Below are 41,528 nucleotides of genomic sequence, written 5' to 3' on the forward strand. Positions count from 1 at the left end.
AGAATGCGGCACACCAGCTTCTAATTTGATTTTCAGCTCTTCTGCTGTTTTATTATAATCTACTTTTGCAATTTCTCGATCACTATATCCTTTTAGGGACCATGCAAATTGGTTCCCTACTAAAATATCAGAATTTTCATTTGTAATTTCTACTTTTTTCTCTACAGTTCGATCAAATATGTCTGTTAATGTAATTTTAGCAAAAGCCGTTTGAGGCAATTGCATAGTTTGACTTACCTCAGTTTTGTAAGACTTAATATTATCGATTACTTTCAAAGGTTGTCCCATTAACTTTTCATTGTCATAGATTTCAATTTTCCCTTTAAACTGTGGAGTACTTTGTTCTTTCAATTTCCATGAAACATTTAATTTTCCATCTTCAAAGCGAGTATTTTGAATATCAAAATCTAAATTTCCCATTTCTGGTTGACTAGGCTGATTTATATTAAAGGTTTTTCCAGTACCAATAGTTGATTGAGTATTTCCTCCTGCCCTAACCCATAGATATTCTGAAGTTGCTCCTCCATCGTATTGATAGGACGTATCATGTTGCCCAGAGATACGCTGATTATTCCAAGAATTCCATTGTTTATCTGAAACTTTTCTGCTGTATCCATTTTTAAGACGTGCTTCTCTTACATCTTGTCCATTACCAGCCCAGTCCTCTTGAAACATCGATAAACCATAGTTAAATGCCACATTTGCAACTGGATGATCCATAATAGCAACTAACTTCCATTGATTTAATTTATTATCTTTTATCCACTGGCCAAACTTTGTATGGCCATCTTCTTGCCAAGAACGTAGAGTCATTCGATACCATTCACTATCTTTCCAATTATAAGTTGTTTGTACCTTTAGACCTGTTCCTTCTCCACCAAATCTACTGGCTTCTGAAGTCGGCGATAAATATTCAGCTTTTATTGCTTGGTTTGATGCTATTGGATCCCAAAGCGCAAAGTGAAGGGTACGTTTACCGAATTGATCAAAACCACTTTGTTGTTGGAAGCCCGCATAACCACCACCTTCTCCTCCCTGATTCCAGTTATGCACAGCCCAATATGTATAAGGTGCTGTTTGGACTGGTGACCAGTCTATGCTAATAATATCTGAAGCAGCAGTATTCTGTGGTGTTACATAAACTGATGGGGCATGAGATCGGGTTGCTGCCTCTGTACTAGAAATTGGTGCTCCATACATTGACAACATGGTACAAGCCGTTGAAACCATAACAATTTCTTTTATTTTTCCCCTTGTTTTTACTTTAAACATAACTTCCTATCTCCTTTTAAATTATTTTAGTTACATTGAATAATAACCCTATATATCCCTTTAAACAAATTACGTAATAAAGTAACATTAGCTTTAAAATCTAGATATATTTAATGTTTTTTTCACTGCTATTACTAATCAAATTATAGTATTTTGTATTAAAATCGTATGATTTAGGACTAAATATAAAGTGAAAATTTTATAAAATTTCATAAATATGTAGTTTTAGATATTTATGATGAAAGACCCACTAAATAACTTAATTGATTTTATGAAAGATTTCCTTACTTTATTGATTACACTATTAAACCTAGAATTGTTTACCAGAAAAATGTTATGTAAACTTTTAATTTTTCGATTAGAAAAAATAGTTTATCTATTTGCTGATATCTTATCATTAGTTAGAAAGAGCCTACTTAAAAACGTAGACTCCTTTAGGTATCCAAACGTTACATATATAACAAACATAAAAAAATAACATCGAATTCTTCTGTTAGTTTATTTAATATTTAATGACGTAGATAATGTATTCCAAGGTGCATTTGTAGATGTATTTTGATATTTAAATTGCCCATTTTGCTGTCCTGAAGCATCCCATTTATATTCCCATCCATCCACTGTTCTATCCCCATTTATATCAATCATCTTAGAATCTACTTTTTTTAGTTTTTGACCACTCATTTGAGCAATTGGATTTCTACCATATCCCATTTCATTTGTATAAATGTATAAATAGCTCCCTCCGTGATCTTTAGCTGTACTTAAATTATTAGGACCAATAAATTCAACCCCGCCTAATTGAGATTCAACTTTTACCACATTTAATGATGTTAATGGTGGTGCAGGTGCTGCGGATACATCAGTCGCTAAGCCAACTGTTGCTCCCACTAATAATGATGAAACTCCTATAATCATTCTTTTTAGCATACTCTCATCCCCTTTCGATTTAATACAAATTGATTCTATCATAATAATTTCATACATTTCCTTCCCTTTAAAAGAGTTAACAAAAAGTACCTATTTACATATGAAATTGTGCATATTCATTGCTTTTTACCATTTATACTTATCATAAATCATACTAAAGCATAATTAGTTCTCTCCCCTGATTGACTTACTACATTTGGCCCCATCTCAAGGTGACTATTCTAAGAACTAAAAAATGATACATAGTTCACTGGTTTAACAAACAAATAATAGAATTGCAAAGTCAACTTAATTTAAGTTGGCTTTTCCTCTAATATTATAAGCAAGATCCACCACTTGCATCAATTAACTCACCAGTTATCCAACGACTGTCTGATGATGAAAGAAAACCTACAATATCAGCTATATCATTAGGTTCTCCCCACCTATTAAAGGTCGATAAACCTGCAGCATATTTTTGTCCATCTTGGTTGCCCAATGTCTCAGCATTCATTTCTGTGTTAATTATGCCTGGGAGAATTGCATTTACTGTAATACCACGAACACCAAGTTGTTGAGCTAAAGTATGAGTGAGTGTATTTATTGCCCCCTTAGATATACTGTAGGCAAAAACACTTGGGGAGGCTACCCTTGTGACAAAAGACGAAATATTTATAATCCGTCCCCCATCTTTTAAACGTGGCAAAGCCTTCTGAATAATGAAAAATGGAGCTTTCACATTAATATTCATAACCTCATCAAAAGACTCCTCTGTAGATTCCTCTAATGTTAAAACCTGCCCAATTCCAGCGTTGTTTACAAGGATATCAAATGTAGTATTACCTATATATTTTTGAAGAGATTGATCCATATGCCATTAAAAGTACTTAAGTCTGCACGAATCGCAAATGCGGAACCGCCATCTTGTTTAATTTTATCCACTACACTTTCTGCTTCTTCTTTTCTTTTACTATAGTGAACAACGACTAACGCACCAGCCTGCGCCAAATGTAAGGCGATGCTTCGGCCTATTCCTCTACTAGCCCCTGTTACTAATGCAATTTTCCCCTTCAATTTATTCATCTCATCATCCCTTTGTTTAAAAAATTCTACTTAGTTATATCACAAGATACCCTTTGAAATGTTGCTCCCTAATTTGATATCCATAAAACCAAAAGGCCCACTCATAATTATAAGAGTCGGCCTTTTCACTTCACATATTCATTTGCTTTACATACAGCCTCTCTAACTGTTGTGTACTTTGTACTAAGTATAATAAGGAATCTTGATGGTATTATAGGTAAAGCCAGCTTAAACTAAAGTTAATTCATGTACATTTTGCTTAGAGTTTCTACCTTTAAACAGTTCGTTTAGGCTTCTATGCATATATTCAACAATATTTCAGCAATGCCTGTATTTTTCATCTTTCATATTTTTGTTTCTTAGGCATGAGCATACTTAGAAAAATCCTAAAAACTAGTTGATAATCTTTTAGAATTTAATTTTCCTATAATACTCTTTGCTATTTCTTCAATATTTTCATTTAGAAAGAAATGACTACCTTCAAAAGAATGAAAAGTACACGTTTTACTTGTATATTGCTTCCATTTTATTACTTGATCATATGTAGTAAATTCATCATTTTTCCCATTAAATATAAGAAAATCAATATCACATGGTTGTATATTATTTTCATGAATATATGTCTCGACAATCTTAAAATCTGCTCTTAAAATAGGGAGAAAAATCTCCATTAATTCTTCTGATTGAAGTACCCCAGATGGTGTACCTCCCATTGCAATAACTTCTCTTTTAAATTGTCCATTAGGAAGATTATATCGGATATTTTTTATTTTACTATTTGGATGGTTTCTACCGGACAAAACAAGAAATTCTGGTAATTCGTTATTAGAACCCTGTATTTTTCTAGCTACTTCATAAGCAATCAAACTCCCCATGCTATGCCCGAATAGAATGTACGGTGAAGCGTCTATTTGCTTAACTATACTAGTGTAGGCATCATTTACGGCCTCTTCCATACCTTGGTACAAGCTTTCTTCAATTCTATATCCTCTACCAGCTAATTCTATCGGGACTACTTCAATATATGGATTAAAGTAATTTTTCCATTTTGCGTAGTTAAACGCAGATCCCCCAGCATGTGGAAAGCAAAAAAGTTTAGTCTTCTGCATTGATTTTCTCCTTACTTTCAAATTTGTATATAGTTTGGAAAATTGTATAAATGTCTTTAATTATTATCTCTTGCGGAAATTCATCTCTTGTTGCACAAGCAGATAACTTATAATTTGGATCAATGTTATATTGTTTAAAGTAAAAGTTTTTAGGTATATTCTTGTATGAAATTGAAGTTCGTGATTCTTTTTTTATAGAGAATGAATTTAATGGGGTATAAAGCCCTTTTCCAATCGTTTTTATATAGCTTTCTTTTAATGTCCATAAATCATAAAAATAATTAATTTTTTCATCAGAATTCATATTAGATATATCATAAAATTCTTCCGCTGAAAAAAATTCTTTTGCTAATTTAAAAGCCTCTATTTCTGAAACTTTTTCTATATCAATACCCACGTTAAAATTAGCAGTAGTACAAACCACCCATTCTCCTGAATGAGACACATTAAAATGAAAGTCAGAAATTTTTTCAACAAAAGGTTTTCCATACTTATTATATATAAATCTAATTTCTTTATTATTAATTTTATACTTTTGGCAGATTAGAGATCGGATTAGTAAATCTCCTATTAGAGTTCTATTAATGTCGCATGAATTTAATAAACGCTTCATTCGTTCTTTCTTCTCATTTGAAACTAAGTTACTAAGTTGCTTAAGCAAATGACTTTCAATATTCTTTGGTATTTTCACAGCTTGAATTTGTATAATAAATCACTTCCTTTTTTAAAGAATTACTTCATATATGAACGTTACGGAAATTCAAATTAACTTTATTCTATTGCATATACAATAGAATAGGTGCATATTTACATATCAATGAAAATATGCACCTTTCCTCAGTAATATCATCAGGCATTCGCTTCTATTACAAAGATTTCATAGTATTTACATCATACTATGGGTAACTCATAAAGATTTCTATGTCTCTACCAATTACTTTTTACATTATCCCCTTAAAAAGTAATGCTCTTAATATATTCATTATTCATTATTCCCTACACTTGATATGCAGGTATTGGTCTACCCTTTTCGTTCATTGCATTGCATCTTTTATACTCTCTACTTTTCCGTTAATAAAATGGATTTCTCTTTTATTCCTTCAAATTCATTTAGTAGATACATAGCTATTTTTTCAACTGCAGGTGAATCCACTATTTCTTCATGTGATCCAGGGACTGAATACCTATTTACTCTACCTTTTAATAAAGGTCCCCAATCTGTAAACAACTCTTTTCCTTCCTCAGCACTAAAGTAGAGAACTTCTCCAGAGTATGGTATTAAATCATGCTCTGCCATTATGTTCAGGCATTTCCTATGCGCATTGATAACTTGCTTCAAATTGATAAGATCTGCATCAGGCGTGAGTACTCCTTCCATAATTAATTGCTCCACAAGCATATCTTGTTTATGGACAAGGTCTCCTTCCTGCTCAGTAAGATCTCTAGGAATGAAATGCTCATATATATATGAGAGCATATCCTCACTTGTTTTATGATCCTGCTTTGAAGGTACTTTAGTATCCATGAATACCAACAACTCAACTTCCTCACCTTGATTCTTTAATACAGTTGCGATTTCATAAGCAATCGCACCGCCTAAAGACCATCCTCCAAGACGATATGGACCTTCTGGCTGAACACGTTTTATTTCTTCGATGTAAAGTTGAATTACTTCCGGCAAAGTTAACTCGTCAATTTCTTTCTTTTCTATAAGAGGATTCTGTAAACCATAAAATGAACAACGGCTCTTAAGCAATCTTGCTAGTTGAATGTAACAGAATACATTCCCCATAAACGGATGAACGCAGAAGAAAGGTCTTTTCTCTGATTCTTGTAGTGGAACTAGCGCTGCTACTGATTTCGTCATATCATGCTTATCACGAATAAGGCATGCGATTCCTTCCACTGTTGGATTCTTAATCAATGTAGACACCTTAATCTCTTTTCCAAACTTCTCCCTAATTTTTGAAACTAATTTAATTACAAGGAGAGAGTGTCCTCCTCTATTAAAGAAATCATCATTTACATAGACATCTTCTATCTGTAACACATCCTGCCAGATTTTAATCAACTGATATTCAATTTCATCCCTTGGAATGATTGGTGTAGAAAAGTTATTTTCTCTTAGAATAGTTAAATTGTTCAATGCCTTTCGATCAACTTTGCCATTCGTTGTAAGAGGAATCTCGTCTACCTTAATAAAGTGTGCGGGAACCATATAATTCGGTACTTGTGTCTTGAGATATTCACGCCAATCATGCATACTACCATCTCCAACTACATAAGCAACCAATCTCTGCTCTCCTAGCTTATCCTCTGTCACCAAAACTACTGCTTCTTTTACCAATGGATAACTCTCTAGATTCGCTTCAATCTCTTCAAGTTCAATACGGAATCCTCGAATTTTCACTTGATTATCAATTCTTCTCAAGTAATCTAAATTACCATCAGGTAAATAACGAACCAAATCTCCCGTACGATATAAACGCTCTTCTTCATTAAATGGATGACGGATGAATCTCTCTGCTGTTAATTCTGGGCGATTCAGGTATCCTCTCGCTATACCTGCACCACCAATATATAGCTCACCTGTTACACCAACTGGAACAGGTAACAAATTTTTATCCAATACATAAGTTTGAACGTTCGGCAACGGACGGCCAATTGTTACTCTCTTACTATCTTTTTTGATATGATAGCATGTTGCATCAACCGTACATTCTGTAGGACCGTATACGTTATAAAAATCAATTTTTTCAGTCTCTACTAGCTGTTCCCATAATGACGGCATGATTGCTTCACCACCGACCAATATCTTGCTTGGTACATAAACATCAGCACTTATTTCTAGCAATCCTCCATCTATTAGTAACTGAAGTAATGAAGGTGTCATATCAAACATTTCCAATTTATTCTCCCTAATATAGGACACAAATTGTTCTGGATTAGTGCGAACTTCACTTGGAATAATATATAAACTTGAACCATAAAGCAGCATTTGTAATTGCTGAATAGATACATCAAAGGCAATTGATGCATTCAAACCGACGCGCATATTACTAGGTATCTCATGTGAGAAAACTTCTTTTTGTAAACCATATGATAGGTTTATTACAGAATGGTGCTGTACTAAAGCCCCCTTTGGATTCCCTGTCGAACCAGAAGTGTAGATAACATACGCTAAGTTTTCCCCTGTCACCTCACATGTTGGTGAAAGTTTGCTTTCTCGAGAAATCATGGCTTGATCCCTATCTAGGCAAACTACCTTGATTTCTTTAGGTATCCAGCCCACTAATACCTCATTCGTAACTAACACTTGAATATCTGTGTCTTCTAAAATATATCGTAGGCGGCTTTCCGGATTCGATGGATCCAATGGAACATAGGCTGCTCCGGCCTTCCAAATTCCCATTAGACCAACAACCATCTCAACTGATCGATCAAAGCAAAGGCCAACTAATGACTCTGTCCCAATTCCACATTTCTGTAAATGATGGGCTAATTGATTAGCTCTTTCATTCAGCTCTCGATATGTTAGTTGCTGTTTTTCATCTACCACTGCCAACGCGTCAGGCGTACGATTTACTTGCTCTTCGAATAGTTGATGGATTGCATTCTCACGTGGATAGGATATAGTATTATTATTCCATTCTTCCAATAGCTTTCTTTGTTCAGCTTCCGTAATATATACTAGCTCCGATAGATTTTGATCAATGTTTTTGAGCATTTGCATTAACACTTTGTGTAAATGACCCAGCATTCGTTCAATGGTTACTCTATTAAACTTACTACGGTCATACATTAACTTTAACGATAACTGGATTCCTGGAACTACAGCTAACCCTAATGGGTAGTGGGTTTGTTCTACCCCTTCCAATTCACCAATTTCCAGATTTTCTGAAGACTCCTCTTTCACTGGATAATTTTCAAACACATATAAACTATTGAACAGCGGTATTCCTCTAGGAACTTCACTCCACGCCTGAATCTCTGTCAAAGAAGCATACTCATATTGTCTTCTTTCTATCTCTTCCTCTTGTATCTTCTGCAACCAATCTATTAATTTTATATCATCCATCAATTGAATTCGCGTCGGTGACGTTGTAATGAAAGGACCTACGATGTTTTCAACATCAATAATCTCCGTAGAACGCCCTGAGCTTGTTACACCAAAAACAATGTCATTTTCTCCACTATATCGGCTCATGAGATATGCCCATGCACCTTGAATTACTGTACTCAAAGTAAGTTTATTGCGTTTCGCCCATCCTTGTAACGCTTGAGTCTGCTCTTCTGATAAATACGTAACCTTCTCTGTGTAACCTTTTTCTTCCTCTTTACTTTCTAAGCCCAGTAAAGTTGGTGCAGTAAAACCTTTTAGCTTCTCTCTCCAGAATTGTTCCGCCTGCTCCTTATCTTGTTCTCTGAGCCATTGGATATATTTCTTATATGGTGAGGACTTAGGTAACTTCACAGCTTCTCCATTCATTCTCTTTTGATAGACTGTAAGTAATTCATTAAATACTAATGGTAAACTCCATCCATCCAGTAAAATATGGTGATGGGTCCAAACAATCCGATATTCTTCCTCACCTTCTTGAATGACTGTTACCCGCATCAATGGTGCTTCATCAAATTGGAAGGCTTGTTTTCGATCTAATTCCAAAAAGACTTTTCTTTTTTCCTCTATCTCTTCACTCGTCATTGTACGCCAGTCTTCTTTGTTCACTTTAAATGGGATATTTTCATACACCACTTGTACAGGTTCTTCAATTTCGTCCCATACAAATGCTGTACGAAAAATTTCATGCCGCTGAATTACAGATTTCCACGCCTGCTCAAATGTAGGAATATTCATTTTCCCTCGAATCATAAAACTCAATTGCACTATATACGGTGCAACATGTTCATCCCCTTGGTCATGCAATGTGTGGAAAATCATACCTTCTTGCAAAGGTGATAGTGGATATAAATCAGTAATCTGATTGTTCTTTCCGCGATGCATTTTGTTTAGTACATTTGTCAAACCTTCTTGGCTAAGATTAGCCATTGCAAAATCCGAAATGGTCAGTGCAGATTCTCTATCTGAAAATTGGATCAATGTACTCAGTTGATATAGCATATTCTGTGCAATACTTTGAATCGTTGATTTGGCAAATTGTCCAACATTGTATACCCAAGTGAATTGAAGTTTTCCATCCGTTACAACCCCAATTACATCAATTACATGCGATCGCTTGGAACCGGCAGCATGATCTAAACGCTTAAATTCGTTCTCTGGAATAAACATTGCATCGCTAGAAAACAATTGGTCAAATTGTCCAAGATAGTTAAAACTAATAGACGGTGTATATTGGAAGCTTAATTGCTCACACATTGTTGCGTTCATGTAACGCAACACCCCATAATCAACACCCTTATTAGGAATTTTGCGAACTTGTTCTTTAACTGCTTTTAATGCTGCAATTGGCGTATTAGCATTAGTAATATTTAAATGAACTGGGTAAATACTTGTAAACCATCCCACGGTTCTCGATAAATCAACATCTTCAATAATCTCTTCTCGACCATGTCCCTCTAAATCTACGCTTAATATCGGCCGCCCCGTACATGCTGCTGTAGCTTGTACCAATGCTGCTAATAATACTTCATTGATTTGGACACGGTGAGTGCTTAAAGTCTCTTGCAATAACATACGGGTCTCATTCTCGTTTAACACCACAGTAATTTCCTCAGTTACTGCGCTTACTGGATTACTTATAGTACCATCTACTGGCAGTATAACTACGTCTTGTTCAGCCTGCTGCTCCCAGTAATGTAGCACTTCTTTTGATATTCCAGTTTCAGCGTAATGTTGTAATTTCTCCGACCATTCTTTAAAAGATGTACTCTTCATAGGTAATTGAATTTTTTGTCCTTGGACTGCTTGCGTATACGCTGTTTGCAAATCTTCCAATAAAATTCGCCAAGAAACACCATCCACGGCTAAGTGATGAATTGTCCAAAATAATCGGCCAGTCTTCTCATCTTCATCAAAATACACCATTCTCATTAAAGGACCATCATGTAAATTCAATCTTTCTTGTGCAACATTAATCTCTTTTTGAATAACTTCATGCCAATCCGCTTCCGGCACTTCGTCTAATGAAATGACAGTCAGCATCAATTGTTCTTTAATTCCTTCATTCCACTGTTCCCAAGTCCCATTAGGTAAACGTTCATATCTTAAACGCAGGGCATCATGATGAAGTAGAAGGCTACGCGCTGCCTTTTCCAGTGATCCTATGTCCAATTTTTCTTTCGTTCTAAAGAACATGGATTGATTCCAATGATGTGGATTAGGATGATTTTGTGCAAAAAACCTTTGCTGAATAGGTGTAAGTATCGTCTCTCCAGTTATAATTCCTTGTTCAGCTTGTACACCTTGTTCTTCTTTGACTACTTGCGCCAACTCAGCAATCGTTTGGTGTTCAAATAGTTGTTTTGGTGTCAACTGTAAACCAGCTTGCTTTGCACGAGAGACAATCTGAATGCTAAGAATTGAATCTCCACCAATTTCAAAAAAGTTATCATAAATACCAATACGTTTTGAACCTAGCACACGTTCCCAAATGATAGAAAGCTTATGTTCACGTTCATTTCTTGGGGCCGCGTAGCCTTCTTGTGTTCCTTGATAATCTGGTATAGGTAACGATTTCCGATCAACCTTTCCATTTATGGTTAGCGGTAATTCTTTCATTTCGACAAAGTAGGAAGGTATCATATGGATTGGCAGTTTTGTTTTAAGATACTCTCGCCATTCTTCTAAACTACCTTCGCCCACTACATAAGCTACTAATCTCTTATCTCCCGACTGATTTTCCCTAACTATTACAACTACCTCTTTTACCAAGTCATGCTCTTGTAAAGTCGACTCAATCTCCCCAAGTTCGATTCGAAATCCTCTAATCTTCACTTGATTATCCATTCTTCCTAAGTAGTCTATATTACCATCTGGAAGATATCTCACAAGATCGCCTGTTCTATATAACCTCTCGCCTTCTTTGAATGGATGAGAAATAAATCGTTCGGATGTTAACTCTGGACGATTCAAGTACCCCCTTGCTAGACCTGCTCCTCCGATATAAAGTTCCCCCATCACACCAACTGGAACTGGTAACCTATTTCTATCTAATACATAAGTTTGGACGTTAGGCAATGGACGCCCAATTGTTACTCTCTTACTATCTTTTTTGATATGATCGCATGTTGCATCAACCGTACATTCTGTAGGACCATATACATTATAAAACTGTATTTTATCAGTCTCTACTAGCTGTTCCCATAATGACGGCATAATTGCTTCACCACCAACCAGTACCTTACTTGGAACATGAATGCCATCGCACGTTTCTAACAATCCGACATCTATAAGTAATTGAAGCAATGAAGGTGTTATATCAAAGATTTCTAACTTGTTCTCCCTAATATAAGCTACAAACTGCTCCGGATCACTTCGTACTTCATTTGGAATAATATACAAACTTGAACCATAAAGCAGCATTTGTAATTGCTGGATAGATGCATCAAAGGCAATTGACGCATTTAAACCGACATGCATGTTAGATGGTATCTCATGTTCGAAAACCTCTTTTTGTAAACCATGTGACAAGTTTAGTACAGAATGATGCTGTATCAAGACACCCTTTGGATTCCCCGTTGATCCTGAAGTATAGATAACATACGCTAAGGTTTCTCCTGTTACTTCACATTTTGGTGAAAGAATGCTTTCTTGTGAAATCATTGCTTGATCCCTATCTAGACAAACTATCTTCATTTCTTTAGGTATCCAGTCTTCCAATGACTCGTTCGTAACTAATACTTGAATTCCAGTGTCCTCCAAAATATATCGTAGGCGACTTTCTGGATATGATGGGTCTAATGGAACATAGGCTGCTCCAGCCTTCCAAATCCCCATAATACTAACAACCATCTCAACTGAACGCTCAAAGCAAAGTCCAACCAATGATTCATTCCCAATTCCGCATTGCTGAAGATAGTGGGCCAATTGATTAGCTTTTTCATTCAGCTCTCGATACGTTAACTGCTGTTTTTCATCTACCACTGCTACCGCATCAGGTGTACGATTTACTTGCTCTTCAAACAGCTGATGAATCGTACTTTCCTGTAGATATGCTACAGCATCATTATTCCACTCTTCCAACTGTTTTTGCTGTAATCCTGATAATATAGGCAACTTAGCTAATGATTTATCAGGATTCTCCACGATTACATTCAACCAGTTCCCAAAATGTTCAGCCATGGATTCAATAGTTAAGCTGTCAAATAAATCAGTTCTATAAACAAAAGTAAGTAATAAACCCTCTTCCACTTCTGCAGCAGTTAAACTTAAATCAAACTTAGCGATAGGGGCATTACTTTCCATTACTTCTATATTTCTTCCATGTAGTTCTGGTAGCTTCTGTCCCGTATTTTGCAAAGTAAACATGGTTTGGAAAATCGGAGAATGGCTTGTATTTCGTTCAGGTTGGATAACCTCTACAATTTTCTCAAACGGAACATCTTGATACTCATACGCCTTCAATGCTTTTATCCGTACTTGAGACAACAACTCTTGAAATGCCGGTGCATTACTTAAATCAGCTCGATAAACCAATGTATTGACAAAGAAACCAATCAGTCCTTCAATTTCTCGATAATTTCGATTTGCAATTGGGCTACCAACAATAATATCCGTTTGTCCCGTATAACGAGCAAGGAAACTTTGATACGCTGCCAATAAGGTCATGAAAAGTGTGGCCCCTTCTTGACGACTTAGTTCGTTTAATTTATCCAGTAATGAGCGCGATAACAAAACATTATGAGTTAATCCATGGTGGGTTTGCACTGGCGGACGCGGACGATCCATTGGCAACATTAAGACTGGTAACTCACCGGATAATTCTTCCTTCCAATACGCAAGTTGTTGATATAGTAATTCATCTTTCAACCATTCTCTTTGCCACTGAGCAAAATCGGCATATTGAACTGGTAGTGGTTCCAGCTCTGCTTGTTTTTCACCAATCGCATTCTCATAAAATGCCATCCATTCTTGAAGTAAGATTTCCATCGACCATCCATCTGAGATAATATGATGCATATTACACAGAAGAATCCATTCTTCTTCTGAAATTCTTATGAGTTTCCCACGGAACAATGGCCCTTGTTCTAAATCAAATGGAGATTCGACTTCAGTTTGAATCCATTGCTCCAACTTTCTTTCTCGCTCCTCTAATGAAAGCTTAGTTAAGTCCATTTGCAGAAGCGGACGGAAAACGTACAGTTGAATCTGCTGGATGGGATGGCCATCCTCTTCATAAAATACAGTCCGCAAAGATTCATGACGCTCTATCAACTGATTCCATCCCAACTCCAATGCCTCAGGTAACCAATTCCCTGTAAGACGGCATGCCATTGGCATATTATAAAGTGCACTATTAGGTGCAAATTGATCAATAAACCATAAGCGCTGTTGGGCATAAGACAGTGGAATATTTCCCCCTCGTTCTATCGGCATCAATGGTGGAATTTCTCGTTTTTCGCTCCCCTTACGTAACTGATCTATTCGTTTCGATAATGCCTCGACCGTTGAATATTCGAACAGTTCACGTACTGGCAATTTGATTTGAAAGACCTCCTGTAAGCGTGAGACCACTTGTGTAGCAAGTAGAGAGTGACCACCGAGCTCAAAGAAAGAATCCTGAACATCAATGTCTCTTATTCCTAGCACTTGACTCCACACTGAAGCAATAAGTTCTTCCAGCGGAGTTCTTGGGTATACAGTATTTTCAGCGGATTGTTCACTAAGTATAGGCAATGCCTTCAAATCAAGTTTTCCATTCGGTGTAAGTGGTAAAAATTCCATCTCAATAAAGTTTGTTGGAACCATGTAATTAGGTAAATGTGTTTGTAGATGTTCTCGCCATTCATGGACACTTCCTTCACCAACTACATAAGCTACTAATCTCTTATCACCTTGATTATCCTCTCGCACCAATACAACAGCTTCTTTCACAGAAGAATGCGCCTGCAAAACAGCTTCTATTTCTCCCAATTCAATCCGGAAACCACGAATTTTCACTTGGTCATCTATACGTCCATGGAACTGGAGATTACCATCAGAAAGATAACTTGCTTTGTCTCCTGTATAATAGAGACGTTCTCCTGACTTGAAAGGATGTGGAATAAATTTTTCCTTTGTAAGATCCGGACGATTAGCATATCCACGTGCAAGACTCTTCCCTCCAATATAGAGATCTCCAATTACACCAATTGGTACTAGCTGAAGATGAGAATCTAACACATAAACTTCTGTATTCGCAATCGGTCGACCAATCGATGGCGTACCTGTTGTCACTCCTACAGGTACATAACAATCTGTGGTAACAACGGTATTTTCCGATGGACCATACTGATTAATTACCGCAAAAGGAATATCGTTAGATGGATACTGTGTTAATTGATCCCCACCAGTAATGATAAAACGAAGATCCGTTTTATCTGGCCAAGATAATTTCAAGAGTCTTTCCAGAATAGGCGTAGGTGCAAAACTAGCTGTTATTCGTGAATCAATGAGCCAGTCCCTTAGTGCTTCTGGATTAATTCTCAGTTCCTCTGTTGACAAGTAGAGTGCTGCACCAGCAGTTAGATACGGCCAAATCTCCTGGACAGCCGAATCAAAAGCAACCCCTGCAATCTGAGTCGCACGATCCTCTGCTGAAATACGATAAACTTCTTGATGCCAAGAAACCATATTCATTAATGAGCGATATTCAACCATAACACCCTTCGGTTTTCCTGTAGAACCAGAGGTATAGACAATATAGGCTAAGTTCTCTGGATTTATTTGACGTGTAGGTGCAATTACGCTTTCCACCGTTAATTCTTCTAACCTCACCATTTCGACGTGTGCGAAATGTCCTTCTTGTCCTTCCGCCGTCACTACAAATTGAATTCCTGCATCTTCAATCATGTATTCTAACCTTGATTTTGGATACAACGGGTCTAAAACAACATAAGCTCCACCAGCTTTTAAAATGCCTAGTAAACTTGCCATTAGCTCTGCTGACCTCGGAAGATAAACTCCCACCACTGACTCTGGGGCTACTCCCTTTCGCTGTAAAACATTTGCCAACTGATTTGCTTGTATATCCAGTTCACCATAAGTCCACTGTTTTGTTTGATCAACTATCGCAATCGCATCAGGACGCATTACTACTTGCTCCTCAAATCTGTCGCAAATAAGACCCTGATGGGACATTTCCATTACAGTGTCATTCCATGTTTCTAATAACAAATTACGCTCGGGTTCCGATAGCATGCTCAGGTCATGCAACGGATTTTGTGGGCGATGAGAAACTTCATATAGCCATTTCTCAAAGTGTCCTGCCATCCGTTCAATAGTAGTAGCATTGAATAAATCCTTATTGTATTCAAAAGTAAAAAGTAATCCCTCTTCTGTCTCAACTGCCATCACACTTAAATCAAACTTTGCAATTGGACTATGGCTTTCTATCATTTCAATACTTCTACTAGATAACACCGGAAACTCTTGTTTCATATTTTGCAAGATGAACATAGTCTGGAAGATTGGCGAATGACTTGTACTTCGCTCCGGTTGCACAACTTCTACAATTTTTTCAAATGGGATATCTTGATATTCATACGCCTTCAATGCCTTTTGACGAACCTGATACAGTACATCTTGAAATGTCGGTCCACCACTCAAATTAGTTCGATAAACCAGCGTGTTAACGAAGAAACCAATTAGTCCTTCAATTTCTCTATAATTCCGATTCGCAATTGGGCTTCCGACCAAAATATCTTCTTGTCCCGTATAACGAGATAGAAAACTTTGATGCGCAGCCAACAGCGTCATGAAGAGTGTAGCCCCTTCTTTTCGGCTAAGTTCATTCAATTTATCATGTAGCGTGCTTGGCAAAACTAGAGTGTATGTCGACCCGTGATGAGTTTGTATTGCAGGACGCGGGCGATCCATAGGAAGTTGGAGTACAGGAAGCTCCCCAGACAATTCTTCCCTCCAATATTGAAGTTGTTGATCAAGCACTTCCTCCTTCAGCCATCCTTTTTGCCACTGAGCAAAGTCGGCATATTGAACCGGTAATGGTTCAAGTTCCGCCACCTTTCCATCCGTTGCTTTCTCATAAAATGCCATCCATTCTTCAAGTAGGATTCCCATTGACCATCCATCTGAAATGATATGATGTAAAGTACAAAGGAGTATCCATTCTTCCTCTCCCACGTGCAAAATACTCGTCCTGATTAATGGACCCTCTGTTAAATCAAATGGCACTTCTGTTTCTTGTTGAATGAAACGTTTAACCTCTTCTTCTCGGTCTTCAGAAGAAAGCATAGTTAAATCCGTTTTCGGAATTGATTGAAAAGCATACGGTTTAATTTGCTGTACGGGTTGACCGTTCACTTCTTGAAAGACCGTCCGCAGTGATTCATGACGTTCTATTAGTTGATTCCATCCCGTTTCCAATGCTTCAAGTAGCCAATTCCCTGTAAGACGGCATACCATTGGCATATTGTAAAGGGCACTATTAGGTGTAAATTGATCAATAAACCATAAACGTTGTTGGGCATAAGATAGTGGAATAGCTTCTCCTCGCTCCATCGGTATTAGTGGCGGAATCTCTCGTTTTTTATCTCCTTTACGTAACTGTTCTAATCGCTTTGCCAGTGACTCCACCGTTGTATATTCAAATAGTTCACGTACTGGTAATTCGATTTGAAAAATTTCCTGTAAACGTGACACTACTTGAGTAGCTAGTAGTGAATGACCACCGATTTCAAAAAAGGAATCCTGCACACTAATATTTTTTATTCCTAACACTTGGCTCCAAACGGAAACAATGAGCTCCTCCACTGGTGTTCGTGATGAAGTAATATCTTCACTTATGAACTGTTCTTCTAATTCCAATAATGCTTTCCGATTCACTTTACCATTTGGAGTGAGTGGCATACCTTCAATTTGGAAAAAGTATGCCGGAACCATATAATGCGGTAATTGCTTCTTGAGATATTCACGCCACTCTCCAGTATCCCCTTCACCCACTACATAAGCTACTAACTGCTTATCTCCTGGTCGATCTTCCTTCACCAACACGACTGCCTCTTTTACAGATGAGTGATCATGTAAAGCTGCTTCAATTTCTCCCAATTCAATTCGGAATCCTCTAATTTTAACTTGGTTATCTATTCTTCCAATATATTCTAAGTTACGATCATTCATATATCTCACTAAGTCACCCGTTCGATATAATCGTTCCCCGTCCTTAAAAGGATGCGGAATAAAACGTTCAGTAGTTAAATCCGGTCGATTGAAATAGCCACGTGCCAATCCTACTCCTCCAAGGTAAAGTTCCCCTGCCACACCAATCGGGACCACTTGTTGATATTGATCTAACACATACAACTCTGTATTATCAATCGGACGACCAATCGGAATAAGCATTGCCTCTTTTTCTAAATCACAATCGTAATAAGTCACATCCACAGTCGCTTCAGTAGGACCATACAAGTTAATTAACTTTGTTTGCTGAACATTGTAAAAGATCCCCTTAAACCGGCGAACCTGCTCAGTGTTTAACGCTTCTCCACTAGTAAAAACTTGAATTAAAGACGATACATCCCTTTTCGAATTATATAGTTCCATATAATCTAAAAAAGTAGATAACATCGACGGAACAAAGTGCATGGTGGACACACGATATCGTTCAATATACTCCTCAATCACCGCAGGATCTTTCTCTCCTCCTGGTGGAAGTAAACAAACACGTGCTCCTACAAATGACCACCAAAATAATTCCCAGACAGAAACATCAAATGAAAACGGTGTCTTTTGTAGGATTGTATCCTCCTCGGACAATGGGTATTTTTTCTGCATCCACTGTAGACGGTTGATAACGGAATGATGTTCAATCATTACCCCCTTTGGATTTCCCGTCGAACCCGAAGTGTATATGATATAGGCTAAGTTATTTGCTGTTACTCCACTCACCGGAGCTAAATTACTCTCTTTAGAAATCATTACTTGATCCCGGTCTAAACAAATTGCTCGAATATCTTTAGGTAACCAGTCCTGTAGTGCCTCTTTTGTTAACAGCACTTGAATTTGTGAATTCTCCAAAATGTATCTCAGGCGGTTTTCGGGATAACTTGGGTCCAGTGGGACATAAGCCCCACCTGCTTTCAAAATCCCAAAGAGACCAATAATCATATCAGGAGAACGTTCAATACATATACCGACTAATGATTCAGGTCCGATACCTCGTTTTTGTAGAAAATGTGCCAATTGATTCGATTTTTCATTCAGTTCTTGATACGTTAGCTTTCCACCCTCATAAACTACCGCCACTGCATTAGGTGTCCGTGCAACTTGCTGCTCAAATAGCTCATGAATCATACAATCATGACCATAAACTACGTCCGTATCATTCCATTCTTCTAGGAGTTGTTTTTGCTCAGTATCCGATAACATTGACAGCTTTGTATATGATTCATCTGGATGATACGTGATTTCATTTAGCCAGTTCTCAAAATGTCCTGCCATACGTGCAATGGTACTACTATCAAATAAATCCGTGTTGTATTCAAATGAGACGAATAGACCTTCTTCCACTTCATAGGCAGTTAAGCTCAAATCAAATTTAGCAATAGACATATTACTTTCTACCATTTCAATACTTCTATCAGGCAAATCTAGTCGTTCTTGTTTTATATTTTGTAGCGTAAACATGGTCTGAAATATAGGGGAATGACTCGTGCTTCGTTCAGGTTGCACAGCTTCTACCACTTTTTCAAATGGTATATCTTGATATTCGTAAGCTTTTAACGCCTTTTTCTTTGTTTGGTTCAAAATCTCTCGAAAAGTAGGGATGCCACTCAAATCTGATCGGTAAACCAACGTATTAACAAAGAAACCAATTAATCCTTCTACTCCCTTATGGTTCCGATTTGCAATCGGACTACCAACTAGAATATCTTTTTGTCCCGTATAACGAGCAAGAAAGCTCTGGTATGCGGCCATTAAAGTCATAAATAAAGTAGATCCTTCTTGTCGACTTATATCCTTCAATTGACTAAGCAATTTATAAGGAAAAATTACGTGATGCGTAGCCCCAGAGTAAGTCTGCTTAACCGGTCGAGGTCGATCCACTGGCAGTTGTAAGATAGGAAGCTCACCAGATAATTCTTCTTGCCAATACGTAAGCTGACGATTTAGCACATCACCTTGCAACCACTCCTTTTGCCACTTCGCAAAGTCTGCATATTGAATGGATAATGAACTTAATTTAGCAGGATTTCCGCCCGTTTCTTCTTCATAGAAAGCAAGTAATTCATTCATGAATATACCAATGGACCAAGCATCAGAAATAATATGATGCATCGTACACAGTAATAACCATTCATCCTTCTCTAATTGAACAAGCTGATTACGAACTAAAGGACCATTCATTAAATTAAATGGTTCTTGCGCTTCTCTCGCAATTAAACTATCTACCTCTTTTTCTTTTACTTCTAGAGGAAGTTGAGAGTAATCTCTTACAGGTAATGCTCTAGGAAGGAATTCGACAATTTGTTGCACAGGTTGTTCTCCTACTTCTTTAAAAACAGTTCGTAATGATTCATGGCGTTCAATGAGTCGATTGAATCCCTTTTCTAATGCTTCAGGTATCCAATTTCCTTTTAGATGCCATACCGTTGGAATATTATATAAAGAACTATTTGGATTAAATCTGTCCATAAACCACAAACGTTGTTGTGCATAAGACAACGGGAGTGCTTCTTTATTCTCCTTTTTTTGCATTTGCTTCTGAAGCCATGCTCTCTTCTCAGGAGAAAGTGAACTCAGCTTTGCAAGTAAATCACTTCTCATTTTTTTACCCCTTCCTCAATCAAATTACTCTCGAATATCCCTTGTGCTTCTTCCTCTGATAGCTCTTCTAATTGCTTAAGTAGTTCCAGTAATTCTTCATCATTACTCACTTCTGCTTCTTTTTGAATATAGTCTTGAAGACTTACATTCTCCTTACTACCATTCTGCATTTCTTGATTTTTGTTATCGAGCAATTGATCAATCTGTTCTGCCAATTGCTCCACCGTATGAAACATAAATAAATCATGCAATGGTATGTCGATTCCAAAAGCCTCTTTAAGATTAGGAACAGCTTGCGTAGCAAGTAATGAATGGCCACCAATTTCAAAAAACGAATCCTGAATTCCGATGTTTTCCATACCTAAAACTTCATGCCATATCGAAACGATTGTTTTTTCCGTAGACGTACGAGGAGCAATATAACCACTTGCTATCTCCTGTTTCTCTGGTGCTGGTAAAGCCTTCCTATCAATTTTCCCATTAGGAGTGAGTGGAAATGCATTTAATCCAACAAAATAGGCTGGGATCATATAATTTGGTAGTTGATCCTTGAGATAATCACGCCACTTTTGAGCATCTCCGTCTCCTACAACATAGGCAATCAAACGTGGGTCGCCAGGATAATCTTCCCGCACCATCACAATAGCTTCGTTAACTAGTGTATGCCTTTGTAATATCGCTTCAATTTCTCCTAGTTCAATCCGGAACCCACGAATTTTCACCTGATGATCGATTCGCCCAACATACTCCAAATTTCCATCCGGCAAATACCTTACTAAATCTCCAGTCCGGTATATTCGCTCTCCTTCTTTAAACGGATGCGGTATAAAACGATTTTTCGTTAAGTCAGGGCGCTTTAAATATCCACGTGCTAATCCTGATCCACCAATGTACAACTCACCAACTACACCAATTGGAACCATTTTTTGTTCAGCACTTAGTACATATACTTCTGTATTGAATATTGGTTTACCAATCGGTGGGACCCTATGCATGACACCCTTTTCTAATTCCATATACGTGGAATACGTAGTATCTTCGGACGGTCCATATAGGTTGTACACCTTTTCAATCGTATTTCTCTCGTATAAATCTTGAACAAGCGAATATGGCAATGGTTCTCCAGCCAAATTCATCACCTTTACCGAAAAAGGTATTGTTTTTGCTCGAACCAGTTCCTTTGCTGCCGATGGCACAGTATTAACCAAAGTCACACCTTTGGAAGACAACTTCTCTAGATGTAGAGCATTTTCAGTGACAATCACCTTACCACCCATCGTTAAGGGAACAAATACTTCAAAAACGGATAAATCAAAAGATAGCGAAGTTGAAGCTAACACTCCCGCTAATTCCTTTCGGGAATACGTGTGATGCGCCCAATGAATCATTGTTACTGTATTCCTGTGCTCAATCATTACTCCCTTTGGATTTCCAGTGGAACCTGAAGTATAGATAATATAGGCTAAGTTATCGGCCGTCACTTCACTCGTACATACCGTAGTTACTTCTTGTTCTATTTCTGCTCGATTACGATCAATACAAATCACGTTGACGAATTTAGGTATAACCATTTTTTGTTGTAACTTTTCCTGCGTCACCAGTACCTTTATTTGAGCATCTTCTAAAATGTACTGCAGTCGACTTTCCGGATACACTGGATCAATTGGGACATATGCTCCTCCCGCCTTTATAATTCCTAAAAGACCGACAATCATCTCGGATGAACGTGTAACGCAAACCCCAACTAATGATTCGCATGTTACACCATTTTTTTGTAAATAATGTGCCAACTGATTCGAGCGTTCGTCCAACTCTCGATATGTTAGTTCTTCATCTTCCCACACTACTGCAATTGCTTCTGGTGTTTTTTTCACCTGTTCTTCAAACATTGTATGAATCGTACTTTCTTCCATATCTATAACACGCGATTTATTCCATTCCTCTAGTAGTTGCTTATATTCTACTTTCGATAACATATTCAGTTCTGATAGTACACATTTTGGATGAGAGACAATTTGATTTAACCAATGTTTAAAATGACTTGCCATACGTTCAATGGTTGTATCATTAAACAAATCAGTATTATATTCAAAGGTTAGTGATAATCCTTCTTCCGTCTCAGAAGCAAATAAACTCAAATCAAATTTGGCAACAGAAGCATGGCTTTCCATGAGTTCCATTTGTCTTTCAGATAGCTGAAGAAACTCTTGTTTCGTATTCTGTAAAGTAAACATAGTTTGGAATATTGGTGAATGACTTGTATTCCGTTCAGGTTTTACGGATTCTACCACTTTCTCAAATGGGATGTCCTGATACTCGTATGCTTTTAGCGCTTTTTTTCTTACCTGCGACAAAAGTTCTTGGAACGTCGGATTTTCACTAAAATCAGCTCGATAAACCAACGTGTTTGCAAAGAATCCTATTAATCCCTCAATCTCTTTCACATTTCGATTAGCGATTGGGCTTCCAACTATAATGTCGTCCTGTCCTGTATAACGAGAAAGGAAGCTTTGATACGCTGCCATCAATGTCATAAATAAAGTGCATCCTTCTTGCAGACTTAAATCTTTGAGCTTTTCCTGTAGGGAATTCGCCACTATTAAGGACTGACTTGCACCACGATGGGTTTGAACTGCAGGTCGAGGACGATCCATCGGTAATTGTAAAACCGGTAGTTCCCCAGATAATTCTTCCTTCCAATATTGAAGGTGCTGATTCAAATTCTCCTCTTTTTGCCATTCCTTCTGCCACATGACAAAATCTGCATATTGGATAGATAACTCCTTCAATTCCACTGGTTTTCCGGTTAGTGCTCCTTCATAAAAAGCCATCCATTCTTCAAGTAAGATTCCCATTGACCATCCATCTGAAATAATATGATGCATCGTACAAATGAGAACCCATTCTTCCCTGTCCACTTTCAATATTCGTGTTCGAATCAGAGGACCTTGTCCCAAATGAAATGGTTCCTCCGCCTCGTTTTGAATAAGGCGTTTCATTTCTCTTTCCCTATCTTCCAAAGAAAGATCTGTTAGATTCGTTTGAGGAATATGTCTGAACACATGAGATTGAACCTGTTGAAAAGGTTCACCCTCTTGTTCTAGAATTGTCGTCCTTAATGATTCATGACGCTCCAACAATTGATTCCATCCGACCTCCAATGCTTCAATTGACCATTTACCTGTTAAGCGACACGCTGCATGAATATTGTACATAGCACTATTTGGCATTAATTGATCAATAAACCATAGACGTTTCTGCGCATAGGAAAGTGGGATAACTTCTTCTCGTTTCATAGGTACAAGAGGAGCAACCTCTCGTTCTTTATCTTCTTTTCGTAACTGATCCACTCGTTTCGCCAATGCTTCCACTGTATCGTGCTTGAAAAGTTCACGTAATGGAATTTTAATTTGGAACAGTTCTTGTAACCGAGAGACGATTTGAGTAGCAAGTAGTGAGTGCCCACCACGTTCAAAGAAGGAATCCTGAATACTAATATTTTCTATCCCTAACACTTGACCCCAAACCGAGGCAATAAGCTCTTCCGATGGCGTCCGAGGTAGAACATTTAAATCTCCAATAGCTTGCTCATCAGGTATTGGCAAGGCCTTTCGGTCAATTTTCCCATTCGGAGTAAGCGGGAAGTGTTCTAACTCTACAAAGTGCGCTGGAATCATATGATTCGGTAATTGTTTTTGTAAATACTCTCTCCACTCCTCGGTATTTTCATCGCTTATTACATATGCAACCAATCGTTGATCACCTGGACGATCTTCTCTAACTAATACGACAGCCTCTTTAATAAACGAACATTTTTCTAAAGTGGCTTCAATTTCTCCTAATTCAATCCTAAAACCACGCATTTTGACTTGATGGTCCATTCTACCTATAAATTCTATATTTCCATCAGTTAGATATCTTACTGAATCTCCTGTTCGATATAGTCGTTCCCCCAATTGGAATGGATGCGAAACGAATTTTTCAGCAGTAAGATTCGGACGATTTAAGTATCCACGTGCTAAACCAGCACCACCAATATATAACTCACCCTCAATTCCTATTGATTGCAAGCGTTGATTTTGGTCTAATACATATAATTGCGTGTTCTGTATTGGCTGCCCAATAGAAACAAATTCTTGATTAGGCTGAATATCAAATGCATTCACATAAATAGTGGCTTCAGTTGGTCCATAAAAGTTGGTTAATTTCACTTGTCCACTATAATTCCATTTCTGTTGAAATCGTCTAACTAACCCTGAACTTAGTTCTTCTCCACCAGAAAATACATGGCGTACGGACGAACAATTCATGTTCAATTCAATACGATTGAAGTGATCTAAGAAAACAGATAACATTGAAGGTACAAATTGAACTATAGTAACCTGATGTTGTTTAATCACTTCAGCTATAATAGAAGGATCTTTTTCTCCACCTGGAGGTAAGAAAGATACACTGGCACCAACGTGAATGCCCCAAAACAATTCCCAAACAGAGACATCAAATGAGAATGGCGTTTTCTGCAAGACCACATCCTTTTCAGAAAGCGGATATTTATGTTGCATCCATTCTAGATAATTAATTACTGAATGATGCTCAATCATTACTCCCTTTGGATTCCCTGTAGATCCTGAAGTATACATAACATACGCTAAATTTTCTCCTGTTACACCACTTATACATGGGGTTGATTCTTCTTTTTCAATTGCAGTGTAATCTTTATTCATACAAATCGTTTCTATATTTTCAGATACAAACAAATTTTTAGAATTCTCTTCCGTCACTAGTACTTCGATTCCAGCATCCTCTAATATATATCGAAGCCGACTCTCTGGATAAGTAGGGTCAAGTGGAACATACGCTGCTCCTGATTTTAGAATACCTAATAACGCTATCATCATTTGTAATGAACGTTCCATATATACTCCAACTAGAGACTCTGGGCCTACACCATGCTTTTGTAAATAATGAGCTAGCTGATTTGCACGCTTCTCCAACTCTTTATAGGTAATTTGTTCATTTTCGTAACTAGCCGCGATTGCTTCCGGTGTTTTTTTAACTTGCTCCTCAAACATCGTATGAATCATGCCTTCAGCCGAATAATTAACTTGAGTATGATTCCATTCCTCTAGTAACTGTATCTGTTCTTCTTCTGTTAAATGAGTAATTTCAAATAGTTTTGAATCTAGGCTCTTCGTCATCTGAATTAATATTTGCAATAAGTGATTCTGAATCAGATTTATTGTTTCTTCATTAAAATAGCTTCGATCATACATCAACTTTAAAGTAATTTTCTTACCGGGCATTACAATGAGTGTTAAAGGATAATTTGTTTGTTCCGTGCTTGTAACATCTAGTAATCTTAAATCATCATTTCTCTCACCTTGAATTGGATAATTTTCAAACACATACAAGGTGTGAAATAAGGAGCTATTTCGCGGAACCTCACTCCAGCCTTGAATATCTATCAACGAATTATACTCATACTGTCTTCGTTCCATTTCTTTCATTTGTATTTTACGAAGCCAATCTACTACTGATGTATTATCCGTTAATCGAATTCTGGTAGGTAATGTGTTAATAAATAGCCCCACCATATTCTCTGCTCCCATTAAATCAGTAGGACGTCCAGCGCTAGTTACGCCAAATACGACGTCACTGTCACCGCTATACCTACTCATCAAATAAGCCCATGCACCTTGTACTAACGTATTCAACGTTAATCGACTATTTCGTACCCACTCTTGTAAACTCTCAGTAAGTTCCTCAGATACTTGATAAGCACATTCTCCATAACCCTTCTCTTGTCCTTGTTCCTTTCTTTCCATTGCTAATGGAGTAGGTGCATAGAACCCTTTTAATTCTTCTTTCCAAAATTCCTCTGCTTGACTTTGATCTTGTTTATTTATCCATTGAATATATTTTTTATAAGGAAGAGGTTTAGGAAGATTCAACAATTCTCCCTTTATCATCTTGAGATAAACTTCCATCACTTCACTAAAGACCAATGACACACTCCATCCATCTAGCAAAATATGATGATGTGTCCAAATAATTCTCGTTTCCTCTTTTGCCTCTTTAATCGCAGTGACTCTCATCAATGGTGCTTCATCCAATAAAAATCCTTTTCTACGATCTACATTCAAAAACTGTTGTAATTTCTTCGCCCTTTCATCATGTGGATAGGTGCTCCAATCCTCTTGATGAATAGTAAAAGGAAAACGTTGGTAAACCGCTTGTAGTGGTTTTTCTACTTCCTCCCACACAAATACTGAACGTAAAACCTCATGTCGATGAAGAACATATTCCCAGGCCTTTTCAAAAGTAGCAATATCCAATTGCCCCCCGAGCAAGAAGCCTACTTGTACAATATAGGAAAATGAATGTTCATCATCTTGATCGTATAAAGTATGAAACAGTATTCCTTTTTGCAAAGGTGATAAACCATATATATCAATAACGTCTCCCATTTTTACACCCTCTTCTTTTTTAATTTAAGTAATACTTTGCTCAAGCTTTCTTCCGTAAGATCCTCTGCATCAGCAAAATCTGATACCGTAAAAGCAGACTCTGTTGTTGGTTTATTTATAAGTTGACGAAGATGCCTCAACATACCATCTGCTATCAATTGAATTTTTAATTTAGAAAACTGTTCTCTACTATACATCCAAACAAAATGTAACTTTTCATCTTTCACCATTCCGATAACATCAATTAGATGAGATGGTTTGGAATCTGGAGCATGATCTAAAAATGTAAATCCTGTCTCTTGCATAAACAAAGATTCCCTTGAGAAAACCTGATCAAATTGGCCCAAATAGTTAAAACTTATTGAAGGCTTTTGCTGATAAAACGGAAGTAATCCTTTATTCAAGTAACGTAAAATACCATAGTCAACTCCGCGATTTGGGATTCGACGTAATTGTTCCTTGATAGCCTTTAACCCTTCAATAGGTGTTTGAGTTCCTTGAAAATTGAGGTGAACGGGATAAATACTCGTGAACCAGCCCACTGTCCTTGATAAATCAATACCTTCAATTACCTCTTCTCTTCCGTGTCCTTCTATATGAATAGAAACCGTTTGCTGATTTGTACAATCGACGATAGCTTGTCCTAATGCCGTTAATAGTACCTCATCAATCCTTGTCTTATGAGTTACTGGAACTTCGTGTAACAATTCATGTGTTTCTTCTATTCCTAAAGTCCTCGTCACTTGATCAATCGATTCCTCTGTCGTTTCTTGTATTGGATAGTCCATTGGAATTTTCATCGTTTCTTTTTCTACTTGTTGATTCCAATAATTTTGTACTTCTTTTGAAATACCCGAATCACTGTATGTCTGGAGTCGTTCAGACCACTCTTTAAAAGATGTACTTTTCGCAGGTAAGCGAACTTCTTGACCTTGTTTCATCTGGTTATATACCACCTGTAAATCTTCCAATAGAATCCTCCATGACACTCCATCTACTACTAAATGATGAATCACCCAGAATATTCGATCATTTCCAGTCAAGTTATCTTCAAAGTACACTACTCTCATTAACGGACCAGTAACTAAATTGAAACTAGCTTGATTAATGTTCATTTCTTCTTGTATTATTGTATTCCACTCTTTTTCATTAACTTGATTCCGTTTTACAACATGGAGTACTGACAGCTCATCAGTCTCTTCATTTCTCTGCCTCCACGTTCCGTTTGGTAACTGTTCGTACCGGAAACGTAAAGCATCATGATGTTTGAGTAAATTTAATATCGCTCCCTCTAGTAATTTCACATCCAATCTTTCTTTTACTCTTAAAAGCATTGATTGATTCCAATGCTCTGTATGTGGATGTTCTTGCTCGAAGAACCAGCACTGAATTGGAGTAAGAGGCACATCACCTATCACAATTCCCTGCTCCGCTTGTACTCCCTGCGTTTCTATAGCCACTTGTGCCAGCTCAGCGATAGTTGGGCATTCAAACATTTGCTTTGGAGTAAGTTTTAACCCCACTTGACTTGCTTGAGATATGATTTGAATACTGAGAATCGAGTCGCCACCAATTTCAAAGAAATTATCATAGATTCCCACCTTTTTAACACCTAATACTCGCTTCCAAATGGTAGTCAGTATCTGTTCGTTACTATTCCGAGGGCCAACACATTCACTATTAATCTGCTTTTCCTCCGGCATAGGTAAGGCCTCACGATCAACTTTACCGTTAGCTGTAAGTGGAATAGCTTCCATCGCCACAAATCCCGAAGGAACCATATAACTTGGTAGTTTCGCTTTAAGATACTCTCTCCACCCATCTACATTTCCATCTCCTACAACATATGCTACTAATCTTTTATCGCCCGGCTGATCTTCTCTTACAATTACAACTGCCTCTTTTACATATACATATGTATGTAAAGTAGACTCAATTTCCCCAATTTCAATTCTGAAACCACGTATTTTAACCTGATGATCAATTCTTCCACGATAATCTAAATTCCCATCTGGCAAATACCTCGCTAAGTCTCCTGTCCGGTATAATCTTGCTTTCGGATCACTACTAAATGGATGAGATATAAAACGCTCTGCTGTTAATTCAGGTCTATTTAAATATCCACGTGCCAATCCTGCTCCACCAATATAAAGTTCACCATCAACACCTATAGGAACAGGTTGTTGATAAGCGTCTAGTATATACACTTCTAAATCGGGAATCCGCTTTCCAATATTACTTCTTGAAGCATGCTGCACATCATCTAGAGTAATTGGATAATATGTAACATGAACTGTAGTTTCTGTAATTCCATACATATTAATTAACTGTGGGTTTTTCTCACCATACCTTTGAAACCACGGTAACAAGCTAATAGGTTCTAATGCTTCTCCGCCAAATATTACGTAACGTAGCTGCAAATTTTTATTCTTATCTTCTTGTTCACACACTCGTATTAATTGTCGAAATGCGGAAGGTGTCTGATTTAGAACTGTGACTTCTTCCTCCACTAATAATTGATAAAAATCCTTAGGTGATCGACTAATCCAGTACGGAACAACAACTAATTTTCCACCATATAATAATGCTCCCCAAATTTCCCATACTGAGAAATCAAATGCATACGAATGAAAAAGCGTCCAAGTATCTTTTTCATTAAACTGATACCAACAATCCGTTGATTTAAATAACCGAATGACATTGTGATGCTCTATCATAACGCCCTTTGGATTTCCCGTTGATCCCGAAGTATAGATTACATATGCCAGATTTTTGGGACCGACATCAGAAAGCGGCAAAGTCTTACTTTCTTTCCCAATCTCATCTTGATCACGATCCAGGCAAATCGACTCAACATTTTCTGGTAACCATTTCAATTCTTTTAAACTTTCTTGCGTCACGAATAACTGAATGCTAGCATCTTCTAAAATATATTGAAGTCGCTGCTCTGGATATGTTGGATCGAGTGGAACATAAGCCCCACCAGCCTTCAAAACCCCTAAAATACCTACAATCATTTCGAGGGAACGTTCAACGCATATTCCAACTAAAGTATCAGGTCCTACTCCCTTTTTCTGCAAATAATGAGCTAACTGGTTTGCACGTTCATTAAGCTCCTTATAAGTAATTTTTTCTTGTTCATACGTAACTGCAATAGTATTTGGATAAATCATCGCTTGCTGTTCGAATATTTCATGAATAGTTACTTGAGGTGGGACATTTAGTTTAGGATTGTTGAACTCAACTAAACTTATTCTTTTATCTTCCTCAGAAATGATTTCTATTTCAGCTACCTTCTGCTTTGGTTTTTCAAAAGTGTTTTCCATTATCGCTAACATCACGTTAAAAAACCGTTTTATCTCTTCCTTAGAAAATAGCTCCTCACGATAATCAATATGTACATGTAAAGAGTCAATATCAATTAGATTTTCAATATGCACTGCAAAATCTTGTACCTCTTCATGGTTTGGAATCCATAGTGAGTCACCACTTTCATCGCGATCCCTATAATCAATCGTAGTTCCGAAAAGTCTCACATTACTATTATTCTCTTTATTAATCTGCTTTAACAACAAATCAAATGGATATTTCTGGTGCCTCAATAATTTGCTTTGTTTTCTGGACACCCTGCTAATAAATGAAAGTACTTCTTCTTCTGGATCAATATCCATTCTTAAAGGAACTGTACTCACCATCATTCCAATCAATTTTCGTTCCATTTTAGTCATACGATTGCCGTAAGCCATTCCTAAACCAATATCAAGCGATGAAGTCCACCGATACATGGACAACGAGAAAGCAGCAACAAAAAAAGTGTATAAACTAATTTTGTAATCTTCAGAAAATTTTTCTATCTTTCTCTTCAAATACTCCGTTAATATAAATGTCTCACGTGATGCTTTAGTGCTAACTTGGTACGTATTATAGGGCTTCAATCCAGTCACAGATGGCAGTGTTTTAAATTCCTCTAACCAGAATTTTTGATCTTTTTGAAAGCGACTACTATTCAAGTATGTTTGTTCATTGGTCAGGAATTGAACATATGAATTTTTAATTTCGCCTTCCTCATTCTCGTTATGCATTTCATAATAATATTTTGCAATTTGCTCAGTAAATATTTGAATTGATAAACCATCCATAATAATATGATGAACATTTCCAAAGACTGCACATTCATTATCGTTTAATTTTATTAAAGCGAAATAGTATAAATCTGAATTAAATAATGTAAACGTGTCTTTTGTTTTCTGCTCAATCCATTCCTCAAGCAAATTTGTATTCTCCACATTACTGAAATCAAAAAACTCAAATTCTTGTTCTTCATGTTTAATAAAATATTGTTTCGGTTCCTGATGCCCATTTTCTTTTAACCTAATGCACAGACCGTCATTTTCACTGATAACGCGATTCACAACTTGGTTTAATTTTGAATAATTCATTTTCCGATGAAGTTTAAATAAAAATCTTAAATTACATATTCCTTTATCAGAATGAATAACTTCTGTATACCATATTCTTCGCTGCGGATGGCTTAATCGATAACATTCCTCATTGGTCATAAAAATCTCCCCTTCAAAAATTATTTGCTCTTATAGGTTCGTGTTTATGTTTAGCCCATAAATATTTCTGCAGTGAAACTCCAATTAATCCAATAATAACAAGCCCAATCCCTCCATAAACATAGAGTTGAGTTACTCCAAACAAATGCACTAATGGGCCACTCATAGCAGGAGAAATAATTAGAACTGCGTTTGTTAAACTGCTTTGTATACCAAATACTCTTCCTACTTGATCTTGGTCGGATTCTATTTGTAAAATGACTTGATTAGATACAAGCATCAGCCCACTTCCGATACCAGCGATAAAACTAATTAAATAGGCTAAAACGAAGACCGTACCGGGCGTTATCAAACCAATCCCCCCAAAACCAATTCCCATTAAAACCATACCTCCACATACTACCCAGCCATATTGAAATTGTTTTAATTTCTGAGTTAGTAGTGCACCAAGTATTCCGCCAAGACCAATAATAGAAATGATATATCCCATTTTACTTTTATCATGTGGGAATAAGCTCTTAAATAAAGTTGGGAATTGTGAGTCGACTAATTGTAATACTGCCATGGCTATTGTAACGAAAATCATGGTTGATAATATTATCCGATTAGATAACACATAACCCCACCCTTGTACCCAAGCGGTCCAAGTACTTTGTTTTTGCTTTTCAACAAATTCTTTCGATATAGTTTCTTTAAATTTTATTGTGGGTATGAGAACTAAGGTAGCTAATAAACAACTTATAGCTCTTATAATGAGGCAGAACTCTGGTTGAAACCAGCTCAGCAACATGCCCCCTATAAGTGGACCTACTATCTTGGTACCCTGCTCTACTATTCCGTTGATACTTACTGCTTTAGTAAGTAAGTCCGGGGATACAATCTGTCTTGTTAGTGTTTGCTGTGCAGGATAATAGAAAACAATAAAAATGGAACGAATCATTAATGCCACTAAGAGCCAGTGGATATCTTGTACAAATAAAAGAGCAATTGTTATTAGACCAACCATTAGATTACAGAACATCATAATTGGAATTTTTCTAAAACGATCTGCAATAACACCTGCCCATGAACCAAAAATAATTCCAGGAAGTGCATATGCAACAGGGATCAATCCAATCATAGTAGGATCTACTTCCCATTCAAACCCAACTATAGTCATAATCGCTAACATATCAATAAAAACACCAAGCATAAGCAATGAATAAGCAGAGAAAACTTGTAAATAAACCCTATTTCCTAATAGGCCTTTTGAATCAGTAGTTTTCATAAAAGCAAGCTCCTTAGGTTACTAATATAAACGCTTTTGCGTATAAGGTACCCCTTTATTAAACCTAATTAATCATTATAAAGATTTCACCTAGAATGTAACTTCGTCAAAACCTAGACTAATCTCAAGGTTTAGTTTATTTTAAATAGTCAGATAAATTTAGGCGCACCTATTTCTTCGTATTTATATCAACTGTTACAACATAGACCTTTACCTTACACTAAAAAACAGCTAAACATTACCTTAATATAACCATTTATAGTTGTTTGCACATTCAATTCACATCCTTTTTAAAGTTGGCTTTTTTCTATCTCAAATACTATCACACAAATATTTCACCTACTATATTCATAAAGTTGAAATATTTGAATCAGAAAATTCGGATAAAAAAACCAACCCACAAATCATACCAAACAATTATTTAGTTATATTGTCAGTTTATAGATGGCTTTAGCCATAAGGATATCAAAAATTAAGTTTCTTAATTTTATTAACATAATAGTTTAAAGAGACTATAAATCCTACTAAACAAAAAGATAAATATACAATAAAGTATATTTATCTTTTCTTATCCTACATATTTTCTATGCAAATTAATTCCAATAACTAAAATTGATAATAAAAATATAATACTACCAATTACTAATGTACTCATAACAGAATTGAATAATATAGTATTAATACTTCTGCACCTACTACCTATTTTATTTATTAGATATTTACACTTCAAAAAAATTACAAATTATTCACAATTAGGATACACACCCAAAATATGATTTGAATATGTTATTATATTTTAAGATAATATAAAATCAGTTTTTCTATAAGAGAACTTAATTTTTATGTAGTACGAAATTGTTAGTACTACAGTATATATTTTAATTTAGTTATAAAAACGTTTAAAGACCACCTATTTCCATAAGTGATCTTTCTTTGTAATTCTACATTTATGCACTACTGTAGAAATATATCGTAGATACGCTTTGTATGCTAAATTTCTAGTTCTCTCCATTTACTAAAAAACATAGCTTAGCACAATTAATATCATATTCGTTAAATTGCAAACTATTATTTTGTCTTCTGTACAGACAAACTACTAAAAATCAAATCAGCAACTTTTACATATCCTTTTGAGTTTGGATGAATTAAATCCTTAGACCAAAGCGTATTGTCATTAACTAAATGATGATTCCAAAAATCAACATGATGAAACTTATATTCTCTGCTCAGTGAACGTATAACTTCATTTGCCTCTAATAATTGTTCTTTTATTACTTGTTTTTTTTCAGAAGCAAAAGGAAGCCTAACTGTAAAATCAGGAAGGTTTGCTATAATAATATCAGCCCCTGCTTTACTTAATGAATCTATCATAAATTCCATATCGTTCTTATATGCATCATGATTCCAACGTCCTTTTAAAACATCGTTTGCCCCTGCAATGAGACTAACCAAATCTGGATTAAAAGTTAACGCCTTTTCCAATTGCTGCGAGCGAATTTCTCTAGTTACTAAGCCACGCTTTGCCAAATTAGCATATTTTATATCGTTTTCACACAGTTGAACAAAATGATCTATCCAGCTTTTTAATGCAATTCCCTCAACTTCATCCCCTATCCCCTCTGTAAAACTATCACCAATTGCTACAAATCGCTTCCACATATGTATTCCCCCTTTATTATTAACCATATCTATACTATACAATAGCTCACACCGTAATTGTTATTTCTAAGTGGTTTTCGATTTCAATTATATTCCACTTTATTATATTTACATTTAGAATCCAAAATTGACCGATTCCTAAGTATACTTAGGAATCGGTCATATTCGTATATTTACTAAAGAAATAAAATTTCTCTAGGAATTATACTTTTTTCAAAAAATTGGTTGTTCTTTGTTTTGCCCAGTTGATACATTTCTTTTCGATTAAATGATATGAAACTATAGAAAAAAGTAGTGTCATTGCAATGCATAAAGTAAGAAGGAAAAAGATAGGTATCTTTGTATACAAAAGTTTAAATAGTACCATCATGATTGGAAAATGACACAAATAGATACTGTATGAAATTTCTCCTAAATATACAAATACACTCTTATTTAAAAATGCTTTTACTTTTAGGTTACTCATAGCCATTATAATAAATATACCAACCCCCATTACGACACCCCAATCTTTTAATAAGAAAGTAGTATCATTACGGGAAAAACCATAAATTAAAATGGAATATAAATACAGAATAATCCCTAATGCAATAAGAAATCCTTTTTTAAATTTTTTCATATTCCTATATGAGTAGATAAGTTTTTCCTGATACTTAAAAAGTAACATTCCAACCATAAACATAGATGTAAAATGCAGTGTATCAGCATAACCATTATAAAATCCTTCAGCTTTCCCAATATACAACACATTAAGAAAAACACTAATTAAAGAAAAGCTCAAAGCAAATAGTATCGTTTTCTTCCAATTCAATTTATAAAAAAGAAGGAATAACAAAGGAAACACAATAGATATACGCATTTCTTGAGCCAATGACCAAATAACTGGATTATAATTTTCCGTAAAAAAGTTATTAAGAAGCACAAAGTGGTTTAGAATATCTAATTTTGTTATAGACCCTTGCCACCTATCATAGAACCAATCCCGTAGTCCTACCACTTCATACGACGAAAATAAAATAAATAAAACAAAGGAAACAATTATCCAAAAATAATAAGGAATATAGATTCTTACAAATCTCTTAATTAAATATCCCCAATAATTTGTTTTTGAATGATAAAGTGCCATCGATAACACAAAACCACTTAGTACATAAAAAACGATAACAGCTTCCCCACCCGCCCATAAAAACCTAAGCGGGGAAAATTTAATAGAATTAGGCAACGATGGTAGCATTAAACAAAAATGTCCAAATACCACAGTAAGTGCCGCTAACCCTCGTATGGAATCTAATTCTTTTATTCTCTTACTCATAAAATGTTCTCCTTGTAAATTGTAGATTTTGCTTTTCATAAAGGCCACTATGCGAATGTAGTGAGAGAATTGTACACATCGTTTCTTTAAATTCCTAATATAAGCAGTAAAAAGTTAATTTGACCTCCATTTCTTTATATACATAATTTAAAACAAAATATTTAATACAAAGAAAAGATTTTATTAAATTTTTATAAAGTGAAACTTTAATGGGTGGTTTTTCATCATGTAACTTTATTAAACTAACCTTGCACCAGAATCCTTTAAATCGAAAGATTCATAATAAACGCCATCCCTTCTGTATATTTCTACAAAAAGAATAGCGTTTTTGGAGTATATGGATACAAATTTATTTTAGCTTAATAGAAATACAAAAAGTTCCGAAGGACCAAATTTGAAAAGTAATACAATCTTTCATTCCAAACTATCCACATAAGAATCTATAATACTTTGAAACCTTTTGTTTCAAACTAATATTTAGTTGTATCCTATAAAATTAGCTTTTTACTATATCAATCGCACTATCCCACATACCACTAAAAAAAGATCCAGTTTTACGTATAAAACGTGTAAACCAATTTGCTTGTTCCACATCAGATTTTGTTACAAGGTCTATTTGTAATGAATTACCTGATAAGAACCCAGGATCGGTATTATCTTTAGGTGAGATAATTATTTTACTAATTGTTACACCTTTTTTAATAGGCGCTTCTGGTTCTTTATTTGATACTTTAAATTCTTTTTTATAACCGTCTTTGTTTCCCTTCCGCATTGGAAGTGAAACAGCTTGCTTCGTTTGAACTACTACATCTTTCTCTTTTGCATTTGCTACTCGTACCGTTTCATGTCCTTTTACTACTGAATCTTTTCCGTAGACATTCTTCACTTCAAAATTCGCAAATCCATAATCGTATAATTTCTTTGTTTCATCAAAGCGTGCCGTATGAGATTTTGCTTTTATCACTACAGAAATTAGGCGCATACCATTTCTTGCTACTGTACCAGTGAAACAATCTCCCGCTTCTGGAGTCGTTCCTGTTTTCAAACCATCTACACCTTCATATTGCTTAATTAAACCTTTTAACATCCAGTTAAAGTTCGCCATATCAATTGGATATTTACCACCCTCTTGGAATGTTTTTTTAGGAATTTTTGCTGTATTCAATATTTGGGGAAAATCTTGAATAAGACGTTGTGCTAAAATTGCACAATCCCTTGCAGACATTTTATTTTTCTCGTCTAGAGTTGTCCCTTCTAGGTGATATCCTTTTAAATCTTGATTTGTTAAGCCTGTAGAGTTTACAAATTTATAATCTTTCATTCCAAACTCTTTCGACTTATCGTTCATCATTTTTACAAAGTTGCCCTCTTTACCAGCAATCTCTTCAACTAAAGCAATTGTTGCACCATTTGCAGAATAAATTGCCATTGCCTCATATAACTCTTTTACCGTATAAGAGCCACCATTTTCTAATGGAACATTTGATAATGAACGATCTTGCGAAATCTTATGTGCATATTCAGAAATTTTAACTTTTTGATCCCATTTAAGTTTTCCTTTATCTACCGCTTCATGAACTAAGTATTCGCTCATCATTTTTGTCATACTAGCAATTGCCAATGATTCATCTGCATTTTTTTGATATAAAATTTTTCCGGAATTTGCTTCTATTAAAATTGCTGATCCTGCTTCAACCTCTATAGCAGAAACTGTTTCCGCTGCTGCTCTTCCAAATGTAACGAACATACTAAAAAATAGTGTAAGCACTGTTACTATTGCAATAAATCTCTTGCAAAACATACCTTTCACTTCTGTTACCTCCAATATCTTTGTACTCAAAAAAGCGTTATTCTAACATAATCTCAAAAAAATAGAAAGTGTTCTCAAATTGTATATACATATTAAACGTTAGGATTGCTTTCATATAGACCATCTCATCTGACACTTTTAGGTGCCCTGATACTTTGTATTCCCACGCATATCCTTATTTTTAATCCCCTTATATTTTTTAAAATGATTCGCACTTTCATATTTTTTAGGATTACAATTAATAGACAATCTACATAATACATTTGTTCCACATTTACAAAAAATAAAGTGAAACTTTAATCAGTGGGGGTTTTGTTCATCCCCACTAATTATTAACCCTCACCAATCGGGATTTTAATTATTCAATTGAGCTATTTGCTAGACTTATATTAGAGATAAATTTTCTTTAGTCTAAACCATTAGTTTTTTGTAATAAAAAAACTACACCCAATACTGAATGTAGTTTTTCTAACTAACTAATTTATTTATTTTTTACTTCATTTTTATAAAAAGCAAATAATGGTTCAATGGATGGACTAGATAACAGCGGAATTGCCTTCTCGATCAATTTCCTATCCCAATCAAACCAACGCATTTCCATTAACATGTTTATTTCTGTATCAGTGAATCGTTTCTTTATTTCCTTAGCAGGATTTCCACCAACTATTGTATACGGCGGAACATCTTTACTTACGACAGATCCTGCAGCAACAATTGCACCTTCACCAATAGTAACGCCAGGCATTATTATAGCATTCATTCCAATCCAAGCATCACTTTTAATGACTGTATCGCCCTTAGTTTCATATGATTGTTCAATTTGCTCAGCGAATGGATATACTGTAATCCATTCTGAGTGATGATTATGGTTACCACCCATTAAAATGACTACTCCACTTGCAATGCAAACATAATTCCCAATAATGAGTTTATCAAGATGCCATCCCATCTGTTCAATTGGATTAAACAGTGCTTGTGACTTAGCATCCCCCCACAAATACCTTACACAACCATCTTCAAAATTTTGATGACCATAATACCCTGAATAATAGGAGTACTCTCCTACTTCAATGAGTGGATTTGTTACTATATCTTTTATATATTTTGTTTCTGACCAATGATTAAATAATGGATGCTTCATAACTTTATTCCTCGCTTCTAAGTATTATATATTTTGCTATTTACTTAGAAGCTTACTACGACTGCTACATTTTTTAGCTTTCTCAAACGACGAATCATTATCTTCAAGCCTTTCTTTTATAATAGAAAAAGCATAACGCAATACATTACACTAGTCAAATTGTGTAATTTTGAACACATCTTAAACAGTGTAATACTGCAATAACAACATGAAAACACTCTAACTTCGATACAAATACTATATTTATTACATTTAGTTCATATTTTGTAAAAAAATCTTAATTGCCATGACAAAGCAAACAATAACCACTATTGGTCGTATTAATGACGTCCCTTTTGTAAGCACCATCTTCGCCCCAATATATGACCCTATAATTTGACCAAGCATCATAATCAATCCAATTGTCCAATCGATTTGGCCAAAAATAATAAAATACAACAAAGCAGCGAAATTACTAGTAAAATTCAAAATCTTAGCATTTGCAGTTGCCCGTGTAGCACTATATCCACATAAAAGAATGAACGCTAAAGCAATCAAGCTACCTGTTCCTGGGCCGAAGAAACCATCATAAAATCCAAGGAATGGAGGCACTGTTAACGCAAACAACAACATACTTATTTTTCTCGGTCGATCTTCGTTTGCTATATTTGGAGATAATAGAAAATAAAGACCAATAATAATAAGTAAAAAAGGTAATATCATGATTAGATATTCTGCCCGTATCTGTAAAACAAGCCATCCACCCAAAACTGATCCAAAAAAGGTCATTAAGATGGACAAACGCATTTCTTTAAGATTAATTTCTTTCTTCTTAATAAAAAACACTGTCGCCATGAGAGTTCCGCTACTCCCTTGCAGTTTATTAGTTGCTATCGCTACAGAAGGAGACATACCTACTAATAACATTATCGGGATAGTTATCATACCACCGCCTCCAGCAATTGTATCTATCCACCCTGCTAATACAGCTACTAAAAATAGTAATATGAGTAATTCAATAGTAAAATCCATACAAAGAATATGGGAAGGCTTGAGCTATTATACCCCAAACCTCCCCATCGTCCCTCCTCTCTTTAAACTAGTTAATAATATCTGTAAAGTAACTTTCTTTCTGATCACGTAATCGGCTGGAAACGTACTGCCTGCAAACAATTCTTCTTCCGTACTTATTATCTCCAATCGGAATTTTATATTCTTCCTCAGATAACCTTTCCCTACCATGAGTTACATTTGTTTGTTTACCATAGTATGAATTTGGAATAATTAATAAATCTTCAGATGTAAGTGGAACCTTATAAGTGGGCGTTGTTCGTAAGAGTTCTAAAAACATGTCAAATTTCAATTTTTCTTCTTCACTTTTTCCCACATAAATCAATCTATTTTCTGCTCCATTCAAACAAGTTGCAATAATATCACCATTATCATCCAAAAATATGATTTGGTTTATTTCCCCTACAAATCCCGATATTTCACCATCCGCCATTCCTGCGATATGAGCAATAGGCATTTTACTTATCGCCAATATATCATCTTTACTGAAGTGATTTTCTTCAAGATGCTTTTGAAGTAATTTTGGCGTTCCAATATGAGTTTGAGTTTTTAAATTTAACACTCCTTTTAATAAAAGAGCATCAACTCTAGTAAATTTTCCACAAGTAATTTCAGACACTATTCGTTCCACGGATTTATTAAGTCTATTTGATACAATTTCTAAATTCGTATTGAATATTTTCAATCTTGCTTCAATATCTGATTGGTCTTTCATGTCTGTATACACTGTGGCATCGTTATGTTGATAAAAGTTCCCGCCACCGGTGCTTGCACCGACATTTCGCAAAACTTCATCGTTGTTCAAAGGGGAAATGAGGTGAAATCTATTTTTCCCTGCATGTTCGGATGGGTGAATTAAAGCATCATAATTAAAAAGTGTGGCAAAAAGCCATGTGACCCATTCTGCATAAAAATATTTTTTCATTCTATCGTCTTCGTCTTCACCATAATTAAAACCTTTGCGATTTTCCCCAGGTAATAGGGTTTCCATAGGATCACATGGAATATTTTTAATAAGAGTAGGTGGTACGTTTCCACCACAATTCGCTACTTTTATCATATGTAGTAGTTTTTTCATATCTGAATTCGAAGTTTTCTTTGAATAATCAATCAAACAATTAAGCCACTCTCTTGAAAAGCTTGCAGCTATTTCTTGATCACAAGTATAAGGATTATGAGTTTTTAATTCATGGTCTATTAGATTCTTGATTTTATCCTTCAATACATTAGGAATGCTAATTTCTTCGATTTCTGTAATCTGCAGTATTCCTTTATTCATTATAAAACCTCCGTTGTTTTATTTTTTCACCATATCTTCTATTAAATAAACTACCTACTTCTTTTTTGCTCCTTTGCTTTTCGTCAGAGCTATTACAGTTACCAAATTACAGAGCATAAACGTGGAGTAAACAAAATTTCTTTTTAGTTACATTAACCCCGTAAATCTCCATTAAATTAGTATATTTAATGGAGATTTCTTTTCATACTTTACTTTCAAACTATGTTTATAGGATTTTCAATTCAAGCACAAATATTCCTTTCCCTAGAATTTTCCTAAGATTGAAATCAGAATTTTCAATACACTAATATTAACAATAAAAATATAACACGAAACCAAAAAATGTAAACGAATAGTTTTTTTTATAAAAAATAGTCAGACTATTTTAAGGTAATTTGTATTTCATTGAACTAACTGTAATAAAGTGGAACTTTAATCAGCCCTCACCAATCGGGATTTTACGGGCAACAGGGCCCCCGCCTAACTTCTTTGCTTCCGCTGAATTTTGAGGTGGGGGTCTTATTACCCGGCAAATAGCGGATAAAAAAGCCCCCTAAATGTGATATGATCCCCTTATAGTAGACAGTAAAAAGAAAGCACATTAATCTGTTTACTATGGAGGGGATTTTTCTATGGGCAAAATTAGAGTAACTTATGATATAGAATTTAAG

At 35.8% G+C, this 41,528-nt stretch carries 14 protein-coding genes and 1 pseudogene; all 15 read right to left on the reverse strand.

All coding sequences use genetic code 11. From position 1 onward, the window contains the following. Positions 1-1,272: DUF3472 domain-containing protein (locus tag MR167_RS16400; protein ID WP_242315008.1), on the reverse strand; the 1,272-nt coding region annotated here is incomplete at its 3' end. Positions 1,273-1,770: 498 nt separating this feature from the next. Further along, positions 1,771-2,256: a DUF4879 domain-containing protein gene (locus MR167_RS16405; protein WP_000272949.1), complete on the reverse strand. Its 486-nt coding sequence runs from the start codon at positions 2,254-2,256 to the stop codon at positions 1,771-1,773. 259 nt (positions 2,257-2,515) lie between these two features. Continuing rightward, positions 2,516-3,261, reverse strand: a pseudogene (locus tag MR167_RS16410) (SDR family oxidoreductase). A 386-nt stretch (positions 3,262-3,647) separates the two neighbouring features. Further along, entirely contained in the window at positions 3,648-4,370 is a 723-nt protein-coding gene (locus MR167_RS16415; protein ID WP_242315009.1) for a thioesterase II family protein, read from the reverse strand. After that, positions 4,357-5,061 (reverse strand): 4'-phosphopantetheinyl transferase family protein, encoded by a 705-nt coding sequence (locus MR167_RS16420; RefSeq protein WP_481746702.1) that lies wholly within the window; start codon positions 5,059-5,061, stop codon positions 4,357-4,359. Before MR167_RS16420 ends, MR167_RS16415 begins: the two co-directional genes overlap by 14 nt. Before the next feature lie 369 nt (positions 5,062-5,430). After that, positions 5,431-20,313: a non-ribosomal peptide synthetase gene (locus tag MR167_RS16425; RefSeq protein ID WP_242315011.1), complete on the reverse strand. Its 14,883-nt coding sequence runs from the start codon at positions 20,311-20,313 to the stop codon at positions 5,431-5,433. Next, positions 20,310-26,780, reverse strand: a complete 6,471-nt coding sequence (locus MR167_RS16430; RefSeq protein WP_242315012.1) for a non-ribosomal peptide synthetase — start codon at positions 26,778-26,780, stop codon at positions 20,310-20,312. Before MR167_RS16430 ends, MR167_RS16425 begins: the two co-directional genes overlap by 4 nt. A gap of 2 nt (positions 26,781-26,782) precedes the next feature. Continuing rightward, positions 26,783-31,339: a non-ribosomal peptide synthetase gene (locus MR167_RS16435; RefSeq protein WP_242315014.1), complete on the reverse strand. Its 4,557-nt coding sequence runs from the start codon at positions 31,337-31,339 to the stop codon at positions 26,783-26,785. A 13-nt stretch (positions 31,340-31,352) separates the two neighbouring features. Then, on the reverse strand, positions 31,353-32,606 hold the full coding sequence (locus tag MR167_RS16440; RefSeq protein WP_000858612.1) for an MFS transporter: 1,254 nt from the start codon (positions 32,604-32,606) through the stop codon (positions 31,353-31,355). A gap of 1,068 nt (positions 32,607-33,674) precedes the next feature. Further along, positions 33,675-34,265, reverse strand: coding sequence for an SGNH/GDSL hydrolase family protein (locus MR167_RS16445; RefSeq protein WP_242315016.1), 591 nt, complete (start codon positions 34,263-34,265; stop codon positions 33,675-33,677). Positions 34,266-34,467: 202 nt separating this feature from the next. Further along, the gene (locus MR167_RS16450; RefSeq protein ID WP_003282126.1) at positions 34,468-35,616 is read right to left on the reverse strand and encodes an acyltransferase family protein; all 1,149 of its coding nucleotides are present in this window, start codon (positions 35,614-35,616) and stop codon (positions 34,468-34,470) included. A 457-nt stretch (positions 35,617-36,073) separates the two neighbouring features. Then, positions 36,074-37,387, reverse strand: a complete 1,314-nt coding sequence (locus MR167_RS16455; protein WP_346657769.1) for a D-alanyl-D-alanine carboxypeptidase family protein — start codon at positions 37,385-37,387, stop codon at positions 36,074-36,076. 481 nt (positions 37,388-37,868) lie between these two features. Then, entirely contained in the window at positions 37,869-38,528 is a 660-nt protein-coding gene (locus MR167_RS16460) for a CatB-related O-acetyltransferase (protein WP_000682536.1), read from the reverse strand. Between the two features lie 252 nt (positions 38,529-38,780). Then, positions 38,781-39,539, reverse strand: coding sequence for a TSUP family transporter (locus MR167_RS16465; RefSeq protein ID WP_042598004.1), 759 nt, complete (start codon positions 39,537-39,539; stop codon positions 38,781-38,783). Between the two features lie 67 nt (positions 39,540-39,606). Beyond that, on the reverse strand, positions 39,607-40,857 hold the full coding sequence (locus MR167_RS16470) for a hypothetical protein (protein ID WP_001032355.1): 1,251 nt from the start codon (positions 40,855-40,857) through the stop codon (positions 39,607-39,609). Between the last annotated feature and the right edge of the window lie 671 nt (positions 40,858-41,528).

Source organism: Bacillus cereus group sp. BfR-BA-01355, from assembly GCF_022663675.1.
Lineage (GTDB): Bacteria > Bacillota > Bacilli > Bacillales > Bacillaceae_G > Bacillus_A > Bacillus_A thuringiensis_S.

Bases quoted from the DNA above. Each gene is read 5' to 3' on its own strand.
- MR167_RS16425 (WP_242315011.1), bottom strand. From the start codon at position 20,313: ATGAGAAGTGATTTACTTGCAAAGCTGAGTTCACTTTCTCCTGAGAAG.
- MR167_RS16415 (WP_242315009.1), bottom strand. From the start codon at position 4,370: ATGCAGAAGACTAAACTTTTTTGCTTTCCACATGCTGGGGGATCTGCG.
- MR167_RS16450 (WP_003282126.1), bottom strand. From the start codon at position 35,616: ATGAAAAGCAAAATCTACAATTTACAAGGAGAACATTTTATGAGTAAG.
- MR167_RS16430 (WP_242315012.1), bottom strand. From the start codon at position 26,780: ATGGGAGACGTTATTGATATATATGGTTTATCACCTTTGCAAAAAGGA.
- MR167_RS16445 (WP_242315016.1), bottom strand. From the start codon at position 34,265: ATGTGGAAGCGATTTGTAGCAATTGGTGATAGTTTTACAGAGGGGATA.
- MR167_RS16460 (WP_000682536.1), bottom strand. From the start codon at position 38,528: ATGAAGCATCCATTATTTAATCATTGGTCAGAAACAAAATATATAAAA.
- MR167_RS16465 (WP_042598004.1), bottom strand. From the start codon at position 39,539: ATGGATTTTACTATTGAATTACTCATATTACTATTTTTAGTAGCTGTA.
- MR167_RS16435 (WP_242315014.1), bottom strand. From the start codon at position 31,339: ATGACCAATGAGGAATGTTATCGATTAAGCCATCCGCAGCGAAGAATA.
- MR167_RS16405 (WP_000272949.1), bottom strand. From the start codon at position 2,256: ATGTATGAAATTATTATGATAGAATCAATTTGTATTAAATCGAAAGGG.
- MR167_RS16470 (WP_001032355.1), bottom strand. From the start codon at position 40,857: ATGAATAAAGGAATACTGCAGATTACAGAAATCGAAGAAATTAGCATT.
- MR167_RS16440 (WP_000858612.1), bottom strand. From the start codon at position 32,606: ATGAAAACTACTGATTCAAAAGGCCTATTAGGAAATAGGGTTTATTTA.